This window comes from Campylobacter lanienae NCTC 13004 (assembly GCF_002139935.1).
GTDB classification, from domain to species: Bacteria; Campylobacterota; Campylobacteria; order Campylobacterales; family Campylobacteraceae; genus Campylobacter; species Campylobacter lanienae.
In genome coordinates this window covers 807,399-865,069 of the sequence record NZ_CP015578.1, presented here as the reverse complement: position 1 = coordinate 865,069, position 57,671 = coordinate 807,399, and the positions used below count along the sequence as shown (strand labels likewise).

The window sequence follows — 57,671 nt, the reverse complement described above, 5'->3', positions numbered from 1 at the left end:
GCCGATTATATAGATATCGGTATGGTAAGCTCACGGCCAGGGAGTGAGTATATCGGTGCTAAGGCTGAATTTCAAAGAGTCAAGCCAGTTGTAGATCTAATCTATGCTAATAGGCTTTATGAGAGAGTGGAATTTAGCCTTGATAGCTTTGATCCATTGTGTTTGGAGTATGCCTTAGATCATGGATTTAGCTTTGTTAATGATATAACCGCAGATCCAAAATTGGCCTTTTTAGCTGGTAGATACAATGCCAAGTATTGTCTAATGCATAAAAATGGCGATCCTAAAACTATGCAAATCAATGTCAAAGATAGCGATATTTTAGGGCTTATAAGTGAGTTTTTCGCTCAAAAATTAGAAGAGATTAAGGAGTCTAAGGCTAAGCAAATTTATCTTGATATAGGTATAGGATTTGGCAAAACTGCTCGTGATAATATGGCTTTGATTAAGCATTTGGAGCATTTTTTGTCTTTTGGATATCCGCTTTTAGTAGGTGCTAGTAGAAAATCTATGATAGATTATTACAGCCCAAGTAGCGTAGATGAGCGCTTAGCTGGAAGCTTGTATCTACACCAAAAAGCTATAGAAAATGGCGCTACTATCATTAGAACGCACGATCCAAAAGAGCATATCCAGATGCTAAATTTACATAATTCATATAAGGATTTAGAGATAGTATGAATCATAAAGAGTATTTAGAAGCAGTTGAGACGCTAAATAGATGGGCGAAGGCTTATTATACTGATGATAATCCCATAGCTAGTGATGATGAGTATGATGCTTTGTATCATAAGGTGGTTGAGTTTGAGAGCCAAAATCCAAATTTAAAAGCTATATTTTCACCTACTAATAGAGTTGGTGGCGAGATTTTAGAGCAGTTTGAGAAGATAGCCCACAAAGCTAGAATGTGGTCGATGGAAGATATTTTTAGTGATGATGAGCTTTTGGCGTGGATAGAGCGTGGGGATAAGCGCTCACAAAGATTTTTTGTAGAGCCTAAATTTGATGGGGCGAGCTTGAATTTAACCTATGAAAATGGAGTTTTAAAAAGCGCAGCCACAAGGGGTGATGGCGATATCGGAGAGGATGTTACTAATAATGCTAAGGTGATTAGCTCTATTCCTTTTAAAATTCCTTATGATGGGTTGATTGAGATTAGGGGTGAGGTTGTTATAGCTAAGAGTGATTTTGAAGAGATTAATGCTAAGCGTCAAAAAGATGGCCTAAGCCTATTAGCCAATCCTAGAAATGCCGCCGCTGGTAGTCTAAGACAGCTAGATTCTAGCATAACCAAATCTAGAAGATTGAAATTTTATCCATGGGGCGTGGGGGCAAATGAGCTTAAATTTAGCACTCATAGCGATATGATGGAGTTTGTAAGATCGCTTGGATTTTTAAGGGATGATTTTGTCAGGGTTTGTAATAGTATAGATGAGATTAAACAAGCCTTTAAAGATCTTTTAGCTATAAGGGATGAAAAGCCTATAATGATGGATGGGATGGTGGTTAGAGTAGATGATCTAGCTAAGTGTGATGAGCTAGGATTTACTGTGAAATTTCCTAAATTTATGGTGGCCTATAAATTCCCCGCTACACAAAAAACGGCTAAATTAATCGGTGTAGCACTGCAAGTAGGTAGAACTGGTGTGATAACTCCTGTTGGTTTGCTAGATGGAGTGGAGATAGATGGAGCATTTGTAAAAAATGTAACCTTGCATAACTTCGATGAGATAGAGCGTCTGGGGCTTATGAGGGGGGATTTTGTCTGTGTGATTAGAAGTGGTGATGTGATACCTAAGATTATAGAGGTGTATAAAGATAGAAGAGATGGCACACAAACCAAGATAGAACGACCAAATTCTTGTCCGAAATGCGGTAGTGAACTTTTGGATGAGGGGGTATTTATAAAGTGTCAAAATTTGAGTTGTGAGGCTAGGGTGGTAAGCTCGATTATATATTTTGCTTCTAAAAAGTGTATGAATATCGATGGTCTTGGTGATGCGATAATAGAGTTATTGTATAAAAATTCAAAAATATCAAATATAACAGATATTTATAGATTAGATAAGAGTAGCTTTGATGGATTAGAGGGATTTAAAGATAAAAAGATTGAGAATATTTTAAATGCTATAAATATGAGCAAAACCCCGCCACTTCATAGATTTATCACATCTTTAGGGATTGAGCATATTGGTGAAGTAGCAGCGAAAAAGATAGCTACAACTTATATGGATAATTGGTTAAATTTAAATCAAGATGAGCTTTTAAGCCTTGATGGATTTGGTGAGGCGATGGCGCTTAGTTATTTGGAGTTTATGCGTGTTAATCGCTCTAAGATTATGGAGCTTATGGAGTTTGTAAAGCCAAAATACGAAGATATTAAACTCACTCAAAATATATTTAGCTCTAAAACCATAGTTATTACAGGCACACTCTCTCGCCCTAGAGATGAGATCAAAAAGGAGCTAGAGAGCTTTGGGGCTAAGGTTAGTAACTCTATATCATCTAAGAGTGATTATCTATTAAGCGGAGAGTCAAGTGGAAGCAAATATGACAAGGCTCTATCTTTAGGCGTTAAAATCATAGATGAAAAAGAGTATGAGAGATTAAAAAATGAGAGCTGATATAGCTGTGGCAAATAGATTAAATATCAGTAGAAATAGAGCAGCACAGCTAATTAGTAATGGGGCTGTGCTAGCTAGCTCAAAAGTTATAAATAAACCTAGCCAAGAGATTGAATCAAGCGATATTATAGAGATTAAAACTCAAATTTATGTCAGTAGAGCAGCGCTTAAATTGGCTGGATTTTTGGATGAAATTAATCTAGATTTAAGCGGCAAAACCGCTTTGGATATCGGGTCTAGCACGGGTGGATTTGTCCAAATTTTGTTAGAAAATGGGATAAAAGAAGTTGTAGCCTTAGATGTAGGAAATATGCAATTAAGCCCAAATTTAAGAGATGATAGCAGAGTAATAGTCCAAGAAAATACCGATATTAGGGATTTTGAAAGTGGAGATAAATTTGATATTATCACTGCTGATGTGAGCTTTATATCATTATTACATATCATTTCTCATATTGATAGATTGGCATTAAGCGATATAATACTATTATTTAAGCCGCAATTTGAAGTTGGCAAAGATGCCAAACGAACCAAAAATGGCGTAGTAAAAGATGAGAAAGCTATAAATAAAGCGATGATTAAATTTGAAAGTGAATGCCTAGCCTTAGGCTGGAAATTAATATACAAAAGCAACTCACAAATCAAAGGCAAGGAAGGGAATATTGAGCTATTCTACCATTTCAAAAAGTAGCATAAAAGCTATAGCTATAGGTAGTTTTGATGGAATTCACAAAGGGCATAAGAAGCTTATAAAGCAACTTGGCAAAGATGGTGCTTTAGTAGTAGTGCGAAGCGATAAGGCATCTTTGACGCCTGGGGATAGACGCCAAGAGTATAGCGGTGTGCCGTGTTTTTACTATGATTTAGATGATATATCTGGGCTTAGGGGTGATGAGTTTATAGATATGCTTAAAAAAGATTTTGTGAATTTAAATAAAATTGTAGTTGGGTATGACTTTAAATTTGGCAAAGATAGAGCATGGGATAAGCACGATTTAAAGCATCTATTTGATGGTGAAGTGGTTGTGGTAGATGAGTTTTGCTTTGATGGGCTTGGGGTGCATAGTTCTGCTATAAAAAGATTTTTGCGTGATGGTGATATATATAGGGCCAATAGGCTTTTAGGGCGTGAGTATAGCGTAGTTGGTAGGGTTGTAGATGGTCAAGGAATTGGCAAAAAATATCTATATCCAACTTTGAATTTAGATATAACCCCATATCTAGTACCTAAAGATGGAGTATATGCTACAAGAACAAAGATAGATGATATCACTTATAGCTCTATAACTTTTATCGGTAATAGACTTAGCACTGATGGAGAGTTTGCGATTGAAAATCATATTTTAGATAAAAATATCGATTATAGACCTGATTTTGTGCGAGTTTGCTTTGTTGAGTGGATTAGGGATAATATGAAATTTGATAATTTAGAAGATCTAAAAAGACAAATTTCAAAAGATATAATAATAGCGCAAAATGTTGCTAAAAGCTGTGATTTGAGCATTGAAGAGGTTAGTTTGCACTCTAGGAATTTAGAAGGGGTTTATAGTGAGAGATGAGGTGTTTAAAACTGCTATAAATAAGCAATTTGAATTTGATGAGAGTGTGGCTAGTGTATTTGATGATATGGTTTTTAGATCTGTGCCATTTTATAAGCAAACTCAAGAGCTAATAATCTCATTTTTAACCAAAAGATTAGATAAGGGTGCTAGGGTTGTAGATCTTGGTTGCTCTACGGCTACGACACTGCTTGAGCTTTATAAGCTTAGGAGTGATTTGGAGCTTTTGGGTATTGATAATAGCTTAGCTATGCTAGAGCGTGCTAAAAATAGAGCCAGTGGCTATGGAGCCAAAATAGAGCTGATTAATGCTGATATTTTGGAGTATGATTATAATAGGGTAGATGCGGTGATGCTTAATTATACCTTGCAATTTATTAGACCTATTAAAAGATATGAATTTGTAAAGAAAATTTTTGATAGCTTAAGTAGCGATGGTATCTTTGTATTTAGTGAAAAGCTGATATATGATGATAAGAGGTTGGCTTTGGATATGATAAATATCTATGAAGAGTATAAGCAATCGCAAGGATATTCTAAATTTGAGATAGCACAAAAGCGTCAAGCCTTAGAAAATATCTTGATACCTTATAGTGAAAATGAGAATAAAGAGCTATGTTTAAATAGTGGATTTAAGAGTGTAGAAACTATATTTAAATGGGCGAATTTCGCAACTTTTGTGGCATTTAAATAGCTATTGATTTATTAGTATTTAAATAAATTTAATGTAGAATAAATATTATTTTAAGGGGCTTTTTTGAGATATTTGGCTTTGATATTTTTGATTTTTGCTTCTGCTTTTGGTGCTGATACGGTTACTGTGCCTACTATGAATCTTAGCTTAAGCGCACCAGATACACCACAACAACTAGTAACTAGCTTAAATGTTTTAATAGTCTTAACTATATTAGCTTTGGCGCCATCTTTGATATTTATAATGACTAGTTTTTTGCGATTGGTTATTGTATTTTCATTTTTGCGTCAAGCTATGGGTACTCAGCAGATGCCACCTACAAGTGTGCTTATATCTATAGCTTTGATACTTACATTTTTTATTATGGAACCAGTTGCTAAGCAGAGTTATGAGCAAGGCATAAAGCCATATTTAGATGAGCAAATCAGCTATCAAGAGGCCTTTGATAAAGGGGCAAAGCCATTTAAAGAATTTATGATACGAAATACTAGAGAGAAAGATTTGGCCTTATTTTATCGTATTCGCCAGCTTCCTAATCCAACAACTATAGATGATGTCCCTTTGACTATAGCAGCACCAGCATTTATAATTAGTGAGCTTAAAACCGCATTTGAGATAGGATTTTTGTTGTATTTGCCATTTTTAGTTATCGATATGGTAGTAAGCTCTGTATTGATGGCTATGGGTATGATGATGTTGCCGCCTGTTATGATATCTTTGCCATTTAAATTACTGATTTTTGTCTTAGTAGATGGATGGAATTTACTAGTGGGTAATCTAGTTCAAAGCTTCAAGTAGCTACAAAGTATAAAATAGGCATTGTAATAAAGATAGTTATCATACCTATAGCCACACTTGAGATAGCCAAATTTGAATCTAGATTTGCTTTTAATATCATAGCACTTGCTAATACCATCGGCGGAGTGGCGACTTCTATTAATCCTATTACCCACTCTTTGCTAAGCTCTATACCAAATATCTTAGTGATTGATAGAAATACAATTGGCGCTAATATCATCTTAGCAAAGATCACCACAGAACAGGCCTTATAAGAGCTTTTAATACTATTAAACCCAAGTCTAAGTCCGACAGCAAATAGAGCCACCGGCACCATACTACTAGATAGCATTTTCAAAGGCTCAAATATAATTTCAGGTAGATTAAAATTTTTAAGTATCACAGCCAAAGCCAGTGCGATAAATGGCGGAAATTTGATAATTTTAAGGCTATTTTGAATTATTGAGCTTTTCTTAGATGTCCCAAAACCCAAAATCAATGGCCCAAAAATGCTAATAGGCAGAGCCGTAACTACTTGATCAAATAAAATAACAATACTCAAAGCACTCTGGCCATATAATCCTTGAATAATAGGAATTCCGATAAATAAGGTATTGCCAAACATACTAAGGAGCGCTACACTAGCCAAAGTTGCGGTTGAAAATTTAAGCATAAATCCCATTGCTACAGCTACAAAAGCAGCTATTACAGATGAGATAAGTCCCACAAATACCATACTAATCAAATTTAAATCCACAACCAAATGATAGACTTTATCAAAAATCAAAGATGGCAAAGCAAACCACAAAACAAAATCCAAAAATACAATAGCCTTATTAGGCGAGATGATTCTTAATCTTTTAGCTACATATCCGCTAAATAGTAGTATAAACATTGAAAATAGAGGGTATATTATCATTTTTTAAACCTTTTTTGTATGTATAGATATATAATTGTAATTATAGCTACAGCTATCAATAAACAGATGGTAATTTGAGCTAAATACTCTTTGATAAGCTCTTTTTGATCGCCGATATAATACCCAATAGCGATCAAAATTGCCACCCAAATCCCAGCCCCAAGCGTGGTATAAATGCTAAAAGTAAAGATATTCATCTTAGCTAGTCCTGCTGGCAAGCTGATATATTGTCTAATTCCTGGGATTAAGCGACAATTAAATGTAGAGATTTCGCCATATTTGTTAAAAAATCTCTCAAATTTAGCCATCTTTTCATCTGTGATTCCTATGTATTTGCCATATTTTAATATAAAGGCTCTACCAAAAAAGTAGCATAAATAGTAGTTGAATATCGCTCCAGCAAGGCTACCTAATGCCCCAGCACCAAATGCTAGATATAAATTCATCTGCCCAGTATATACCAAATATCCAGCCGGTATCATGACAACTTCACTAGGAAAAGGGAAAAAGCTACTCTCCAAAGCCATTAACAAAAATATCCCCAAATACCCCCAATCAGCGACTAAACTCACTAGATAATTAATGATATTTTCTAACATATCTAGCCTATTTATCTAAATTTTGAGCTAATAAAGTTTGCATTTTTGCTCTTGTATTTTCAAGCCAATTTTCATCGCTAGTATCCACAATATCCATATAGATAACCTTAAACGACCCGGAATTTACGCTAATAGTCTTACTATCTATAATCTTTCTTGAGCCAATTATAAGCACCGGTTGAACTACTAAATTTAGCTTATTAGCGATGATATTTGCGCCACTTTTAAATTTCAAAATCTTACTCCCATCTCCACGAGTACCCTCAGGAAATATAGCTATGACTCTACCTTCACTAATTCTCTCTTTAGCTAATTTTATGATTTTTGGTAGCGATCTTGGGTCTTTGCGATCTACTGATATCATCTTTGGTACTTTGATTATATTGCCAAAAAATGGTATATCCCCAATCTCTTTTTTAGCTATCCAGCAGATATTGCCTGGATAGATATCTTCTAAGGCCATGATATCTAGCATACTTTGGTGATTGGCTATAATCATATTTGCTCTTGGATCGGGTGTGCCTACTATATCGATTTTATATCTGATGAGAAATTTTTGTATTCTAGTCCATTTGCGCCTTAGCCATAGATTATGTGATGGAGCTACAAAAAATATTAAAACTATGATAACAACGCTTAATAAAATCTCAATAGCATATAACCAGCTTTTTACCTTATTTAATATTTTCATTCTCTACCCAGCCTATTGTTTGGTTTTGTAAAATTATCTTTGTGAAATTATCTTTTTTGGTGATAACTTTTACATCTTGCTCTTTTGCCGTTATAGCAAATATAGTTGAATTTGGCATTGGAAGGATTCTTACCTTGGCGCTCTCTTTTAATGTGGCATCACTAAAGGGTTTATTATCATAAAGAGAGTAGGCTATGAATGCGATTGCGATTAGTAGCCAGTAGTAGCTTCTTTGCCAAATGAAAATTAGCAAAGATATAACGATAGCGATATATACGCTAATCTCTTTATATAGTTGAAATTCTCCATCTTTTGGATTTAGTGGCACTTGGGTGCTTAGGTCGCTATCTTGGATATTTAAATTTAAGCTTATCTCATCAAAATCATTTTTAGTTAGATTGTAGTAGCTAAAATTTATGTTGCTTAGATTATTATCACTTATTATTAGGTAAATTCCATTTTGGTTTTTATAATCACCCCTTAAGCTATCAAAGCCCTGTTTTTCGAATTTGCCAGGGATATTAAAGAGTGCTAAATTCCCATTTTTGCTACTTAATTCAATGGTGGTTAAATTCGAATACTCATCAAATTTTGAGCTTTTTGACATCTTAATTTCTAAGCCATCACCTACGAAATTAGCAAAATTATCTTTTGGACTTAAGCCTTTTATAAGTGGGATGTTTGGCTTGATGGTTTTATCTTGGAAAAACAGACCATTTCTATTAAGGCTTAATGTTATCGCATCGATCTTAGCATTGGTGCTGCTAGGTAGTAGATATATGGTTGTTTCATATACTCCAGCTGATTTTTTGCTCCATAGTGGCTTTGGATTTAGCCAAGTGATATCACTAGAGTGTATCGTAAGCTCCATATCAAAATCCAAAACCTTATCAGTATTTGCTACTAATTTTAAAGAAAAAGGCTGATAGATATATGCTGACTTTTCTACATTTTTACTAGATAAGCTTAGCTCGACAGGATCAATATTTTGGTATATTAGCGATGGATCAATATCTGTTCTCTCATCAGTATCAGCTATGCCTAACATCTGCTCATTGGTGATTAATTGCCTTTGTGTAGGCTCATTACATAAGCCTACGCTAAAAAGCAAAATAATCGCAAAAATAGCCCTTAACAAAGAAATCCTTTAAGCATTTTAGCACCATCAGTGCTACCTAGTATGCTCTCTACAGCTCTTTCAGGATGAGGCATAAGACCAAAAATATTTTTATTTTTATTACAAATTCCAGCGATATTATCCACAGAGCCATTTAGATTGATCTCATTTCCATCTCTATCGCAATATTTTAAGAGTACACAATCATCATCATATAGCTTTTTGATCGTATCATCATCAGCGTAGTAATTTCCCTCTCCATGGGCTAGTGGGATATCGATTATATCGGAGTTATTAAAATTTGATAGAAATTTATTCTTATTTGATATAACTTTTAAATGGTTAAATTTGCTAATGAAGCTCATATTTTCATTTCGTCTCATTGCACCAGGTAAAAGCCCGCTCTCTAAAAGCATCTGAAAACCATTACAAATTCCAAGTAGCAATCCTCCGTTTTTAGCGTGATTTATTACTGTTTGCATTGCTGGGCTAAACTTAGCAATAGCAGCAGTTCTAAGATAATCACCATAGCTAAATCCGCCAGGCAATACTACCAAATCAGCCTTAAAATCTCTATCTTTATGCCAGATTATCTCTGAATCAAACCCCAATAGATCAAAAGCGTATTTTGTATCTCTTTCGCAGTTTGTCCCAGGAAAATTAATGATAGCTACTCTCATTTTTAGCCTTTTAGAATCTCATAATCTTCTATAACTGTATTTGCTAGTAGCTCTTCACACATTTTTTTTATCTCTTCATCTGTGGTATTCTCGTTTAAATTTAAGATGATTTGTTTGCCGATTCTTACATCATTTACGCCACCAAATCCAAGGCTTTCTAATGCGTGTTTTGTAGCTTTACCCGCTGGATCCAAGACTCCATTTTTTAAATATACATTTACGATTACTTTCATAATCCATCCTTTTAAATTTAATTATGATAAAATTCTACGCAAAACCTCTTCATATGCCACTTTGACACTACCAAGGTCTTGGCGAAATCTATCTTTATCCATCTTTTCACCAGTATCAACATCCCAAAATCTACAACTATCAGGGCTAATCTCATCAGCTAATAAGATATTTCCATCTTTATCAAAGCCAAATTCAACTTTAAAATCAACAAGTTTTAAGCTCTTTGAAGCAAAAAATGGTGCTAAAATAGAGTTGATCTCTCTACCAAGGCGTTTTAGAGTTACTAGGTCATCTTGGCTTTTTACGCTATTTAGCAAGATTGCGTGTTCATCATTGATTAATGGATCGCCTAAAGCGTCATCTTTGTAATAAAACTCAACTAATGTAAAAGGCAAAATCGTAGCTTCTTTTATGCCTAATCTCTTGCTTAGGCTTCCAGTGGCGATATTTCTTACTACTACTTCTAATGGTATGATTGAGCATTTTTTAACTAGTTGTTCAGTTGGGCTGATGCTTTCGACTAAGGCTGTTTCTATGCCATTTTCTTTTAAAAGTTTGAAAATAGCAGTTGAAATTTGGTTATTTAAAGCACCTTTTCCCTCTTCGTTGCCTTTTTTTTCGGCGTTAAATGCTGTTAAATCATCTTTAAATTCAGCTATTAATAGCTCATCATTACCCTTAACACTCCACATTTTTTTGCCTTTACCTTCGTAAAGTAACTCTGATTTTTCCATATTTTCTCCTTATTTGATATTTAATACTTTTATTGAGTCTATCGCAGTTTTTAGCTGAATATCATCATAAATTTGCTTTTGGGTTATTGTATTTTTATCATCTATATCTTTTTTCTTATTTTTTGGTTCGATTTTGTTTAACTCACTCTCTAAATGTTGCTTTAAATCGGCCTCTTTTATGCTAAATCCACTCTCTTCGTTTGGCACTTTGCCAGGATATACGACAATATCTGGAGTTACTCCTACTGCTTGGATAGTTCTACCGCTTGGTAGATAGTATCTTGCTACAGTTAATCTTAAAGCCTCTTTTTGATCAACTGGCATAATTACTTGGACGCTACCTTTACCAAAGCTATTTTCTCCGATTATCACAGCTCTTTTTAGATCTTGTAAGGCTCCACTTACTATCTCACTAGCACTAGCACTTCCGCCATTTATAAGCACTGCTAATGGTGCGTTTGTGATGAAGTTGCCTTTTTGTGCTGAGTGGATCTCATCTTCATTTTTATCTCTACCTTTTTGAGATACTATAACGCCACTTTCAACAAATAAATTTGTAAGCCCAACAGCTTGGTTTAATAATCCGCCTGGATTATTTCTTAAATCTAGGATTATGCCTTTGGCTTTTGGATATTTTTTGATAAATTCTCTAGTTTTTTTGGTTACATGTTGATCGAAATTTGTAACTCTTAAATATAGGATATTCTCATCTTCAATCATCTTAGCTTGGACTGATTCTACGGTGATTATATCCCTTATTATTTTTAGATCAAATGGCTTTTTTTCACCTTGTCTAACTATGGTTATTTCTACTGGCGTGTTTGGCTTGCCACGCATTTTATTTACGGCTTCATCAATTGTGGTATTTATGGTGGATTCGCCATTGATTCTTAATATCACATCACCTGCTTTGACCCCAGCTTTATAAGCTGGAGTATCATCAATTGGGGCTATAACGGTTAAAGCTCCATCTTTTATCCCAACAGTTATACCAAGACCGCCAAATTCGCCTTTAGTTTGGATTAACATATCTTTAAAGGCTTTTTCATCTAAATATCCAGAGTGAGCATCTAGATTTGTTAAGAGTCCAGATATGGTTTTATCAATTATTTGAGTGAAATTTATATCATCTACATAGTGCTTTTCTACTATGGCTATAGTTTTTGTCAGCTTCGCAAGGGCTTCTACTCTGCTATCTTGCGTTGTTTGAGCATTTAGGGCAATGGCGCTAGCGGCTATAACGCTTATGAAACCAGTTAATTGTAAAATTCTACTACTTTTCAACATATAACTCCAAAAAAATAAAATCAGCTATTTTACCTAAAATTATATTAATTTTGTTATAACATTAAAAAAATTAGCTAAATTTGATTAAAAATATTAGAAAATTTACCAAACCTTGACAAATACAGACTAAAGTTATATAATACTACTCATATAAAGTTTAAGGAGAAAATATGGCAAATATATTCAATGAACTAACATCAATGAGCCAAGATTTAATAGATAGTGCTATATCTTTAGCCATTGGAAATAAAAATCCACAAGTTGTCCCTTTGCATATGCTTTGGGCTTTGAGCGCTGATAGTAACTCAGTATTAAATCAAATTCTAAATAAAGCAAATGTAAGCAAAGATGCCTTGGTGCTAGATATAAAAAGCAACGCTGATAAATTACCGCAAAGCTCAAATGTCTCAAAAAATAATATTCAAATTTCAAATGAATTAGTAGATAGCTTAGAGCGTGCTAAGTCTGTAATGATCGGCTTAGGGGATAAATTTATAGCAGTTGATAGCTGGATAATTGGAAATTTAGATAGTGAGCCTATAAAGGGGATTTTATCAAAATATCTAGATTTGCTTGAGATCAAAAAAGAGTTAGAGCTAATGCGTGGAGGTAAGAGTATTGATACCCAAACTGCTGATGAAAATCTAGACTCTTTAAATAAATTTGGGATTGATCTAACTAAAAAGGCCGCTAGCGGTGAGCTTGATCCAGTCATCGGCAGAGATGAAGAGATCACTAGAATGATGCAAATTCTAATTAGAAAGACTAAGAATAATCCAATATTATTAGGTGAGCCTGGAGTTGGTAAAACCGCAATTGTAGAGGGCTTGGCTCAATTAATTGTAAAAAAAGCAGTTCCTACAACCTTAGCAAATAAAAGAGTAATTGCTCTTGATATGAGTGCGTTAATCGCTGGGGCAAAATATAGAGGGGAGTTCGAAGATAGATTAAAAGCTATAATTGATGAAGTTAAAAAGGCTGGAAATATAATATTATTTATAGATGAAATTCACACTATTGTAGGGGCTGGAGCTAGTGAGGGCTCTATGGATGCAGCAAATATACTAAAACCAGCCCTAGCTCGTGGAGAGTTACACACAGTAGGGGCTACAACGCTAAAAGAGTATAGAAAATATTTTGAAAAAGATGCCGCATTACAACGCAGATTTCAGCCTGTAAATGTCGCTGAGCCTAGCGTAAATGAGGCCTTACAAATACTTCGTGGGATAAAAGATAGGCTAGAAGTTCATCACAATGTAAACATCACAGATAGCGCTCTTGTAGCAGCTGCTAAGCTAAGCCATAGATATATCAGCGGTAGATTTTTGCCTGATAAAGCTATAGATTTGATTGATGAAGCAGCGGCTGAATTAAAAATGCAAATTGAGAGTGAGCCATTTGAGCTAGCTAAATCTAAAAGAGAGATTGAGACTTTAATAGTCGAAAAAGAGGCTTTAAAAATGGAGGGCGAAGATAAAAATAGAGATAGATTAAATGAGATAGAAAAAGAGATAGCAAATTTAAATGAGAAAAAATCAAATTTAGAGGCTAAATTTAAAAATGAAAAAGCGGTATTTAATGGTATAAGTGAGGCTAAAAAACAGATAGAAACTCTAAAAAATGAAGCTGAGCAAGCGAAGAGAAATAACGCTTATGAAAAGGCCGCAGAGATAGAGTATGGCAAAATTCCAGAAGCAAACACTAAGATAAAAGAGCTAGAAGCTAAATGGGAAGAGATGAAAAAGGGTGGAGTGCTACTCAAAAATGAAGTAGATGAAGATATGGTAGCTGGAATTTTAAGCAAATGGACAGGAATCCCAGCTGGCAAGATGCTCACAAACGAAAAAGAGAGATATCTAAATATAGAAAAACATCTCAAAGATAGCGTAATAGGTCAAGATGAAGCCTTACACGCACTATCTAGGGCTATTAAGAGAAATAAAGCTGGCCTAAGTAGCCAAAATCGCCCAATCGGTAGCTTTTTATTCCTTGGGCCTACGGGCGTTGGTAAGACTGAGAGTGCGAAGGCGTTGGCGAAATTTCTTTTTGATGATGAAAAAGCGATGATAAGATTTGATATGAGTGAATATATGGAGAAACACGCCGTTAGCAGACTTCTTGGTGCACCTCCTGGATATGTGGGATTTGAAGAGGGCGGACAGCTCACTGAAGCAGTTAGACGAAAACCATATAGCGTGATTTTGTTTGATGAAGTTGAGAAGGCTCATAAGGATGTATTTAATATTTTGCTTGGAATTTTAGATGATGGTAGGGCTACTGATAGCAAGGGCGTAACTGTGGATTTTAAAAACACAATTATCATTTTAACTAGCAATATCGGCTCATCGGCGATTATGGAATTAAATGGCAAAGAGAGAGATGATGCGGTTAAACTTGCTTTAAAAGAGTATTTTAAACCCGAATTTTTAAATAGATTAGATGATTGCGTGATATTTAATCCACTTGGTCAAGATGAGTTAAGCAAGATTGTAAAAATAATGTTTAAAGAGCTTGAGAGTAAGCTTTTGGCTCGTGGGATAAAATCACAGCTTAGCAACGAAGCTATAAATTTAATCTCTCAAGCTGGATTTGACCCTGTATATGGTGCTAGGCCACTTCGCAGAGCCTTATATGAGCTTGTAGAAGATCTTGTGGCTGATATGATCTTAAAAGATGAAATCATAAGTGGCGATAGCATAAAAATTGACGCTAAAGATGATCAAATCATCGTAACCAAAGATTAATATCTTAGCTTGTTAGATGATACAAAAATCATCTAACAAAGCCTATAAATTTATCTATACAAAATTGTCCCAAGCCTAACCATATTAGACCCACACTCTATAGCCAGATTAAAGTCCCCACTCATCCCCATTGAGCAGATTAGCGCTCCTTGTGGCTTTAATTTATCAAATATATTTTTAGTTATCTCAAAACTTCTTTTAATCTCATTTTCATCATCGCTATTAGCACCTATACTCATCACGCCTATTAAATTTAAATTCTCACATCTATTTTGTATATCTTTATAAATTTCTATAGCATCGCTAGGATCGACACCTTGCTTGCTCTCTTCTTTGGCTGAGTTTATCTGAAGCAAGGTATCAAGCTTATAATTTAGCCTTTTATTGACTTCAAGTGCTATCTCTAAACCATCGCAACTCTGCCACAAAGATGGATGAAGTGATATGAGTTGATTTATCTTATTACTTTGTAAGCGACCGATAAAGTGCCACTTGATATCTAAATTTGAGAGGATTTCGCTCTTTCTTTTTAGCTCTTGGACTCTATTTTCACCAAATTCTCTAAGACCTTGATTATATAGCGATATTACCTCATTTTGGGTTACATTTTTGCTTACAGCGATTAATCTTGCCCTGCCATTAATCTGATTTAAAATAGTATCTAAACTCATCTTACTCTCCTGCTAATCTAACTATATCATTGATAATAGTAAATATCATTAAAGCAAATAGCAAAGCCATAGAAGCGTAGCTAAGCCCTACAAAAACACGCTCATTTACCGCTCTTTTAAATATCATCTCATAGAGATTAAAAACTATATGCCCACCATCTAAAACTGGAAGCGGAAGCAAATTTAATATACCTAAATTCACAGATATCAAAGCTACTATTATTAAAAGCACAGATATGCTGATTTGGCTAGCTTTTGTAGTGATATCAGCCATTGCGACTATACCTCCCATTTGGTCTATAGGGACTACGCCTGTGATGAGCTTTTCTAATCCTTGATAGATTAGAGTTGAGGCTTTAATCGTCTCATCATAGGCAAATTTAATGCTATCAAAGCCTCTATTATATATAGTTGTTTTCTCGCCACTTGGTGTTATGCCAATTAATGGAGTGGTTATATTCTCGCCAAATATATTTTTGGTTTGAGATAGTTGCGGGGTTAGTGTTATATGAAGCTCATTTTCACCACGCTTAATAAGTATATCTGTAGGATTAGTTGTGATATACTTTTTTATCTCATCCCACTCCTTAATTTTAACCCCATTTATAGCTATGATTTTATCATTTTTTTCTATATTAGCACTTTGTGCGGCTGAATTTGCTAAGGTACTACCAATAACAGGTGATAATCTCTCAACACCGATAAATCCAAGCATTATATATAGTATAAAAGCTAATAAGATATTAAAAAACGGCCCAGCAAATAAGATTATAATTCTTTTTAATGGGCTTAGTGTGTTATAGCTATCGCTATCATAATTTTTCTCTTTTGGATTTGTGTCATCTTGACCTTTTAGTTGAACATATCCACCAAGTGGTATAGCGCTTATACAATAGATAGTATTGCCCAATTTTTTGCTATAAATTTTCTCTCCAAAACCAATGCTAAAAGTCTTTACAAAGACACCAAAGTATTTAGCAGCCAAAAAATGCCCAAGCTCATGAAAAAATATTAAAAATGATAGCGACAATATGGTGATACCAAAATGTACTCCCCAATACCAAAAACTAGCTATTAAAAGTATTAAAACAAAGATTAAACTTCTCAAATTCTACCTTTATAAAAAATTGCGTGAAAATTGCGTAAGTATAACAAAAAATCTACAATAATATACAATTATAAAGGTAATTTTATTAAAATTTGAGTAAAATACCCCACTCAAATAAAAAGGTAGAAAATGTATGTAGCTCCAAGTATTTTATCAGCGAATTTTGGAGAGTTAGCTAAAGAGATTAAGGCTGTTTGTGAGGCTGGGGCTGACTTGATACACATAGATGTTATGGATGGCCACTTTGTGCCTAATCTTACAATTGGCCCACTTGTAGTAGAGGCAGTAGCTAAGGCATCTACAAAGCCACTTGATATTCATTTAATGGTAGAAAATGTCCCATTTTTTGTAGATCTATTTTTGCCTTTAAAACCTAAATTTATAAGCTTTCATATAGAAGAAGAGAAGCATCCATTAAGGCTTATTGATCATATCCGTAAAAATGGAGTAAATCCCGCTATAGTGCTCAATCCCCACACACCTGTTAGCTCTTTAAAACATATCATAGATGAAGTTGATATGGTGCTTTTAATGAGTGTTAATCCCGGTTTTGGCGGACAAAAATTCATCCCTTCAGTCTTATCAAAGGCTATGGAATTAAGAGAGTTAATAGACTCACGAAATGCTAAATGTATGATAGAAGTAGATGGCGGAGTAAATGGTCTAAATGTAGCTGATCTAGATGCTGCTGGTGTGGATATTGTCGTGGCTGGAAGCTTTGTCTTTGGTAGCAATGATTATGCTGGGGCGATAAAAGCGTTAAAAATTTAATCACAAAGAGCAAATTTGAAAAATAAATTAGATAATTTTATAGATTTATTAGCCAAAACTAATCTTAATTATCACGATTTTATACAAAAAGCAAATGATATAGATGAATTAGCTGATATCATAGAGCCTAAAAATTTAGCCGATTGGCGGCTTTTGGGTCTTGAGTTAGAGCGTTTGGATAATGGCAAAATCGTTATGCCAACTAGATTTAGAGATTTTAATGAACAGGTGTTTTGTATCGTTGATATCGAGACAAATGGCGGTATAAAAAGCGGTCAAATCATCGAAATAGGCGCAGTTAAAATCCAAGGTGGCAAGGAGATTGATAGGTTTGAGACGCTAGTTTGGGCTAGTGAAATTCCGCAAAATATCAGTGAATTAACTGGAATTTATCAGCTTGATTTAGTAGATGCTCCGCATTTGGCAAATGCTCTTGAGAGCTTTAGGCTATTTTTGGCTGATTCTGTATTTGTAGCGCATAATGTTAAATTTGATTATGATTTTATCAGTATTAGCTTAGCAAAGCTTGGGTTTGGAATGCTCTTAAATCGCAAGATTTGTACCATTGATCTAGCTAGAAGAACGATAGAGTCAAATAGATATGGTCTAGATGCACTTAAACAAATTTTAGGTATTGATAACGCTCATCACAGAGCATTAAATGACGCAATCGCAGCGTGTGAGATTTTCAAAGAGTGTATCAAAAGGGTGCCATGGCATGTCCAAAGCGTAGAAGATCTCATACTATTTAGCAAAACAGCAAAGACGCTAAAAACCCCAAATGTAATAGAACAGATAAATCCACCTAAAACAGATTTCAGGAGTTGATATGAGATTTGCTATTTTATTCGTTTTTGCTATGATTTTTAGTGGATGTGGCTTTAAAATTTTAGAACAAAATACTCAAAATATCACTCATATTAATAGAGAAAATAGTATTAAAAAGAGTGAATATACTCTAAATTTAAGCAAATATGTAGGCAAAAAATCAGCCGATTGCTCATCATTAGTTACAACTATAAATATAAAAAACAATAATATCTACTCTCTAAGCGATCTAAGCTCACATTATAGTAAGGATGGTCGTCGCTCTCAAGCTATCTATAATCTTTATAAGAGTAAAAATCAGATAAATTATCAAAACGCATCGCCTGGAGATCTAATATTTTTTAACAACACAACCAAATCCACAAAAAACAAAACTAGCCACAATATAACTCACATAGGAGTTGTAAAAAAGATAAAAGATGATGGAACAATCGTCTTTTTACACAATCTTAGGGGTAAAAATATATTAAGCGTGATGAACTTAAATCACAAAAATTCCCATCAAATTGATGGTAAAAAAGTAAATGCATATATAATAGCTAATTGTAAAAATATAAATTGCTTAGTATCAAATAGATTTTCTGGCTTTGGTAAAATCAGCCAAGATATAGCGGTGAAATAGTGGGTTGATATGAGAAATTTAGGATTTACAGCAGCGGTAATAGCGTTAAATTGTGCTATATATTTTTTAGAATATTTTGTATATAATCCTTATGAATTTAGTATATTTTTTGGTCTTAATGAGCTATTTTTTGCTGGGGCATATTGGCAGATTCTTACATCTATGTTTATCCACGGCTCATTTATGCATATTTTGATGAATATGATAGTGCTTTATCAATTTGGGATGATATTAGAGAGATATTTGGGGTGGATTAAATTTGGCATTTTATATATCTTTGGCGGGGTTATAACTGGATTTTTAAGCCTTGGGTATCTAGCTTTTGAGAGTGTGAATTTAGTCGGTGCGAGTGGGGCTATATCGGTGTTGCTTGGATTTTTAGCTTGTATTGATAAATTTAATCGCAAAGGGCTTATAGTAGTTATATTATTAGTGAGTTTTGCGCCGCTTTTAATGGGGATTAGTGTAGCGTGGTATGCTCATTTGATAGGATTTGGCGTGGGATATTTGGCTGGATTTTTAAAGGTATTTAGATGAGATTTTTTGATGAGATTTGGGAGTGCTTGAACTCTTGTGATTTGGAGCAAAAATTTTCTAAATTTAGCCAAATTTATAGCAATTTTCATAGTTGTGATATGAATTTTAATAGCGATATTTTTAAGCTTAGTGTGCCTAGTTATTCTAAGATTTGCTCTATAAAATCTATGAAAGAGATAAAGCAAAAGCACACTAATGAGGCTTTTTTACACTCAATTGCTCATATAGAGTATAGTGCGATTGATATTGCTTTGGATGCTTGTTATAGATTTAGAAATTTGCCGATAAAGTATTATCTTGATTGGTTAGAAGTGGCTAATGATGAGATTAGACATTTTAAGATGATATCTGATAAGATGGAGTCTTTAGGAGTGAAATATGGTGATTATATCGTCCATGATGGATTATTTATCGCTCTAATCAAAACCCAAAATTCACTCATAAATCGTATGGCGATTTTGCCTAGATATATGGAGGCCAATGGTCTTGATGCCAATCTTTTTATGATGAAAAAATTAGCTTTAAATGGTGATAGAGATGGTATTTTAGAGATATTAAAAGTGATCCACAAAGAGGAGATAGAACATGTCAAAAAGGGTGATAAGTGGTTTAAATTCGCTTGTAAAATAGCAAATGTAGATCCAAATTCATGGATTGAAATAGTACGAAAATGCTACCCAAAGGCATTTGAAGCAAAAAGAGCGCTAGATATAGAGCATAGATTATTAGCAGGTTTTAGCAAAGCCGAGCTTGATAAAATTCAAAAATTTCAGGAGAGAGCATGAAAACTATATATTTTATTCGCCACGCAAAGGCTAAAAAAGTCGCCGCTACTGACTTTGATAGGGCGTTAAGCCCCAAAGGCAAAGAGGCTGCAAAAGTGATGGCCACTAGGCTAAAAAACAAAAATATCTTACCAGAGCTTATCATCTCTTCACCAGCTAAGCGAACGGCCAAAACCGCCAAAATCATCGCTAAAAATATAAATTTTAGTGGTAAAATTCAGTTTGAAAACTCACTTTTTGAGGCCACAACGCAAGATTATCTAAATATCATAAATCATATTGATAGCTCTTTAAACACCATATTCATCGTAGGTCACAACGATACTTTAACTCAAATTTGCGAGATTTTAAGCGATAGCCATATCGGTTATATCCCTACTGGCGGAGTTTTTGGTATTGAGTTTGATGTGAATGAGTTTAAAGATATAAGGGCTAAAATTGGGCGAGTTTTGCTCTTTGATTACCCAAAAAAGATAGAATAAACTTAAATTTAGATTAATTATAAAAATTATTTATAGTTTAATGGTTTAATTTAGTTAAAAATTGATAAAATAAGAAAAATTTTAAATAAAGGACATAAATGGCAGATATAATCTACACTTACACAGATGAGGCGCCAGCATTGGCTACTTTTTCACTTTTTCCTGTTATTAAGGAGTTTTTAAGTCGTGGTGGTATCAGTATAGATACTATGGATATTTCATTAGCTGGTAGAATTTTGGCTAATTTCCCTGAAAATTTAAAAGATAATCAAAAAGTTCCAAATTATCTAGAAATCCTAGGTGAAATGACCAAAGAAAAAACAGCAAATATAATCAAACTCCCTAATATTTCAGCATCACTTCCGCAGCTAAATGCGGCTATTGCGGAGCTTCAATCAAAAGGATTTAATGTACCAAACTATCCAGAAAATCCATCCAATGAAAAAGAGATTGATATCAAAGCAAGATATGCTAAAGTTTTAGGAAGTGCAGTAAATCCAGTTTTAAGAGAGGGTAACTCAGATAGAAGATGCGCTAGTGCCGTCAAAGCTTATGCCAAAGAATTCCCACACAAAAATGGTGCTTGGGATAGCACTATTAAAACAAGAGTGGCATATATGGATAGTGGGGATTTTTATGGCAATGAAAAATCTGTAATAGTCAAAGAACCAACCGAATTTAAAATCGAATTTACAGACAAAAATGGCAACACAAAAGTATTAAAAGATGGTATAAAAGCAGCCGCTGGCGATGTGATTAGTGCTACATTTATGAGTGTTGCTAAACTAGATAAATTCATCGCTAAAACCATAGAAGAAGCCAAAAAAGAGTCTTTACTCTATTCAGTCCATCTAAAAGCTACAATGATGAAAGTAAGCGATCCGGTTATGTTTGGTCACTTTGTGAAAGTATTTTTCGCTGAAATCTTTGATGAGTTTGGAAGTGAGCTAAATTCAGTTGGTGTGGTGCCAAATAACGGCTTAAAAGATCTATTTGCTAAAATAGAAAACTTGCCTATAAAAGATAAAATCATAGCAAAATACAATGAAATTTTAGACAAAAACCCAGATTTAGCGATGGTAGATAGCGATAAAGGAATTACAAATTTACATGTCCCAAGCGATGTGATAATAGACGCTTCAATGCCAGCAATGATAAGAAATAGTGGTAAAATGTGGGATAAAAATGGCAAAACAGCCGACACTCTAGCAGTAATCCCAGATCGCACATATGCGACAATTTATGAAGCAACAATTGATGATTTAAAAGCCAATGGAGCGCTAAATCCAGCAACTATCGGTAGCGTATCTAATGTAGGTTTGATGGCGAAAAAAGCAGAAGAGTATGGTAGCCATGATAAAACATTTATAGCTAGTGAAGATGGCAAATTCACACTTAGTAGCACAAATGGCGATAAAATGGAATTTGAAGTTGAGAGTGGGGATATATTTAGAGCTATGCAAGCAAAAAGCGAAGCGATTAAAGATTGGATTAAATTAGCGATCAATAGAGCCAAAGCCACACACTCAACTGCGATATTCTGGTTAGATAGTGCTAGAGCACACGATGCTAGTATGATCCAAATAGTAAATTCAGAGCTTAAAAATTATGATCTAAATGGCCTAGATATCAGTATCGCAGCCCCAACTGAAGCGATCAAAAAATCAATCTCTATAATACGAACTGGCAAAGACGCTATTAGCGTTACAGGTAATGTATTAAGGGATTATTTGACAGATTTATTCCCGATTTTAGAGCTTGGAACGAGTGCGAAAATGCTCTCAATAGTCCCACTTTTAAATGGCGGTGGCTTATTTGAAACTGGTGCTGGTGGAAGTGCGCCTAAAATCGCTCAACAACTAATAGAAGAAAATCACCTTCGCTGGGATAGCTTGGGTGAATTTTTAGCTCTTGGTGCGAGTTTGGAACATTTAGCTAGCGTAAGCGGTAAAAAAGAGGCTACAATACTAGCCGATACTTTAGATAAAGCAATTGTAAGCTACCTTAAAAATGACAACTCACCACGCAAAAATGTAGGCGAAAATGATAACCGCGGTAGCCACTTCTATTTAGCACTATACTGGGCTAATGAACTAGCAAAAAGCGATCTAGCACCTAAATTTGCCGGTGTAGCAGCTGCTTTAAATGAGAATAAAGCTAAAATTACAGATGAGTTAAACGGCTCTCAAGGAAACAAGGTAGATGTCGGCGGATACTATATCTTTGATGATGCGAAGGTTTCAGCCGTGATGAGACCAAGTGCCATATATAACGAATCTTTAAAGAAATAAGTTGTGAAAATAGCAATAATAGGCGCCGGAAATGTAGGAGCTAGCATAGCTAGTCTTCTCATTTCTAAGCAGATGTGTGATGAGATAGCACTCATTGATATCAACCAAAATTTAGCTAATGCCAAAGCAATTGATCTATCACAAATGTCGATTGCTTTGGGCTTGGATATTATGGTAGTTGGCGGTGATGATTATCAAATTTTAAGCGATTTTGATATTGTTATCATCACAGCTGGAGTAGCTAGAAAAGATGGCCAAAGTAGGGCCGAACTTGCTAAAATTAATGCTAATATAGTAGCTCAAGCATCTAGTCAAATTGCCAAATTTGCCCCAAATTCCACTATAATTGTCGTGACAAATCCACTTGATATAATGGTATATGTAGCATTTAAAGCTAGTGGATTTAATAGAAAAAAGATTATTGGAATGGCTGGAGAACTTGATAGTGCTAGACTTAAATTTGCTTTAAAAAATCATCTAGACACGAGTGTAACCGACTCAAAATCTTGCGTAATAGGTATGCATAATGATGATATGATATGCTTGGTTGATGAAAATTTAAGTATAGATGAATATGAAAATATCAGATCTCAAACCATAAATGGCGGAGCGAAAATAGTTAAATTGATGAATACATCTGCATTTTATGCGCCAGCAGCTGGGGTTATAAATATCTGTCAAGCCTTAATAAATGAGGACTCTAAGGTGCTTAGTTGCTCGGTTTTGGATGATAATTTGATAGCTTTTAGTCGTTTGGTTAAAATTTCAAAAGATGGCGTAAAAGAGATTTTAGAGCTGAATTTAAAGCCAAAAGATAGAGAAATTTTAGATAAAAGCATAGAAGAATTTATAATTTATATTAAAAATTTTAATATAAATGGTGCTAATATTAACTTTAGCTAAAGATAAAATTTTAGTTTTTTTATTTATCTATTTTATTAACTTTTTTCAGATAAAGTTTCGTAAAAAGTTTTGAAAATTATTTTTGCGTTTGGCAAAATTTAGGTATTTGGATGCTTGATTTTTCAAGTAATTGAGTCGCTACAATTGTAGCTTGAAATTTGATTTAAGTTAGACTTAAATTTAATTAGGAGATAGTAATGATAGAACAACCGCTTAATACAGCTGTTTGGGTCGATGAGAGTAGGTGTAAGGCTTGCGATATTTGCGTAAGCTATTGTCCTGCTGGTGTTTTAAATATGAAAGAAGATATCCACGCTATTCAAGGAATGATGATAGAAGTTAGCCATCCAGAGTCATGTATCGGCTGTAGGGATTGTGAGCTTCACTGCCCTGATTTTGCTATTTATGTGGCTGAAAAGGGATTTAAATTCGCAAAACTTAGCCCTGAAGCTAAGGAGAGAGCAGCCGCAATCAAGGCAAATCATTTTAGGAAAGTTAATTAAGGATATAAAATGAGAGAGTTAATAACGACAGGAAATGCTTTAGCAGCAAAAGCAGCTATTGAGTGTGGCTGTAATTTTTTTGGTGGTTATCCTATTACCCCATCAAGCGAAATCGCACATGAATTAAGCGTAGCACTACCAAAAAGTGGTGGTAATTTTATCCAAATGGAAGATGAGATCGGCGGTATCTCAGTAGCACTTGGTGCTAGTATGACTGGAGCGAAAGCTATGACGGCAAGCTCAGGCCCTGGTATTTCGCTCAAAGCTGAACAAATCGGCCTTGGATTTATCGCTGAAATTCCTTTGGTAATCGCAAATGTAATGCGTGGTGGCCCATCAACTGGTCTTCCAACTCGTGTGGCACAAGGCGATATTTTACAAGCTAAAAGCCCAAGCCATGGTGATTTTTGCTCTATTGCAGTAGCGCCAGGAAATTTAGATGAAATTTACACTGAAACAGTAAGAGCATTTAATCTAGCAAATAGATTTAGTACCCCTGTATTTTTGCTACTTGATGAGACTATAGGTCATATGCAAGGCAAGGCTACTATACCAGATGTTAAAGATTTAGTAATCGAGCCTAGACGAGAATTTAAAGGCGATCCAGCAGAGTATAATCCATATGAAGCCAAAGAGGATGAGCCAGCTACGCTAAATCCATTTTTCAAAGGTTATCGCTATCACATCACAGGCCTACATCACGGTCCTACAGGATTCCCTACAGAAGATGGCAAAATAGTTGATTATAATATCAAAAGATTATTTAATAAAATTCACGCCCACCTAGATGAAGTGATAAAATTTGAAGAGTATAAGCTAGAAGATGCTGATATTTGTATTATTTGTTACGGAAGTGTGAGCTTAGCAGCTAAAGAAGCAGTAGATAAACTTCGAGATGAAGGTATAAAAGTAGGTATATTTAGACCTATTACTATATGGCCAAGCCCAGAAGCTAAAATCAAAGAGATATGCTCTAAATTTAAAAATATTTTAGTAACTGAGCTAAATATGGGACAATATCTAGGCGAGATACAAAGATGTGCTTTAAGAGATGATTTTAAAACACTATTAAAAGCAAACGGCAGACCGATTAGCCCGAGTGAAATTATTAGCAAAGTTAAGGAGTTTTAATTATGGCTTTTAATTATGATAATTATTTAAGAACAAGCAAAATGCCAACACTTTGGTGCTGGGGTTGTGGTGATGGTGTAATTTTAAAAAGTGTTATCCGTGCTATAGATGCGATGGGATGGAATATGGATGATGTCTGCGTAGTAAGCGGTATCGGATGTAGCGGACGCTTTTCAAGTTATGTTAATTGCAACACAGTTCATACAACTCACGGCCGTGCGATCGCATATGCTACAGGTATCAAACTAGCAAATCCAGATAAACATGTAATAGTAGTAACTGGTGATGGCGATGGCTTGGCAATCGGTGGTAATCATACAATCCATGGATGTCGTAGAAATATAGATATTAATCACATTTTAATTAATAACTTTATTTACGGCCTTACAAACTCACAAACAAGCCCTACAACTCCACAAGGCTTTTGGACTGTTACAGCTCAATGGGGAAATATAGATCCAAATTTTGATGCTGCTAAATTAGCAACAGCAGCCGGTGCAACATTTGTCGGTCGTGAGACTGTAATTAACCCAACTAGAATAGAAAAAATGCTAATTGAAGGGTTTAAACACGAGGGTTATAGCTTTTTTGATATATTCTCTAACTGCCATATAAATTTAGGTAGAAAAAACAAAATGGGCGAAGCTACTCAGATGGTTAAATGGATAGATGAGAGAACTCTGCCTAAGGCTAAATTTGAAACATTAAGCGATGAAGAGAAAAAAGGCAAATTCCCTACTGGTGTGCTATTTAAAGATGAAAATCGCATAGAGTATTGTAAAGCATATGCTAAAGTTAAAGAAGCAGCTCAAAATAAGACAAAAGTGAATTTTGAGGAGATAATATGAGTTTAACAGAGTTAAGATTTGTCGGTGTTGGTGGTCAAGGTGTTATATTGGCTGGAGAGATCTTATCAGCAGCTAAAATTGAAGCTGGCGGATATGGAGTCAAGGCCTCAACATATACTTCTCAAGTTCGTGGTGGCCCAACAAAGGTTGATATAATTTTAAGCGATGAAGAGATCAAATATCCATATGCTAATGAGGGCGAAATTTGCTTTATGTTAGCAACTGCTCAAAATAGCTATAACGCATTTAAAGATGGTGTTAAAGAGGGCGGTATAATCGTAGTAGAACCAAATTTGGTTAAGCCTAGTGAAGAGGACAAAAAACGCTGGAAAATCTATGAAATTCCTATCATCTCAATTGCCAAAGATGAAGTTGGAAATGTGATTACTCAAAGCGTTGTCGCTCTTGGTGTAGCTGTTAAATTCACAGGCGTTATGGATGAAGAGATCGTAAGAAATAAGATGTTAAGCTCAGTTCCAGATAAGGTAAAAGAAGCAAACAATAAAGCTTATGATCTAGGACTTGCATACGCTGCTAAATGTATGCAATAATATTTATAAACCAAAGCCTAATTATTGGCTTTGGTTGCTCTTTATGTTAATACAATTAAGCAAATTTTAGAGTTTGCTTTGATATAATTTAGCCTTTAAATTCAACTCTTAAAGGAAATAAAATGGCAAAAGTTGGTATAGTATATGGCTCAAATGCCGGAGATACTAAAGTTGTAGCAGAGTATATAAGTCAGAGTTTTGATAGTGAAGTAATCGACGCAAAAGATCTTACGATTGATTTTTTAACCAAATATGATAAGTTGATTTTCGCAGCTTCTACACATGGCCATGGAGAGCTACAAAAAGATTTTAGAGCTAAATTAAATATCATTAATGAAGCTGATTTTGGTGGTAAAACTTTGGCTCTTGTGGGTCTTGGTGGGACTATTAAACATCCTACTACATTTCTTGATGGTTTAGTAGAGTTTTTACCATTAATTCGTGGTGCTAAGCTTGTAGGTGCTACAGATATTGATGGATATGCTTTTAAAAATTCACTATCATTTATAAATGGCAAATTTGTAGGTCTTGCTATTGATTATAAAAATGATGAAAATTGGCAAAAAAGAGCTGATAAGTGGATTGAAGATATTAAATCTGAATTTTAATTTAAGCTTATAAAGTCACTATGGAAGCTTTTTTATTTGCAGAATATGTAGGTATAGCATCGGCATCTTTGAGTGGCTTTTTGTTTGGGATACGCAGAGGTTGTGACTGGCTAGGCGTATTCTTAGCAGCGTTTTTAACGGCACTTGGCGGGGGATTAATTCGTGATATGATAGTTGGTCGCCCTGCTTATTCTTTTACGCATTATATTCCTGTTTGTATAGTTTTGTCTGTTATGATTTTGGCTTTTTTGCTTAAATTTCACCAAAAAGATAGAAATAATTTGGATAAAAAATTTATATTTATTATGACAGATGCTGTGGATGTGGTTAGCTTTTCTATTGTTGGGGCTATTGTATCTTTGGAATTTGGGCTTAATATTTTTGGTGTGATTATGGTGGCATTTTTTAATGGTGTTGGTGGTGGAATCATAAGAGATATGCTTTTAAATGAGGTTCCTTGGTTTTTAAAAACTGGATTATATGGTACTATAAGTATGGGAGTTGGGGCAATATATTATTTAATGTATTTAGCAGGTTTGACTAGTATTTATTGGATATTTGTCCTATTTACTTTTGGTGTTGCATGGCGGCTTGTAGCATACTATAGAAATTGGAATTTGCCGCAAATTCACTATAAGGATTGATTTATGCTAATGAATAATTACTCTAGAGCAGATGTTGGTTTTATCAAAGGCAAAGGCGCTGTTTTATGGGATAAGAGTGGCAAAGATTATATAGATTTTGCTAGTGGGATTGGGGTTTGTGCTTTAGGTCATAGCCACAAAGGCGTAGCGAAAGTGGTTGCAAAACAAGCCAAAACTCTCTTACACACTTCAAATTTATATAATATTGCCCCGCAAGCCAAACTTGCTAATAAGATATCAAATTTACTTGGTGGTGGATATGAGCTATTTTTTGCTAACAGCGGTGCTGAAGCAAATGAGTGTGCGATAAAATTAGCTAGAAAATTTGGTTTTAGCAAGGGCAGAAAAAGCGAGATTATTAGCCTTAAAAACTCATTTCACGGCAGGACAATCGCTACTCTAGCGATGACAGGGCAGGATAAATTTCATCCAGATGAATTTGGTGCTTATCCAGATGGATTTAAATTCTATGATAGCATAGATGATATTATCGCAAATTTAAATGAAAATACCGCAGCTGTGATAATAGAGCTAGTCCAAGGTGAAGGCGGGATAAATCCACTTGATAAGGATAAAGTTCAAAATTTAGCTAAAATTTTAAATCAAAAAGATATCCTACTCATCACTGATGAAGTCCAGTGTGGCGTCTATCGTACAGGGGAGTTTGTCACCTCTAAGCTATATGATATCACACCTGATATCATCACATTCGCCAAAGGGCTTGGTAATGGTGTGCCAATTAGTGCGTGTGCAACTAGAAAATCTATATTTTCGCCAGGAGATCATGGTAGCACCTTTGGTGGTGGATTTTTGGTTACAGCTGTATCAGAGTATGTCTTAGATAGGTTGGATGAGCTTAAAAATAGTGGAAAATTGGATAAAATAATAGCTAAATTTGAGAAGAAAATAGATAAATTAATAGAAGAAAATAGCGATATTTTTCTTAAAAGAGTAGGTCTTGGCTTGATGCAAGGTGTAGTCCTTAAAGATCCAAATTTATTATCTCAAATCGTATCAAAAGCTTTAGAAAATAGGGTTTTGGTCTTAAGATCTGGCGATAGAACGCTAAGATTTTTACCACCACTAAATTTAAGTAAAAAAGAGATGAAAGAGGGCTTTATGAGGTTAAAAAAAGCAATTAGTGAGATCAATAAATGAGGTTTATCAGCTATAAACAAAATAACCAAATCAAGCTTGGTGTAATGAGCGCAAATAACGGCGTAATAGATATTAGTAGTGTTGGAATCAATAAAAAAGATATGAATGAGCTAATCATCACATTAACTCAAGCCGAGCGTGAAATTTTAGAAGATATAAGCTCAAAAAGTGGAGGTGAGCCGTATGAAAATATAGAGAAATTACCGCCGATTTTATCCCCACTTCAAGATATTATCTGTCTTGGAATCAACTATATGGAGCATGCTAAAGAGTCTTATAGATTCAAAAAAATTGAATTTGATGGCAAGAGAGAATTCCCGGTATATTTTGGTAAAAGGGCGAACTATATTTTAGGCGATGGGGCTATATTTCCTAGTCATACTCAGATAACGCAAACTTTGGATTATGAAGTAGAACTAGCTTTAATCATCTCTAAAGATGCTTATAATATACCGATAGATAGGGCTTTGGAGTATGTTTTTGGTTATACTATTTTAAATGATATAAGCTCACGAGATATCCAAAATCGATATAAGCAGTGGTATTATGGTAAAAGCCTAGATGGCTCAACACTTATGGGGCCATGGATTGAGACTAACCTTGATATATCAAATTTAAAAATCAGCTCAAAAGTAAATGGTGAGTTGCGACAAAATGCAAATACTGCTGATATGATATTTGACGCTGCTTATATAATAAGCGATCTTAGTTTGGGTATGACTTTAAAAGCTGGCACTATAATATCGCTTGGTACGCCAAGTGGAGTAGGGATGGGATTTACCCCGCCAAAATATCTTAAAAAAGATGATATAATAGAGTGCGAGATAGAAGGAATCGGAGTACTAAGAAATATAGTTGGCGAGTAGAGAGCTTTATAAATAAATTTGATAATTAAAGGAGATAAAATGGCTGATGAAGATATTAAGCTAGAGAGCAAAAAAAGCCCAGTGGTGCTAATTGCTATTATAGGTGTGGTTGTCTTTTTGTTGATTATAGGTGTGATTGTTGTTATGCTTTTGATGAGTGGTGGCAATGATAAACAAGTCGCTCAAGCCGCAAATGTCCCTACTACACAAGCAGCACCAAAGCAACGCTCAAATGATTTTTTCAATATTGGGCCTGTCTATCCAATGGAGCAATATGTTGTGAATTTGCTTAGTGAGAGTGGTACTAGATATCTTAAAACTACTATGAATTTGGAATTAAGCGAGGAGACTCTAAGCCCAGAAATCGACAAAAAACAAGCGTTGATTAGAGATATAATCATTAGAAGTCTATCGGCTAAAACTTATGAAGATGTAAGCACAGCCAAAGGCAAAGAGCGTCTCAAAGATGAATTAGTAACTAGAATAAATGAAGTCCTAAGAGATGGATATATCAAAAATGTATTTTTCACTGATTTCATTGTCCAATGATAGGCATTGATATCGTAAGTATAGATAGGATCGCTGCTGCTAAGAGTAGGCACGGCGACCTATTTTTGCGTAGATTTTTAAATAATAGCGAGATTGAACTTGCTAAAAATAGTGCTACTATAGCTGGTTTTTGGGCTGCTAAAGAGGCTATTAGCAAGGCCCTTGGTTGTGGCATTGGGGCGGAGTTTGGCTTTAGCGATGCTATCATTTACAAAGATAATAAAGGCGCCCCAAAGATTAAATTCGCTTCTCATATAATTTCTAAATTTGGTATCAAAAGCTCATCTCTTAGCATTACCCACGATGGTGGATTTGCTATCGCTGCGGTGATAATCGAGCGTTAAATACTGCTTAAATGGATTGTGAAATTATCAATTTTATATTCCAATATCATTGAAAATTAAATTTATATTTTTACTATTTGGTATTGAACAAATTTATCATTTGTATAGTATTGTGAATTTAAATTTGATTTGTATATTAAAAATTTTATTTTGCTTATAAATTTAAAAATTATAAAGATGGATTGATCCACTGGATTATAAACCCAATGGATCTGCTAATTAGCATGAATATACTGTTTTAAACTCAAATGGAGTAGGGCGTTGCTCATATGGCCATACTTGAGTTTCGAATTTATAGTGTTGGTAAGTTTCAATGAAGTGCTCTGTCATAATCGCACTTAGATATTTATTATCACGGATTACAGCTTCTAAGCTTCCCCTTAAAGTATGCGGCAATTGCTCAATTCCACGCTCTCTAATCTCATCTAAAGTAAGCTCAAACAGATCTTCATCCATTGGCCCTACTGGCTCAATTTTGTTTTTGATACCATCAAGTCCTGCCATTAGCATCGCAGCAAATGCTAGATATGGACAAGCGGTGCTATCAGGAAATCTAAACTCAGCTCTTACACTCTTTTCACCAGAGCCATAAGGAATTCTACAACTAGCACTTCTATTTTGGCAAGAGTATGTAAGAATGCTTGGTGCTTCAAAGCCAGGAATTAATCTTTTGTAACTATTTGTGCTTGGATTGGTAAATGCAGCAACGCTTCTAGCGTGTTTTAGCACGCCACCTATATACCATCTAGCCATATCGCTTAAATTTGCGTATGTTCCAGCTTTATAGAATAGATTTTTGCCATCTTTCCATATACTTTGATGGACATGCATACCACTACCATTATCGCCATATAGAGGTTTTGGCATAAATGTAGCCGTTTTGCCATTTAAATGAGCTACCATTTTGACTATATATTTATAAATTTGTACATTATCAGCAGCTTCTACTAATGTTCCAAATTTCACACCGATTTCGCCTTGGCCTTGAGCGACTTCATGATGAACAACAAAGGTTTCAAGACCAACTTGCTCCAATACATTTACCATTTCAGCCCTTAAATCCACCATTGAGTCAATTGGCTGAACTGGATAGTATCCACCTTGCGCTCTTGGGCGATGGCCGCTATTATAACCATCTTTATAGTCTTTAGCATCATTCCATTCGCCTTCTTCGGTATCTACTTCATACATTGCGCAGTTTTGTTTGTCTATAATTCTGACATTATCAAAGACAAAAAACTCATTTTCAGGCCCGAAATACGCTACATCACCGATTCCGCTCTCTTTTAAGTGTTGCATAGCTTTTTTAGCAATTGAGCGAGGGCACTTCTCATATAGATCATTTTTATAAATATCATAAACATCGCATATTACAATAATAGTTGTATCAGCGGTAAATGGATCTAAAAATGCAGTCTCAACATCAGGTATAAGCATCATATCTGATTTATGTATAGGCTGCCACGCATCAATTGAGCTACCATCAAATGGAATTCCATTAAAAGAATCTTTATTAATTGCTTTTATATTATATGATACATGGTGCCATGTTCCTTTGAGATCAGTAAAGCGAAAATCTACAAATTTAACTTCATTTTCATCACAATATTCAAAAAATTCATCAACGCTATTAACAAATCTACCCATAGGCAAACTCCTTAAAAATTAAAATTTTGAAATTATAGCATAAAATATCAATTTTAATTTTAAATTTATATTGAAATCCATACTATTTTAAATTTTTATCATCTTTTTATCACGATTTTGATATATCACAACCTCGTTATAGCCAAATTTTTTAGCTTTTTGTATAGTTTTATCCATATTTAAACCAACTTGCTCTACAGAGTGCGCATCGCTTGAAAGAGTGATATCAATCCCCATTTGAGCCATCATCTCTAATATCTCATCTCCGGGGTAAATTTCGCCTACTGGCTTGCGAAGTCCAGCGCTATTTAACTCAACGCTCATACCGCTTTTTTTAATCTCTTTTAAAGCTTTGCTAGCAATGATTTTGATATCTTTTTTTGGTTTGTAATTAAAAACTTTGATTAGATCTATATGGCCAACAATATCGAATTTACCATATCTTGCCATATCTGTTATGGCCTCAAAATAGTCTATATAAATTTGATCAATATCTCTATTTTTATATTCGCCTATAAACTCAGGATTATCAAAGCCCCAACCATTTAAAAAATGAACCGAACCAATGAAATAATCAACCTTAGAACTCATCACTCTATCATCTATAAAGCCAGGTAAATAATCCACCTCATAGCCAAATAATATCTCCATTTTGCCCTTAAATTCAGCCTTAAGCATCTCAATTGACTCCTTATAGTCATCCATATCTTTAAAGCTCATTCTATATTTTTGGTCAAAATCCATCGGAGCGTGATCGCTAAATCCATAATATTTACACCCTTGATTAAAAGCAGCTCTAGCATAATCAATAGGTGTCCCAGTAGCGTGATTGCACAGCGGTGTGTGGTTGTGTAGATCTACAATCATAAATTACCTTTGAAATAGTGAAAATTTAAGCTAATTATACAGAATAAAATATTAAATATAAATTTAAATAATAAAAAATCTTGGATAATAAATTTTAGATAATAAAATGGTGCGCCCTAGAGAATTCGAATCTCTGACCTTTTGAACCGCAATCAAATGCTCTATCCAGCTGAGCTAAGAGCGCACTAGTAAATTAAGAGATGGAATTATACAAAATAATTTCTTAAAATTAGCAAAAATTAAAAATATTTTTTTTAATTTTATATGAATTTCACAATGTAAAGCAAAATTTATCTAAATTTAGATACAATCACGCAATTATGTTCTTAAGGAGTTCTTATGACACAAGAGGAGTTAGATGCTTTAATGGCCGATGACTTGAGTGATTTAGGCAATAGCATTGATAATATAGATAATATCGGACTTGATAATGAAGAAGCAGATCCAAAAGATGATGCTGATAGCGTGATTCAAGATGATGGTCATATCGTTACACATGATAATTATAGGGTAAGCTCTACAAGCGCTTGGCCACCACCACCACCAACAGATGACCATAAAGTCGTCCATCAGCTTGATGATGTTACTAAAGATTCGGAGAAAAAAGCCACTGAGATGTTTGATAAACTTGAAACTATCAATGGATTTTGTGCTGATGCTGAGGGCATCACAAACGATATCAAAACAGATATATCAAAAAATATAGAAATATTTGAGAATTTACACGCTAAATTCCCTAGCGTAGTGGCATTTTCTGAGCTTTTGGAGTTAAATAAAGGCTTAAATGATAAGCTAGATAATGTTATAAGTAGCCTTCAAATGGGCCAAGATGAAGTTATGATGACAATGGATATGATGCAATATCAAGATATCCACCGCCAAAAAATCGAGAGAGTTATAAATGTAATGCGTGCTTTGAGCAAGTATATGAGTAGCTTATTTGAGGGTAAAATTGATGATGATAAGCGTGTTGGATCTGCTATACATATTGAAGGCGATACCACTACTGAAAATGTTGTAAGTAATGCTGATATCGAAGCTTTAATCAACTCATTGGGTCAAAAGTGAAAAAACCTGAACTTTTAAGCCCAGCTGGGAATTTAACTAAGCTTAAAATCGCTTTAGCTTATGGGGCTGATGCAGTATATGCGAGTGTGGGTAATTTCTCTTTGCGTCAAAGAAGTGCGAAGGAATTTGATCTTGAGAGTTTTGAAGAGGGCGTGAGATTAGCACACGAAAATGGTGCTAAATTTTATGCTACGGTCAATGGATTTCCATATAATACTCAACTTGATAATCTCAAAAAACATATCAAAACAATTAGCGAATTTGGCGTTGATGCCTTTATAATCGCTACGCCTGGGGTTATGAAACTTGCTAAAGAGATCGCTCCAAATATAGAGATACATCTATCTACTCAAGCTAATGTGATGAACTATCTAGATGCTCAAATTTACCATGATATGGGCGCTAGTAGGATTGTCGCAGCTCGTGAGATGAGCTTGAAGGATGCGGTGCTTATAAAAGAGATGGTGCCAAGCTTGGAATTAGAGATATTTTGTCATGGTTCAATGTGTTTTGCATACTCTGGTAGGTGTTTGGTTTCGGCTGTCCAAAGCGGTAGATTAAGCAATCGTGGAAGTTGTGCTAATGATTGTAGATTTAACTATGAATTATATGCTAAGAGTCCTGAAAATGGCGCTTTATTTCGTTTAGAAGAGGATGAGCATGGCACACATATAATGAATTCCAAAGATCTAAATTTAATTAAGCATATAGAGAGAATTATCAAAACTCAAGCTATAGATAGTTTGAAGATAGAAGGCCGTACTAAAAGTGAGTATTACGCAGCTTGCGCTACCAAGGCTTATAGAATGGCTATTGATGATGCTATATCTGGAAATTTTAGAGCTGAAATTTATGAAGCGGAGCTAAATACCTTGAAAAATAGAGGCTTTAGCGATGGTTATTTGATCCACAAGCCATTTGAGAGAGACGATACACAAAATCACATAAATAGCATAGAAGAAGGCACCCATCAAGTTCATGCTATTAGCATTGATGGTGATAGCTTTAAGACTAAATTTAAAATAGACACAAAGCACGAATACGAGATATTTGCCCCATTAAATTCAGATATAAATATCATTGAAAATGAGTTAGGTAGCATCTATAAAAAAGATGAAAAATACTATATTAAATTTAAAAAATTAATAAGCTTGAAAGGCAAGGAATTTGATGAAATTCATAGTGGAAATGAAAATGAGATTAAGCTTCCTATTAAATTGCCTAAATTTAGCTTTTTGCGTAAAGAGATTGTAAAAGGAGAGTAGATGAAATTTGTAAGCATTATAATGGGTAGTAAGAGCGATTATGAGATTATTAGCGAAACGGCTAAAATTTTAGAAGAATTTGATGTTAAATATGAGATGATTATTAGCTCAGCTCACAGAAGCCCAACTAGAACTCGCACATATGTAGAAGAAGCAGATGCCAAAGGGGCGGCTATATTTATATGTGCAGCTGGTATGGCGGCTCATCTAGCTGGAGCGGTGGCGGCTTATACTATCAAGCCAGTTATTGGTGTGCCGATGGGTGGATCTGCTCTTAATGGTGTAGATGCCTTATATTCTACTGTTCAAATGCCAGCTGGTATGCCAGTAGCAACTCTAGCAATTGGCAAAGCCGGAGCCAAAAATGCCGCTTATTTAGCAATACAAATTTTAGCCTTAAGTGATGAAAATTTAGCTATAAAACTAAGAGAAGATAGAGAGAAACAAGCAAAATCATTAGAAGCAGATTCTAAAAAGATCGAGGTTCTTCTAGGTGGTGCTAAATGAAGACATATCTAGCTATTGATGAGTTTTGTCAGCTAGTTCATTTAAAGCGTGAAGTTGTAGATGGTATGATCGAAAGAGGCGCTTTGAATACAAAAATAGATAATGATATTGTCTATATCGAAGCCAATGAAGGCACCATGAGCGTAGTCCCAACAAGTAGTGGCGAGATGGTGATAAATAGCGAGAATCACACCTTGCCTGGCGAGAGCTTTGTAGAAAAAACCATCGGAACTATCTTAAATTTACACGAAAAAGTCTTAGATGCCAAAGATGAAACCCTAGATGCGCTTAGAAATGAAAATAAATTTCTAAAAGAGGCTCTATACTCTATGCAAGAGCTATATGATGAAGATAGAAAAACAGTAGAGACGCTTACTAATCAGCTTAAATTGGCTCAAGAAGAGGTTGAGTTTTTAAAGAGAAAATATAAGCTAATGTGGAATAAAGCAATAGAGAATTTTAATGACAATAAAGGAAATTTATGACATTTAGCCAGATAATCTTAACCTTACAGCAGTATTGGAATGAGCAAGGCTGTATTATCGTCCAACCTTATGATATGCCAGCTGGTGCTGGGACTTATCATCAAGCTACATTTTTACGCTCTTTAGGTGATAAGCCGTGGAATGTAGCCTATGTGGCGCCATCTAGACGCCCAACTGATGGAAGATATGGCGAAAATCCAAACAGGCTTGGCAGCTACTATCAATTTCAAGTGATAATGAAACCAAGTCCAAAAAATATCCAAGAGTTATATTTAAAGAGTTTAGAAAGACTTGGTTTGGATCTTAAAAAGCATGATATTAGATTTGTTGAAGATAATTGGGAGAGTCCGACTCTTGGTGCGTGGGGCCTAGGCTGGGAAGTTTGGCTAGATGGTATGGAGGTAACTCAATTTACATATTTTCAGCAAGTTGGTGGAATACCATGCGAGTTAATCAGCGCTGAAGTAACATACGGAATTGAGAGATTGGCTATGTATCTACAAGATAAAGATAGTGTCTATGATATCATCTGGGATGAGCATAATGGCAATGTGATAACTTACGGCGATGTCCATAAGCAAGGTGAATTTGAATTTAGCAAATATAACTTTGAAATTGCTGATACTACTAAATTATTTGAGTGGTTTGAGTCTTATTCTAGTGAGTGTAAGGCGATTTTAGAGCATGGATTGGCACTTCCAGCATATGATTATTGTATGCTTGCGGCACATACTTTTAATGTGCTTGATGCTCGTGGGGCGATCAGTGTTACGCAAAGGCAAGATTATATCCTTAAGATTAGAGAGCTAGCTAAGGGGTGTGCTTTGGCTTATAAAGAGAGCTTAAAATAGGTGAAAATATCTGAAATTTACGCTATTTTAGATAGCATAGCACCCTTTGAACTGCAAGAGAGTTGGGATAATTCTGGATTGATAATAGGTAGTATGAGTGATGAATTTGATGATATTGTGCTTAGCTTGGATTTGGATAGTCATATCGTAGCTAAGGCAGAGCCTAAAACTCTTTTTATCACACATCATCCGCTGATTTTTAAAGGTTTAAAGAGAATTGATAGCGGTAAATATCCATCAAATTTAATTAAAGAGATGATTAAAAAGGATATTAGCTTAATCTCTATGCATACTAATTATGATAAGGTGGTTTTAAATAAATTTGTTTTGGGTGAAATTTTAGGATATAAAAACTATAAGCAATATGGTGATTTTATCTTAAAATTTGAAGTAAATCAGGATTTTGAAGAGTTTGTAGCTAAGGTTAAATCTAAATTAGGATTAAACACTTTGAGAGTTGTAAAGCGTTGTGATTTTATCAAAACCGCAGCGCTTTGTACTGGAAGTGGAAGTGAGTTGATTGGTAGTTTTGATACAGATTGCTTCTTAAGTGGAGACTTTAAGTATCATACGGCGCTTGAATCTTATGAAAATTCGCTTAGTTTAATTGATATTAATCACTTTGAAAGTGAGCGATATTTTGGGGAGTCGTTGGCATTTAACTTGCAAAAATTTAATCTTTTTGCTAAAATCACGAATTCAATAAATCCATTTGAATACAGATAACTAAAAGGAAATCAATGAATAAGTATCTACAACAACTTGTAAATTTATCGCAAATAGATCAAAAAATTGATAACTATGCGCCACAAATTGAGAGTATAAATAGAAATTTACAACTCAAAAAAGACGAAATAGCAGCTATAGATGAAAATATAGAGAAAGTTAATAACGAAATATCAGAGTTAAAAACTCAAATCTCTAATACTAATTCCCATATAAATGAATTTAACACCAAGATTAAAGATATTAGCAAAAAAACTTCAGCAGTAAAAAGTGAAAAAGAGATAAAAGCGCTGAATTTAGAAGAGGATTTAGCCAAAGATCAGCTTGAAGCAGCAAATGAAGAGATAAATAGACTTGAGAGAATTATTGATAGCAAAAATCTATTAAAATCTGAGCTTGAGCTGAAAAAAACTCAAGCTCAAAGCGATCTTGAAGGCCTAAATAGCGAAGTTGCGGATCAATTAAAAAATATTGAAGATGAAAGAAGTAAAATTTATGCTCAAAAAGAGAAATTGCTAGCTGATATGAATCAAAAAATATTAACATTTTATGAAAAAATTCGCAAATGGGCTAGAAATACAGCCGTTGTGCCAGTAAGAAAACAGGCTTGTTATGGCTGTTTTATGAGAATAAATGATAAAACCTACGCTCATATAATTAAAAGCGACGATATCACTACATGTCCGCATTGTGGAAGAATTCTCTATAAAGAGACAATAGAGGAGTGATATATACTCTATTTACGGCACTTTTGCTTCTAATTTTATCGCCGTTTTTGTGGTTATTGAGTTTTAAGCAAAAGTTTGTCCGTAGTATAAAGGCGAGATTTTTCTTATTTAAAAATCCAAAACCTAAATTTGCTAAATATCACTTTCATCTCTGTAGCTTTGGCGAGGCTTGCGCCATTGAGCCTTTGGTTGAGAAGTTAGGAGATTGTAGGGTTAGTGTGATTACTCAAACTGGCTTTGATCGTGCGAGCAGATATGCTGATTGTAGGTTTTTGCCTTTTGAGTGCTTTTTGCCTTTTTGGTGGGTGAAGGCTGATGTTTTGATAGTTTTTGAAGCTGAATTGTGGCTAAATTTGTTTAAAGTCGCTAAGCTAAATAAGAGCAAAACTATACTTCTAAATGCTAGAATTAGCGATAAAAGTTATAAAAATTATTTAAGATTTAAATTTTATTACAAATATCTTTTTAAATATGTGGATTTGGTGTTGGCTCAAAGCGATATAGACAAAGATCGCCTATCTAGGCTTGGTGCGAAAAATATCAAGGTTGTAGGTAATATCAAATCGGCCAACTTGGTAAAACCATCTAAACGCTATGTAAAGCCAGATAAAAGAGTTATAATCATAGCTAGTTCGCACGAAAATGAAGAGATAAATCTGCTTAAAAATTTAAATTTATCCCTCAATGATCAACTTTTTATAGCTCCAAGGCATCCTGAGAGATTTGATAGTGTCTATAAAATTATAAAAGATAGTATCAAAAGCGATATGAGCTTTGAAAAATTTAGCGATAATATGGGGTTAAGATCACAAATTATCCTTGTAGATACTCTTGGAGAGTTGGTTAATTTATATCAAATTGCTGATATTGTCGTGCTTTGCGGTAGCTTTGAAAAGGGGATTGGCGGGCATAATCCTATAGAGGCGGCTCAGTTTGGGTGTAAAATTCTAAGCGGAGAGTATATCCATAATCAAAAAGATCTATATAGAGCTGTAAGTGGGATAGAGTTTTGCTCATACGATAATGTCTGGGATAAGTTAAATTCAAATTTACAAAATACAAAAATCACAAATATATGTGATTTAAATGAGATTATAAAAGAGATAAAGGGATAATGATGGAAAAGGCTTATAAACTTTTGGCTATACAAGAGGGAATTTCAAACAATGAAGCCAAAGAGCTAATCGATGCTGGACTAGTAAGTGTAGGTGGGCAAAGGGTAGTGCTAGCTAGGGGGCTATTAAAAGAGAGTGCGAAATTTAAAATCACAAAATTATCAAAGCCAACTAAAATTTTTGAAGATGAAAATATAATCGCAATCAACAAACCGCCTTTTATCACGAGTGAAAAGATCGCCGAGATATTTAAGTTTCCACTACTAAATCGTTTGGATAAAGAGACTAGCGGTGTAATAATGCTATATAAAAACGAAGATTTTCAAAAAAGAGCCATTAGAGAGTTTTCGCAAAATAGGGTGAGAAAAACCTATTTGGCTATAATTAAAGGTATAGTGTGTGAAAATTTGAGTATCGATCAACCACTAAGCACTATAAGAACAAAATCTGGAGCCTATACAAAGATAGATTTAAAAAACGGCAAACAAGCTATAACCCACATCACTCCAATAGCAGTCGAGGGCAAAAAATCTCTTTTAAAGGTGGATATAGAAACTGGCAGGACTCATCAGATTAGAGCCCATTTAGCTAGCAGTGGCTTTGGGATTATCGGTGATGAAAAATATGCTAAGAGTAGTGCTAAAAGGCTATATTTACATAGTTTGAAAAGTGTGATTTTTGATTATGAGTTTTTTGCTGAGCCTGATAGTGGATTTTTTGATCAAGGATTTGAGCAGATTGATAAGGGATTTTTAAGAAATATATGATATTTAATGATTTTAATAAATTTAAAGGTTAAGAAGCTCTGAATTTGTGTGATTGAATATTAAATTTAGCTTTTTTAGGATTTCTTTTAGGATTTCTTTTAGGATTTCTTTTAGGATTTCTTTTAGGATTTCTTTTAGGATTTTGGAGGCGGGGCAAATACGTACTTTAAAATCCAAAACCGCGTAATCATAGCAAAATTATAGATTAAATTTGAAATATATTAGCCAAGATTGCCTAAGGTAAAAAAAGGTGAGGGTGCGAACTCTGCTAAATTCTTAAGCTGCGGATCTCTCTATGCTGCGTTGGAGCCTTGCTTTTGGATTTGGTATTTTGGGGTAAAATTTGGTTTTTTTTGGTTTGATTTTAAGGTTTATAGCGGGAGGGATTGGCGAGATTTGATGCGGGATTGTATCAAAGCTGTGTAGATTTGAGTTTTTGCGGTGAAATTCGGAGCTTAATAGTAAAAAAATTGGCATTTGGATATGAAATTTGCTTGCTAAATTTTGTGCTTTGGGGTGAGATTTGTGTTTTATGGGTGAGATTTGTGTTTTGGGATCAAATTTGGGTTTTGGGGTAGGGCTTGGCGCTGTATCACAGAATTTGTGGTTTTAGAGTTTTATGGCGGTATTTTGTGATTTTGACATGAAATTTATATTATATTATTTCGTGATAAAAATGGTAAAATAGCTCAAATTCAATAAACCTAACAGCCAAAAGAGCAATTAGCTCTTTTGATTGATAATATTAAGCCCAAAGCCTTTAATAGCTACAAATTCTTTAAATTCGCTTGAGCTTAGGATTTTGATATCGCTAGCGCCGAAGTATTTTAAGATTTGTGCGCCTATGCCATAATTTTTGATTAGATTGCTATCATCTTCTTTACCGGCTAAGAATATCAATATTCCGCCTTTTTGATCGAGCAATTCAATATGAGAGACAAACTCATCAAATTTATGAGAATTTAATAGCTCAATATCATCTTTTATCTTGTGAAATTTCACATTTGTTATTGGCTCTATTTTGTTAAAAATAAACGCATAATGAGTATTGCCTAAGTGATCTGTAATGCTGTATTTGTCGGCATTTTTACCAGCGATTTGTGATCTACCAAGATTACTAACGCTAATTAATTTTTCGTGGTGTAATCTATACTCAATTATTTCGGCGATACTAACCATATTTAATCCAAATTTATCGCAAAATTTCTCCAAATCATCACGCCTAGCCATTGTCCCATCATCATTTACTATTTCGCAAATCACAGACACAGGGGCTAATCCAGCTAACTTGCATAAATCTATGCTTCCTTCAGTATGCCCAGTTCTCTCTAGCACACCGCCACTTTTGGCAATGAGGGGAAATATATGCCCAGGCCTTACAAAATCACTAGCCTTTGTAGAGCCATCAACTAGCATTTTGATTGTCATATCTCTTTCATATGCGCTAACTCCAGTTGTGGCTTTTTTAGCGTCAATGCTTATTGTAAATGCTGTCTCATGAGAGCTAGTATTGGCCCCAACCATCGGATATAATTCGAATTTATCAGCTAATTCTTTGCTAAGTGGCGTACATACAACGCCTCTAGCGTGAGTAATCATGAAATTTACCTTTTGGACATCACTAAATGCTGCTGAAAAGACGATATCACCTTCGTTTTCTCTATCTTCATCATCTACCATAACTATCATTTTGCCACTTTTTATATCTTCTATGGCTTGTAAAACTCTATTAAATGACATTTAATTACCTTTTATATCTAAATATTTTTTAATGCTATTTTCATTTGTGTGCCAGTTTTTATCCACCTCTACGCTTAATTTTATAAAGACCTTTTGATTGCTAAATTTGCTTATGATTTTACGAGCTACGATGCCTATACGCTTGATTGTGGCTCCATTTTTACCTATTAAAATAGCTTTGTGATGAGCGTTATCGGTTACTATTTTGGCTTGAATTTCTAAGATATCGCTCTGTTTTACCTTTGATATTATGGCATCAGAGCTATATGGAATCTCCTGGCTTACGCACTCAAATATCGCTTCTAAGATAAAATCTCTATATATATCTTTTTCATTTGTTGTGGTGATAAACTCAGGATCATAGTAGTGTGGATGCTCAGGCAAAAGCGGTATAAGAGCGTCTAAAAAGATCTTTTTGTAAGCTTGTTTTTTGATTGTGATTGGGATGATGGCTTGAAAATTATTTGAGTATTTTTGATACTCATTTAGTTTTTTAAATAGCTTATCTTGGCTAACTTCATCTATTTTAGTTAGTGTGATTATATGGGGTAGGGGGCTATTTAAATTTAAGAATTTTTCATAATTTTCCACGCTATCAAACACGCTTGCTACAAAGACAACAACATCCGCATCACCTAGTGATTTTATAGCACTTTGTATCATAAATTTATTTAACGCCTTGCTACTATCGTGTAGTCCAGGCGTATCTATAAATATCGCTTGATTATCATCATGCATCACAATGCCTAAAATTTTACGCCTAGTGGCATTTTGCTTGTGCGATACCATAGAAATTTTATGATCTAGCAAGTAGTTTAAAAGACTGCTTTTGCCGGCATTTGTCCTGCCTATTAAGGTTATAAACCCGCTTCTCATAGTATATACTTTGCTCTATCTTCGTCTTGACAAATTTCACCTAATTTTTCATCTACTAACTCTTTAGTTACTATAAATTTTTGCCCCTTATAATTATCAGCATCAAAGCTAATATCCTCAAGTAGCTTCTCAATAACCGTGTGTAGTCTTCTAGCGCCGATATCTTCGACTTTTTGGTTGGTGTTTTGTGTTAATTTGGCTATCTGTCTAAGAGCATCATCGCTAAATTCAAGATCAACTTCTTCTACGCTTAAAAGTGCTTTATATTGATTTAAAAGTGAATTTTTAGGCTTGGTTAAGATCTCATATAGGGCATTTTCATCCAAACTATCTAAGCTTACACGAAGTGGAAATCTACCTTGTAATTCAGGGATTAGATCGCTTGGCTTAGAGATATGAAACGCCCCAGCAGCGATAAATAGTATATGATCTGTCTTTATAGTGCCAAATTTGGTTGTTACATCGCTACCTTCTACAATAGGCAATAGATCTCTTTGGACTCCTTCTTTGCTAGGGTCTTGGCGTGTTGAGCTTGAGCTACTCACAGCTACTTTGTCAATCTCATCGATAAATATAATTCCCTCATTTTGCGCTCTTTTTAGGGCTTCTGATTTGATACTATCCATATCTAAGATTTTTTCACTAGCTTCGTTTTTTAGACTCTCTTTGGCATCTTTTACTTTTAGCTCTTTTTTTACTTTTTTATTTGTGATACCTATAACTTTGATAAAGCTCTCTTGCATAGCTGCCATATCAGGTGGCAAATTCGCCCCAGCTTCAAAGCTCGATTGATCTACTTCAATCTCGATTGTAAGGTCATCAAGTTTGCCATCTCTTAGCTTTTGTTTCATCTTCTCATAGCTGATTTCATACTGCTCTTTTTTCTCATCAGTTGCGCCATTTGGTAGCGGTGGAAGGAGCTTTTCTAGAATTCTCTTTTCTATATACTCTTCTATTTTATCACTATTTTTCTCTCTATGCTCTTGCTTGACTAAATTTAGCGCCGCCATCGCTAAGTCTCTTATCATCGACTCTACATCTCTACCTACAAAGCCAACTTCTGTATATTTACTAGCTTCGACTTTGATAAAAGGCAACCCAAATAGTTTTGAAAGGCGTCTTGCGATCTCAGTTTTGCCAACACCGGTTGAGCCTATCATTAAGATATTTTTAGGCACTATATCATCTTGGATATTGCTTGGTAATTGCATACGCCTATAGCGATTACGAAGCGCAATAGCGATAACCTTTTTAGCATCATTTTGACCAATTACATAATCATCTAAAAATTTTACTATATCTTTTGGTGTTAAATTCATCTCTAATCCGTTAATTTATAAGTTTTTATATTTGTGTTTGTATAGATACATATCTCTCCGGCTATTTTAAGGCTCTGTTTTACTAGCTCTTCACTATCAAGTGAGCCAAATTTATCCAATGCTCTAGCAGCTGAAAGTGCGTAGTTTCCACCACTTCCGATAGCAGCTATCTTGCCATCTTCTGGCTCAACTACATCGCCATTACCACTAAGCAAAAATATATGCTCCCTATTTAATACTAGCATCATAGCTTCAAGTTTTCTTAAAACCTTATCTTTTCGCCACTCTTTGCTAAATTCAATAACAGCTTTTAACAGATCACCCTTAACCCCATCCAAAATTCTCTCAAACATATCAAAAAGATTAAACGCATCAGCAGTAGAACCAGCAAATCCGGCTAAAATTTTCCCGCCATATAGCTTTCTTATCTTAACAGCATTGCCTTTTAAAATTGTAGAACCAAAGCTTACTTGACCATCACCACCTATAACTGCGGCATCATCGCCCCTGTAAGCCAATATCGTTGTCGCATGAAACATTACTCACCTACTATTTCAATCTTAAATTTAGCGTGAATTTGATGGGTTAATTTTACTGAAATTTCATGCTCACCAAGTGATTTGATATTATCACATTCTAGGGATTTTTTGTCTATTTCATAGCCTTTTTGCTCTTTTAATGCTTTTGCTATCTCATCTTTGGTAATGCTACCAAATGGGCTTCCATTGGCGCCTAATTTTGTTTTTATAGTGATTTTAACCCCAGCTAACTCATCTTTTAACTTCTCATTTTGGCTAATCTCATATTCTTTAATTTGGGCTTCATTTCTCTTAGCGGCTTCCCACTGCCTTAAAACAGCGTCTGTGGCAGCCTTAGCATATCCTTTGCCTATTAAAAAATTATTGCCATAGCCATCTTTTACATCTTTTACCTCTCCGGCCTTGCCTAGACCTTTGACATCTTTTATTAGTAGTACTTTCATATTTTTCCTTTAAATTTGAGTTTATATATTTTACTTTTTTATATTAAATTTTTAGTTTAAATTTGCTACTTCCGCTCCCACTTAGAAACTCATTATCTGATATTTTTAGCTCACTATATAGAGTTTGGCAAGGTTTTAATAGATCATTTAAATCGCTATTTTTATAATTATTTAAAATTTCACTACTTTTTAACCCCCAAAGCCTATTAGCTAAATCCATATCAAATTCCTTAAATTCAGCTCTATATTGCGCAAATACCTTTGGAGTAGAGCAGAAAATAGGGCTTGTAATGAGTTCTAAATTTGGAATTTCATCATCAAAAGGCTCGACAATCTCGCCAATTCCACTTACATTAGCAGCGTCAAATCCACTTAGAAAAAACGCCACATCCGCTCCGATATTGTGAGCGATTTTAATCAATTTATCATTAGAGATATTTAAATTCAATCTCTCATTTACTAAGTGTAAAAAGGCCGCAGCATTGCTACTTCCGCCACCTAAACCACCGCCAATTGGGATATTTTTGGTTAGTTTTACTTGATTAGCTTTAAAATACTCATCAAGCTCATTAGCAAAACCCAAATTTGATATTTGACTATAAGCTTTGAAAATTATATTATCACTAAATGGGTTATCGATTATGAGTCCATCGCTAATTCTGCTCACCAAGTCTATCTCATCGTAAAGCTCTTTATAGAGAATAAATCTAGATTTAAGCTCATGATATTGACCACGAAATCCAACAATTTTTAAAAAGATATTTAACTTAGCAAAGCTTTTCATTTAAATATCTTTTTAGCCAAAAGATCTAGTAAATTTTGCTTTGGTGTGCTGGCTGCTGCGTTATTATCAGCTACTTCTTTTACTAGCTCTTTTCTTAAAATTAAGATATCTTTTGGGGCTTCAATTGCTATTTTTACAGTTTGGTTTGTGGTGTTGAGAATTTTTATCTCTATATCATCACCAATCTGTATTGACTCTGAGGCTCGTCTTGTTAATATAAGCATTTTTCCATCCTATTTATCATATATTTTACTTCTTGATTTTCTATTTTAATTATGCTAAAAGCACCATCATACTCTATCACATACTCTCCATCGCTACTAGATATAAAATCGGTGGCTTTTAGTTTTTTGCCTAAAATTATATCAAATATATCACCTTTATAGCTATTTTTGGTTAAATTTAGATATTTTAGTGGATCAAGTGGTGTTTCGTTTTTAAACTCAAACTCACCTTCGCTAACTCTCTCAAGAGCACTTAGAGTGCCGATTTGGCCTAAATTTTGTGATAAAATTTGAGCATAAGACCTTATATATGACCCAGCTGAAACCTTAATCTCAAAGGTTAAAAATGGATGAGAGTAGTGGATAAATTTCACATCAAATATCTCCATCTCACACTCTTTTAGCTCAAATTCCCTACCCATTCTAGCTAACTCATAAGCTCTTTTGCCTTCAACTTTTTTGGCGCTAAATTTTGGTGGCGTGTAGGTGATTTGACCTTTTAATCTATTTAATTCATCTTTGATTTTGGCTTCATCTAGGGCTTTTGTGTTTTGAATTTGTGTGATATTTTGGTTATCAAAGCTAGGTGAGCTAGCCCCCAGCCAGAGCGTGGCTCTATATACCTTAGGCTCAATTTTAAGATAGTTAAATAGCCTTGTATATGCCCCAAATGCCACAATCAAGCATCCACTCGCAAATGGATCTAAAATCCCAGAAAATCCAGCCTTTTTGACTCCATATTTTCGTTTAAGTCTGCTTAAAAAGTGGTTTGATACCATACCTTTTGGCTTATACGCTACAAATAGCCTATTCATATAACCTTCTCTACAAAAGATGAGATAATATCTTTGATATTTCCACCAAAATTTATTTTTAGTTTAAATTCATTTTTGATTTTAGCCACCTCTACAACTCGTCCGATACCAAAAATTTTATGCTTGATTAGATCGCCTTTTTTAAACTCATTTTGGTTCTCTATCTTTAAAGAGCCTTCGCAAAGACCAGCTTCACTTAGAAATCTTGATCTATTTAGCCTTGATCTTTGGCCTTTGTAAAACCGTGAATTTGAGTATGATAAATTTAATCCCCTTTTAGCCCTAGTGATGGCTACATACGCTAGGCGTCTCTCTTCTTCTATATCGCTTCCATCGCCAAGAAGCGGGAAAAATCCCTCTTCAAGCCCAATTACAAATAGATGCTCAAACTCAAGCCCTTTACTAGCATGGACGCTCATAATAGATATAGCATCATCGCTAATTCTATCTTGTTCGCTCTCAAGCGCAAGCTCATTTAAAAACTCTTCTAAATCGAAATTCTCCGTATTTAATATATGATCTTTTAATAAAGCATAAAATTCATCAATATTTATAACTCTCTCAGCTCCATCAGGCAGACTCTCATAATATGCCTTTATCCTAAATATAGAGTCAAATCTACTTATCAAATCGTATGGTGCTAGAGTTGATAGCTCTTTTATATTGTTTGCTAGTTCAATTAATGTTTGGCTTAATTTCTTGCTCAATACATCTTCACCAGCAATATATATCGCATTATATAAAGAAGTTTTGCTATCAAAGGCAAATTTCTCTAATTTAGCTAGACTCACCTTGCCTAGACCCCGTTTTGGGCGATTGATAATGCGAGTTAGAGAGAAGTCATCATTTGGGTTTAAAATCAGCCTTAAATAGCTTATAATATCTTTGATTTCAGCCCTTTCATAGAATTTGACTCCGCCTACCATTTTATATGGAATTCTAGCTTTGTTTAACCCATCTTCTAAGCTTCTTGATAGAGCATTAACTCTATATAAAATAGCAATTTCATTAGCCGATACGCCACTTGATAGGAGTTTATTTATCTTTGTAGCGATGTTTTTAGCTTCAGCATTTTCATCACTATGTTCTAAAATTTCTATAGGATTTTCATCTGCTAATTGGCTGACTAGTCTCTTGCCAAGCCTTGTTCTATTGTGATCTATTAGCTCATTAGCGGCATTTAGTATAGATGGAGTAGAGCGGTAATTAGTCTCTAATTTGATTAGTTTGACGCTACTAAATTGATCTTTGAAATTCAAGATATTTTCTATCCTTGCACCTCTCCATCCATATATGCTTTGATCATCATCGCCTACGACAACTAAATTTTGGTGATTATAGCAAAGCTGGCGAAGTAATTTGTATTGTAAATCATTTGTATCTTGATACTCATCTACCATTATATACTTATATCTATCTGAAATTTGATCGCTCAAATCTGGATTTTTAGCCAAAATATTATAAGTCAAGCATAAAAGATCATCAAAATCAACTAAGTTATTGCTCTTTAAATACTCTTCATATAATTTATAAGCTTTGGCTATTTTTTCGTAATTTGTCTTTGTGTATTGAGCATTTAATTTAGAGCTATCCATCACAGCTTCAACACTTAAAAGCATATTTTTGTATTTTGATATCTCATTTGCTACTATGGCGGTTTGGACTTCGCTCTCTATCTCTTTTAAGATCTTTTTCTTATCATCGCTATCTATTATTATAAAATTATTGCTTCTATTTAACTCATTTATATGAAATTTTAAAAACAATAATCCAAATTTATGAAATGTACAAAGTAGGGGATTGGCGTTGGAATTTAGCATACTCATCGCTCTTTGCTTCATTGTGGATGCGGCTTTGTTGGTAAATGTAAGCGTAAGAGTGTTTAATGGGTCTATGCCGACTTCACCTATTAAATATGCTAATCTCGTGGTTATGGTTTTGGTCTTGCCGCTTCCAGCACCGGCTAAGATAAGCATCGGCCCATCTATATGAGTAGCGGCGATCTTTTGATTTTCATTTAGGGAATTTAATAATTTATCCATATATTACTCTTTTTTGTTAATAAAGCTAAGATTATACCAAATTTAAACTTAATAAAAATATGTGTTACTAAAAGTTACAATTTTACTCTTAAATAGTTGTAAAAATGAAAATTATATAAAATTAAAATTTAATTTAAGCTTGGAGCTATTAGAATTTAAAAACAGAAAATCAAAAAAGGCTATTGATGTTCGATTTCAATAAAATCTACACTTTTATGACAATTGTCAAAGAAAAAAGCTTTTCTAAAGCTTCAGCAATTCTAGGTCTATCACAACCAGCTGTTACCTTACAGATCAAAAAACTTGAAGAATCGCTACAAACAACTCTTTTAGTCAGGCGTAAAAATGGAATAGTGCTTACAAAAGAGGGTGATAGATTTTATAAATTATGCCTTAAATTTGAAGGTGCAATGTTTAGATTCAAAGAAGAAGCTCATAGAATAAAAGATGAGAAATTCAAAATATCAGTCGCTACCAATCTACTTATAGCTCATGCAATTTTGCCTTTTATGCTAGATAAAATTTGTGATGTTATAAATAGCGATTTAGATGTCAAAATAGTAGATTCTACTAATGATCTAGTCGCAAGCCTAGTAGATAAAAGATGTGATATTATCATGATTCAAGAGAGATTATATAATGATCAATTGATATTTTATAAGCTATTTGAGTATGAGATAATCTTAGTTTCTAATATGATCCCAAAACAAAATATCACCCCAGCAAATTTAAGCGATTTTAACTTCATTACAGATAGGACAAAGGCCTTTTTAAAAGGATATTTCGAGCAATTTGGGGTAAATTATGATGAGCTTCACACTATTTATACCCTAGATGGCGCTATAGCTACTAAATTTGCTATGTTAAATAACAAATCCAAAGAGTATGTGGCATTTTTGCCTAAATTTCTTATAAAAAAAGAGATTGAGAATAAAACGCTATTTCCTATAGATATAGATGGAGTGCGAATCACTCGCCCAGTCTTTATAGCCGGGCTTAGAGAGAGTGATAATATATTAGAAAAGGTAAGCAAGATATCTATTGACCTTTGAAAATATCTCTATTTTTAGGGTTATTTAAAAATATCTGTTTTGAGTGCTCTTGTTTTGTTTTTGAGTCATTTGGGTTATATGTAGCGAAATTTATTAGTACTATATTTTCATCTATACTAACTCTGATTATAGCACCTATTGGTATGCTTACTACACTAGCAAAGTCATCAGCACCAAACCCAGCTTCAAATTTTATCTCATCACGGCTAATCTCTACACTACTTAGCGTATATCCAGCTAAGCTAAATAAAATCACAGATGGATTAAAACTAGATCTGATCTCATCAGGCAATTCGGGATTAAAGCTTACAAATTTAGTATTTGCTAAAATATCAAATGTAGCCCCTTTTTCTATCAAAAAATTTAATAAATCATAGATATTTCTACGCATCATAGAGCCAAATTCTCTATCTTCTAGGATCTCTTCAAGCATAAATTTACTCCCCTTTTATAAACTCATTAACCAAATTTGCCACTTGATCAATACCAATATTCCAAAACTTCTCATCATCAATATCAAAACCAAACATCCCTACAAGCTCTTTTGGGCTTTTGCTGCCACCTAGGCTTAAAAATTTGGTATAAATCTCTACAAAATTCTCACATTTTCCACTCTTATACAGGCCAAATAGAGCCAAAACAAGCAATTGAGCATAGGAATAAGCATAACAATAAAATGGCGAATGTATAAAATGCGGTATATAACTCCACCAAATTTTATAATAATCATTTAAAATCAAAGACTCACCAAACATCTTTTTGCTCTCTTCAAGCCAAATTCTATCTATTTCATCGCTTGAAATTTCACCCTCGTATGAGTGAATGCGACGCTCAAAGGTCGTAAAATTTATCTGTCTATAAAGTGTAGCGAAGATATCTTCTATTTTACCAGCTAATAGAGCCACTCTTTGCTCTTTTGGAAGGCTATTTTTGATATATTCAAAAACTAGCATCTCGCAAAATACTGACGCCGTCTCAGCCGTAGTTAGCGGTGTGTGAGAGCTTAGATACCCAACACTATAGCTAAGATATTGATGGATACTATGACCCAACTCGTGAGCTAGTGTAAATAGATCCCTTCTTCTACCTGTGAAATTTAATAAAACAAATGGATGAATATCGCTACTAGCAGAGTGTGAGAAGGCTCCAGCTTGTTTATTCTCATCTGGATAGACATCGCACCAATTCTCATCAAAAGCCCTTTTAGCCAAATCACCAAATAGCGGACTAAACTCGCTAAATGCCTTAATAACGATGGATTTTGCCTCATCAAATTCCATCTTTTCATCGCCACCAAGAGGTGCGTATCTATCATAATCATATAGCTTATCAAATCCTAGAATTTCACGCTTTTTATCATAAAATTTACTCACCAAATCAAAGCTATTTTCACTAGCTTTGATTAGGGCATCTACGCTTGATTTTTCTATTTGATTGCTTAGATGTCTGCTAGATTCGCCATACTCATATCCACGCAATTCGCAGCTATTTTTAAGATCAGTTTTAATCATATTGTATATATATGTTAATAGGTGTTGCATAGGCTTTAAACCTTGGCTCAATGCTACTGCGGCCTCTTTTCTTATCTCTCTATCATCGCTACTAAGTTTAGATAAGATCTCTTCTTCTTTTAAACTTTGCCCACGAAACTCAAATCTAGCCCTAGCCATACTCTCATCAAATAATCTACTAAATGCACTTGCTCCTGTGTTTGCTGTCCTTAGTAGGATTCTTTCTTCTAAAAAGCTTAATTGATGTGGCTTATTTTTGGCTAAATTCTCTAAATAGTAGCTAAATTTGGGCGTATTGGATATAAAATTATTTTGAATTTCACTCTTTAACTCATTAAATTCAATCTCAAAAAACAGCACAATCTCTTCGATCTTAGCACAAATCTCTTCATATTTAGCCAAGAAAGCCCCAGTGCTAGTATCTTTGGCAAATTTCAAGTATGCATAGCTCATAATCTTACCAATACTAGATAAAATCTCCTCATACTCACTCATCGCATTTTGAAACTCATTAGCATTTAAATTACTTAAATTTTGGCTAAATTTGGTTTTAAACTCATTAGCTCTATTTTGTAAATCTAGACAAAACTTATCCAACTCATCACTACTATTAAAAAATTTAGATAGATCCCATATCATATCATACTCCCTTAGTGTTATTTGATGCAATAGCAGTAAATAAAACATCTGTAGAGCTATTTAATGCAGTCTCTACTGAATCTTGAATCACTCCAATAATAAATCCTATAGCTACAACCTGCATAGCTATATCATTGCTAATTCCAAATAATGAACATGCCAATGGAATAAGCATAAGCGAGCCACCAGTTACACCGCTAGTACCACATGCTCCAATTGCTGCTATAATGCTAAGTAATAAGGCATTCCAAAATCCAACTTCAATCCCTAAAGTATAAACTGCACTAAGAGAAAGCACAGCTATGGTAACAGCTGCACCGGCCATATTGATAGTAGCTCCAAGAGGTATAGAGATAGAGTATAGGTCTTCATTTAGTTCTAATTTTTTACATAAATTCATATTTACAGGAATATTTGCAGCACTACTTCTGGTAAAAAACGCCGTAATAGCACTCTCTTTTATACATGTCATTATAAGTGGATATGGATTTTTTCTAGTAACTATAAAAGCAATAACAGCATTTATCACAAAAGACACAAATAGCATAGTCCCTACAAGAACAAATAAAAGCTTTACATATCCACCAAGTGCGGCAAATCCAGTCTGAGCTACGCTGATGCTTACAAGACCAAAAATACCAAATGGCGCTAGACGAATTACAAATTTAACTATTCTTGTAATTGCTTCACTAATATCTTTAAATACTCTTTTTGTTTCATTGCTACAATACCTAAGAGCCAAACCAGTTGCAATAGCCCAAGCTAAAATCCCAATATAATTACCAGTTGCAATAGCATTTAGTGGATTATCTACAATCTTATATACTAAATCTTTTAATACCACTGCTATATTACTAGGTGCTGTGCTCATAGCTACAGATGTATTTTGTAACACTAAAGTAGTAGGAAATATAAAGCTAACACACACAGCAGCCAAAGAGGCTAAAAATGTGCCAATTAGATATAATATTATCACATTTTTCATTCCATTAGTACGGCCAAATTCTTTAAGTACTATAGAGGCGCTTACTAACACAAATACTAAAACAGGCGCCACAGCTTTTAGCGCACCTACAAAAAGAGAGCCTAAGATCGCTGCTAAATCAGTTAAATTTAGAGCAAATGAATTACCACTATGAGCTATAAATCCTAAAATCCCACCAAAAACAATACCAACTAAAATTTGAATTATCAAATTCCCATCTTTATATCGCTTAGCAATATGTCTAATCATTAAAATCCTTTTTAATTAATAAAAACTAATATTATATTTGAAATTTAATTAAATTTGGCTTTACAAAACTTTAAAAAATACACTAAATTTTTAACTTAATTTTATATTGTTCTAAATATAATAATTTACAAATTATTTTATATTTGTCGTATTACTTATATTGTTAATTATTTGAATATAGATTAACCTAATATTTTATATTATTAAATTTTTAAAATCTATTAAAAAGATATCCAAACAATTGCTACTATTAATTTAGGGTATAGAATTAATATATAATTTACAAAAATTATGCTAAAATCCACGTCAAAAATTGCAAAAATAAGGAAAAATATGTATCTATTTACAAGCGAAGTTGTAAGCCCCGGACACCCAGATAAATGTGCTGATATCATAGCTGATACTATCGTTGATACGATATTATCTCAAGATCCAAAGGCTAGGGTAGCTAGCGAGGTTTTTGTCGCTGGAAAGCACATTGTAATAGGCGGCGAGATCAACTCAAGTGTAAATTTAAGCCACCACGAGTATAGAGAAGTGGTGAAAAATGCCCTAGCAAAGATAGGCTATAACGGCAATCCAAATTTTAGCAAAGCCCAATGCCTTCATCCTGATGATATAGAAGTAGATGTATTTTTGAATCAGCAAAGCCCCGATATCAATCAAGGAGTTGATCAACAAAGCGGTGAAATCGGTGCTGGCGATCAAGGTATAATGTTTGGATTCGCTTCAAGTGAGACTGAAAATTTAATGCCAGCAGCGATAACTTACGCAAGAGTGCTTTGTGATAAAGTTTATGAATACGCTCTTAAAAACCCTGATAAATTAGGCGTAGATATAAAGACTCAAGTTACAATAGACTATGGCACAAAATCAAATTTTGAAAATTGCAAACCAGAAAAAATCCACACAATAGTAGTCTCAGCCCCAAGTGTTGAAAGCTTAAAGATAGAAGAGGTAAGAGCCTTAATCCAAAGCTTAATAGATGGCGCTGGACTACCAAAAGAGCTTTATGACAAAGATAAAACAATAATCTATATAAACCCAACAGGCAGATATGTAAATCACAGCTCACTTCACGATAGCGGTCTAACAGGTAGAAAATTAATCGTAGATAGCTTCGGTGGATACTCACCAATCGGTGGTGGCGCTCAAAGCAGCAAAGATTACACAAAAGTCGACCGTAGCGGTCTATACGCAGCTAGATGGATAGCTAAAAATATAGTCGCAGCAGGCCTTGCTAAAAAGTGTATAGTCCAGCTAAGTTACGCTATAGGTGTGGCAAAACCTGTTAGCGTTAGCGTAGATTGTATGGGAACAAATATAAATAGCAATGATGATAAGCTTTCTCAATTTGTACATGACAAATTCGCTCTAACCCCAAAATGGATCACAGATAAATTTGGCCTTGATAAGCCTAGCAAAGATACATTTTTATACGCTGATGTAGCAGCCAAAGGTCAGGTCGGAGTCACTAACTATCCGTGGGAACAGCTAGATGCTGTAGAGATATTTAAACAAATTTAATATATGAAAAAGCTATTATATATATCAATTTTTATAGTATCTTTATGCCTAGCTAGTGTGTTAGAGCCTAAAGACGCCTTTAAAATCACAATTAATGGCGATAATCAAAGTGGCTTAATAGCTAAATTTGATATCGCTAATGGGGTATATCTATATCAAGATAAGATTAAAATAGAGCTAAATAGCAAAGATATTACAAATTTTTTAAATCTCCCTAAGGCTATAAAATATGATAACTATCAAATTTATAGAGATTTAGAGCTATTTATCCCCGCAGGATTGGCGATAGATAAAAGAGATTTTAATCTTGATATTTACTATCAAGGTTGTAGCGATGATGGATTTTGCTATCAGCCCTTACGGGATAAATTTGAGATTAAATTTGACACAGATGGCAAGGTTATAGCAAGTAAATTGGACCAAAAATCACTAAATGAAAATAGCAAAACCACGCAAAACAATCAATCCCAAATCGCTTCAAATTTAGAAAAAAGCTCGATTTTATGGGTGATTTCTACATTTTTTATCTATGGCGTTTTGCTCTCTCTTACCCCGTGTATATTTCCCATGATCCCGATCCTTTCTGGGTTGATAGTTGCTAAGGGTTCTAATAGCCTTAAAAGCGGATTTATAATTAGCCTTATCTATGTATTAAGCATGAGCGTAACCTACGCTATAGCTGGAGTTATCGCTAGTTTTTTAGGCGCTAGTATTCAAGGATTACTCCAAACTCCAGCGGTATTAATCATATTTAGCATATTATTTGTTATATTAGCCTTATCAATGTTTGGGCTATTTGAGTTTGAAATGCCTAAGAGATTACAAAGCTATATCAATGCCAAAAGCTCCAAATTCGGCCACATCAGCGGTGTAATATTTATGGGTGTGACTTCAGCTTTGATTGTTGGTCCATGCGTAGCAGCGCCGTTAGCTGGAGCACTGCTATATATCGCAAATAGCGGTGATATGGTAGTTGGTGGCGTGGCTTTGTTTGTTATGAGTTTTGGGATGGGCTTGCCACTTCTTGCTATCGGGCTTGGGGCTAGCAAGTTCTTGCCAAAACCAGGCGAATGGATGGTAAGAATCAAAATTCTATTTGGTTTTATCATGCTAGCGATGGCTATTTGGGTAGTTTCGCCACTGATAACAGATGAATTTGCTATGGTTGGCTATGCTATTTTAGGGGTTGTTTTAGCTAGTTTATTTGGTGCTTTTGAGAGTGCTACTAGTGCTACTCAAAGGGTGATTAAGGCTATATCTATAATTATTTTTACTATTAGTATAGTGGTGATTTTGGATTTTAGTGTTAATAAATTAGCACCAAATTTAAAGCCAATATCACAAATCGCACAACCTAAAAATGAGCTTAAATTTGAGTATGTAACCAACCTAAAAGAACTTAAAAATATTATAAAATCTAGCCAAACTCCGCTTTTTATAGATTTTTGGGCTAGTTGGTGCGTGAATTGTAAAGAGCTTGAAAATGAGGTCTTTACCAAAAAAGAAATAATGGAAAAATTAAATAATTTTAGGCTTATTAAAATTGATTTAAGCAAAAATAGTATAGAAAATCAAGAGCTGATGAGAGAGTATCAAATTTTTGGCCCACCGGTTTTGCTAATCTATAATAAAGGTGAGTTAAAATCTCAAATAACTGGCTTAGTAAGCTCTGATGAGCTATTAAAATCGCTAAATCAAATTTAAAGGATATAAAATGTTAAAGGTGTTAATGATGATATTTTGTAGCGCTATAATGGCTATGGCCAAGTATATTACAATAGAAATTGATGAAAATGTAGTAAATGATGATAATATACAAATTATAGATATTCGCTCTCCAGTCGAGTGGGAATATGGCGTTTTAAAGGGTGCGATATTGGTAAATTTAACTGATAATAACGGCAATTATAATGAAAATTTCATAGATGAAATTAAAAACAAAATTGACCCAAACAAAAAGATCGCTCTAATTTGTAGAAGTGGGCATAGAAGTCAAAGGGGTTCTGAAATTTTAATCCAACACGGATATAAAGATGTGATA

62 protein-coding genes and 1 tRNA gene (2 of these 63 cut by a window edge) are annotated in these 57,671 nt (G+C 34.4%); 38 read left to right on the top strand and 25 right to left on the bottom strand.

Features of this window, described 5'->3' with window-relative positions; all coding sequences use genetic code 11:
* The 6 genes from folP to fliP form a co-directional block, all read left to right on the top strand.
* Positions 1–681, top strand: the 3' portion of a protein-coding gene (gene folP, locus CLAN_RS04410) for a dihydropteroate synthase (protein ID WP_100590683.1). Its footprint begins 459 nt before the window's first position; only the last 681 of its 1,140 coding nucleotides appear in the window; its start codon lies beyond the left edge, outside the window; the stop codon is at positions 679–681.
* Complete coding sequence (ligA, locus tag CLAN_RS04405) at positions 678–2,624, top strand: NAD-dependent DNA ligase LigA (RefSeq protein WP_100590682.1); 1,947 nt, start codon at positions 678–680, stop codon at positions 2,622–2,624. Before folP ends, ligA begins: the two co-directional genes overlap by 4 nt.
* Entirely contained in the window at positions 2,614–3,315 is a 702-nt protein-coding gene (gene tlyA / locus CLAN_RS04400; RefSeq protein ID WP_100590681.1) for a 23S rRNA (cytidine-2'-O)-methyltransferase TlyA, read from the top strand. Before ligA ends, tlyA begins: the two co-directional genes overlap by 11 nt.
* Complete coding sequence (locus CLAN_RS04395; RefSeq protein WP_167368965.1) at positions 3,284–4,183, top strand: bifunctional riboflavin kinase/FAD synthetase; 900 nt, start codon at positions 3,284–3,286, stop codon at positions 4,181–4,183. Before tlyA ends, CLAN_RS04395 begins: the two co-directional genes overlap by 32 nt.
* Entirely contained in the window at positions 4,173–4,877 is a 705-nt protein-coding gene (gene cmoA, locus CLAN_RS04390) for a carboxy-S-adenosyl-L-methionine synthase CmoA (protein ID WP_096029537.1), read from the top strand. The genes CLAN_RS04395 and cmoA overlap by 11 nt, the downstream gene beginning before the upstream one ends.
* 72 nt (positions 4,878–4,949) lie before the next feature.
* The gene (gene fliP, locus CLAN_RS04385) at positions 4,950–5,675 is read left to right on the top strand and encodes a flagellar type III secretion system pore protein FliP (protein WP_232045887.1); all 726 of its coding nucleotides are present in this window, start codon (positions 4,950–4,952) and stop codon (positions 5,673–5,675) included.
* Here fliP and CLAN_RS04380 read toward each other — a convergent pair.
* From CLAN_RS04380 to CLAN_RS04345, 8 genes are read right to left on the bottom strand one after another with little or no spacing between them, the layout of a single operon-like run.
* Positions 5,668–6,573, bottom strand: a complete 906-nt coding sequence (locus tag CLAN_RS04380; RefSeq protein ID WP_086241274.1) for an AEC family transporter — start codon at positions 6,571–6,573, stop codon at positions 5,668–5,670. The two genes, fliP and CLAN_RS04380, sit on opposite strands and share 8 nt — an antisense overlap.
* Positions 6,570–7,172 carry a DedA family protein gene (locus tag CLAN_RS04375; protein ID WP_086241275.1) on the bottom strand — a complete coding sequence of 201 codons (603 nt, stop codon included), beginning with the start codon at positions 7,170–7,172 and terminating at the stop codon, positions 6,570–6,572. Before CLAN_RS04375 ends, CLAN_RS04380 begins: the two co-directional genes overlap by 4 nt.
* 7 nt (positions 7,173–7,179) lie before the next feature.
* Complete coding sequence (locus CLAN_RS04370; protein WP_100590679.1) at positions 7,180–7,863, bottom strand: lysophospholipid acyltransferase family protein; 684 nt, start codon at positions 7,861–7,863, stop codon at positions 7,180–7,182.
* Positions 7,847–9,001 (bottom strand): hypothetical protein, encoded by a 1,155-nt coding sequence (locus CLAN_RS04365; RefSeq protein ID WP_100590678.1) that lies wholly within the window; start codon positions 8,999–9,001, stop codon positions 7,847–7,849. The genes CLAN_RS04370 and CLAN_RS04365 overlap by 17 nt, the downstream gene beginning before the upstream one ends.
* The gene (gene purQ / locus CLAN_RS04360; RefSeq protein ID WP_096013193.1) at positions 8,995–9,660 is read right to left on the bottom strand and encodes a phosphoribosylformylglycinamidine synthase I; all 666 of its coding nucleotides are present in this window, start codon (positions 9,658–9,660) and stop codon (positions 8,995–8,997) included. Before purQ ends, CLAN_RS04365 begins: the two co-directional genes overlap by 7 nt.
* Positions 9,661–9,662: 2 nt before the next feature.
* Entirely contained in the window at positions 9,663–9,893 is a 231-nt protein-coding gene (purS, locus tag CLAN_RS04355) for a phosphoribosylformylglycinamidine synthase subunit PurS (RefSeq protein ID WP_096013194.1), read from the bottom strand.
* A gap of 21 nt (positions 9,894–9,914) precedes the next feature.
* Positions 9,915–10,628: a phosphoribosylaminoimidazolesuccinocarboxamide synthase gene (purC, locus tag CLAN_RS04350; protein WP_096013195.1), complete on the bottom strand. Its 714-nt coding sequence runs from the start codon at positions 10,626–10,628 to the stop codon at positions 9,915–9,917.
* A gap of 9 nt (positions 10,629–10,637) precedes the next feature.
* Complete coding sequence (locus CLAN_RS04345; RefSeq protein ID WP_415270429.1) at positions 10,638–11,912, bottom strand: S41 family peptidase; 1,275 nt, start codon at positions 11,910–11,912, stop codon at positions 10,638–10,640.
* A gap of 173 nt (positions 11,913–12,085) precedes the next feature.
* On the opposite strand from CLAN_RS04345, the gene CLAN_RS04340 reads away from it, so the two are divergent.
* Positions 12,086–14,659, top strand: coding sequence for an ATP-dependent Clp protease ATP-binding subunit (locus CLAN_RS04340; RefSeq protein ID WP_100590676.1), 2,574 nt, complete (start codon positions 12,086–12,088; stop codon positions 14,657–14,659).
* 50 nt (positions 14,660–14,709) lie between these two features.
* Here CLAN_RS04340 and CLAN_RS04335 read toward each other — a convergent pair whose 3' ends face one another.
* Positions 14,710–15,330: a YggS family pyridoxal phosphate-dependent enzyme gene (locus CLAN_RS04335; RefSeq protein WP_086238776.1), complete on the bottom strand. Its 621-nt coding sequence runs from the start codon at positions 15,328–15,330 to the stop codon at positions 14,710–14,712.
* Between the two features lies 1 nt (position 15,331).
* Entirely contained in the window at positions 15,332–16,438 is a 1,107-nt protein-coding gene (gene rseP, locus CLAN_RS04330) for an RIP metalloprotease RseP (RefSeq protein WP_100590675.1), read from the bottom strand.
* Between the two features lie 129 nt (positions 16,439–16,567).
* On the opposite strand from rseP, the gene rpe reads away from it, so the two are divergent.
* The 18 genes from rpe to acpS all read left to right on the top strand — a co-directional run bounded on the left by rpe (position 16,568) and on the right by acpS (position 30,859).
* A complete protein-coding gene (gene rpe, locus CLAN_RS04325) occupies positions 16,568–17,209 on the top strand; it encodes a ribulose-phosphate 3-epimerase (RefSeq protein WP_086224482.1) in 642 nt (213 codons plus the stop codon).
* Positions 17,210–17,224: 15 nt separating this feature from the next.
* Positions 17,225–18,037: a 3'-5' exonuclease gene (locus CLAN_RS04320; protein WP_100590674.1), complete on the top strand. Its 813-nt coding sequence runs from the start codon at positions 17,225–17,227 to the stop codon at positions 18,035–18,037.
* 1 nt (position 18,038) lies between these two features.
* Positions 18,039–18,659: an NlpC/P60 family protein gene (locus CLAN_RS04315; protein WP_086268420.1), complete on the top strand. Its 621-nt coding sequence runs from the start codon at positions 18,039–18,041 to the stop codon at positions 18,657–18,659.
* Positions 18,660–18,668: 9 nt separating this feature from the next.
* The gene (locus tag CLAN_RS04310; protein ID WP_086224487.1) at positions 18,669–19,196 is read left to right on the top strand and encodes a rhomboid family intramembrane serine protease; all 528 of its coding nucleotides are present in this window, start codon (positions 18,669–18,671) and stop codon (positions 19,194–19,196) included.
* A complete protein-coding gene (locus CLAN_RS04305; RefSeq protein WP_100590673.1) occupies positions 19,193–19,981 on the top strand; it encodes a ferritin-like domain-containing protein in 789 nt (262 codons plus the stop codon). The genes CLAN_RS04310 and CLAN_RS04305 overlap by 4 nt, the downstream gene beginning before the upstream one ends.
* Positions 19,978–20,463: a SixA phosphatase family protein gene (locus CLAN_RS04300; RefSeq protein ID WP_086300579.1), complete on the top strand. Its 486-nt coding sequence runs from the start codon at positions 19,978–19,980 to the stop codon at positions 20,461–20,463. The genes CLAN_RS04305 and CLAN_RS04300 overlap by 4 nt, the downstream gene beginning before the upstream one ends.
* A 98-nt stretch (positions 20,464–20,561) precedes the next feature.
* Complete coding sequence (locus CLAN_RS04295; protein WP_100590672.1) at positions 20,562–22,754, top strand: NADP-dependent isocitrate dehydrogenase; 2,193 nt, start codon at positions 20,562–20,564, stop codon at positions 22,752–22,754.
* A gap of 3 nt (positions 22,755–22,757) precedes the next feature.
* On the top strand, positions 22,758–23,657 hold the full coding sequence (locus tag CLAN_RS04290; protein ID WP_096013202.1) for a lactate/malate family dehydrogenase: 900 nt from the start codon (positions 22,758–22,760) through the stop codon (positions 23,655–23,657).
* Between the two features lie 197 nt (positions 23,658–23,854).
* Positions 23,855–24,160, top strand: a complete 306-nt coding sequence (locus tag CLAN_RS04285) for a 4Fe-4S binding protein (RefSeq protein ID WP_086224495.1) — start codon at positions 23,855–23,857, stop codon at positions 24,158–24,160.
* Between the two features lie 9 nt (positions 24,161–24,169).
* Positions 24,170–25,291, top strand: a complete 1,122-nt coding sequence (locus CLAN_RS04280; RefSeq protein ID WP_086224496.1) for a 2-oxoglutarate synthase subunit alpha — start codon at positions 24,170–24,172, stop codon at positions 25,289–25,291.
* A gap of 2 nt (positions 25,292–25,293) precedes the next feature.
* The gene (locus tag CLAN_RS04275) at positions 25,294–26,139 is read left to right on the top strand and encodes a 2-oxoglutarate ferredoxin oxidoreductase subunit beta (protein WP_086235325.1); all 846 of its coding nucleotides are present in this window, start codon (positions 25,294–25,296) and stop codon (positions 26,137–26,139) included.
* Entirely contained in the window at positions 26,136–26,690 is a 555-nt protein-coding gene (locus CLAN_RS04270) for a 2-oxoacid:acceptor oxidoreductase family protein (RefSeq protein WP_086224498.1), read from the top strand. The genes CLAN_RS04275 and CLAN_RS04270 overlap by 4 nt, the downstream gene beginning before the upstream one ends.
* 122 nt (positions 26,691–26,812) lie before the next feature.
* Positions 26,813–27,298, top strand: coding sequence for a flavodoxin domain-containing protein (locus CLAN_RS04265; RefSeq protein ID WP_096015970.1), 486 nt, complete (start codon positions 26,813–26,815; stop codon positions 27,296–27,298).
* A gap of 20 nt (positions 27,299–27,318) precedes the next feature.
* Entirely contained in the window at positions 27,319–27,942 is a 624-nt protein-coding gene (locus tag CLAN_RS04260; protein WP_086234476.1) for a trimeric intracellular cation channel family protein, read from the top strand.
* A gap of 3 nt (positions 27,943–27,945) precedes the next feature.
* Positions 27,946–29,100, top strand: a complete 1,155-nt coding sequence (locus tag CLAN_RS04255) for an aminotransferase class III-fold pyridoxal phosphate-dependent enzyme (RefSeq protein ID WP_100590671.1) — start codon at positions 27,946–27,948, stop codon at positions 29,098–29,100.
* Positions 29,097–29,966 carry a fumarylacetoacetate hydrolase family protein gene (locus tag CLAN_RS04250; protein WP_096013205.1) on the top strand — a complete coding sequence of 290 codons (870 nt, stop codon included), beginning with the start codon at positions 29,097–29,099 and terminating at the stop codon, positions 29,964–29,966. Before CLAN_RS04255 ends, CLAN_RS04250 begins: the two co-directional genes overlap by 4 nt.
* 39 nt (positions 29,967–30,005) lie before the next feature.
* Positions 30,006–30,515, top strand: coding sequence for a flagellar basal body-associated protein FliL (fliL, locus tag CLAN_RS04245; RefSeq protein WP_096013206.1), 510 nt, complete (start codon positions 30,006–30,008; stop codon positions 30,513–30,515).
* Positions 30,512–30,859 (top strand): holo-ACP synthase, encoded by a 348-nt coding sequence (gene acpS, locus CLAN_RS04240; protein ID WP_096013207.1) that lies wholly within the window; start codon positions 30,512–30,514, stop codon positions 30,857–30,859. The genes fliL and acpS overlap by 4 nt, the downstream gene beginning before the upstream one ends.
* A gap of 219 nt (positions 30,860–31,078) precedes the next feature.
* Here the strand turns inward: acpS and glnA are convergent, their stop codons facing one another.
* From glnA to CLAN_RS04225, 3 genes are all read right to left on the bottom strand, one after another.
* Positions 31,079–32,506 carry a type I glutamate--ammonia ligase gene (gene glnA, locus CLAN_RS04235; protein ID WP_086241308.1) on the bottom strand — a complete coding sequence of 476 codons (1,428 nt, stop codon included), beginning with the start codon at positions 32,504–32,506 and terminating at the stop codon, positions 31,079–31,081.
* A gap of 87 nt (positions 32,507–32,593) precedes the next feature.
* Positions 32,594–33,373, bottom strand: coding sequence for a histidinol-phosphatase (locus CLAN_RS04230; RefSeq protein ID WP_096017955.1), 780 nt, complete (start codon positions 33,371–33,373; stop codon positions 32,594–32,596).
* 107 nt (positions 33,374–33,480) lie between these two features.
* Positions 33,481–33,557 (bottom strand) — tRNA-Arg (locus tag CLAN_RS04225).
* Between the two features lie 155 nt (positions 33,558–33,712).
* On the opposite strand from CLAN_RS04225, the gene CLAN_RS04220 reads away from it, so the two are divergent.
* From CLAN_RS04220 to CLAN_RS04180, 9 genes are read left to right on the top strand one after another with little or no spacing between them, the layout of a single operon-like run.
* Positions 33,713–34,441 carry a chemotaxis protein gene (locus CLAN_RS04220; RefSeq protein ID WP_096015974.1) on the top strand — a complete coding sequence of 243 codons (729 nt, stop codon included), beginning with the start codon at positions 33,713–33,715 and terminating at the stop codon, positions 34,439–34,441.
* The gene (locus CLAN_RS04215; RefSeq protein ID WP_096017227.1) at positions 34,438–35,706 is read left to right on the top strand and encodes a peptidase U32 family protein; all 1,269 of its coding nucleotides are present in this window, start codon (positions 34,438–34,440) and stop codon (positions 35,704–35,706) included. Before CLAN_RS04220 ends, CLAN_RS04215 begins: the two co-directional genes overlap by 4 nt.
* Positions 35,707–36,213, top strand: coding sequence for a 5-(carboxyamino)imidazole ribonucleotide mutase (gene purE, locus CLAN_RS04210; RefSeq protein ID WP_096013211.1), 507 nt, complete (start codon positions 35,707–35,709; stop codon positions 36,211–36,213).
* The gene (locus tag CLAN_RS04205) at positions 36,210–36,698 is read left to right on the top strand and encodes a DUF3972 domain-containing protein (RefSeq protein ID WP_096013212.1); all 489 of its coding nucleotides are present in this window, start codon (positions 36,210–36,212) and stop codon (positions 36,696–36,698) included. Before purE ends, CLAN_RS04205 begins: the two co-directional genes overlap by 4 nt.
* A complete protein-coding gene (glyQ, locus tag CLAN_RS04200; protein ID WP_096013213.1) occupies positions 36,695–37,549 on the top strand; it encodes a glycine--tRNA ligase subunit alpha in 855 nt (284 codons plus the stop codon). The genes CLAN_RS04205 and glyQ overlap by 4 nt, the downstream gene beginning before the upstream one ends.
* Positions 37,550–38,275 (top strand): Nif3-like dinuclear metal center hexameric protein, encoded by a 726-nt coding sequence (locus CLAN_RS04195; protein ID WP_096024258.1) that lies wholly within the window; start codon positions 37,550–37,552, stop codon positions 38,273–38,275. It begins immediately after the preceding gene.
* A 14-nt stretch (positions 38,276–38,289) separates the two neighbouring features.
* On the top strand, positions 38,290–39,003 hold the full coding sequence (locus tag CLAN_RS04190) for a zinc ribbon domain-containing protein (protein WP_096013215.1): 714 nt from the start codon (positions 38,290–38,292) through the stop codon (positions 39,001–39,003).
* Complete coding sequence (gene waaA, locus CLAN_RS04185) at positions 39,000–40,118, top strand: lipid IV(A) 3-deoxy-D-manno-octulosonic acid transferase (protein ID WP_100590670.1); 1,119 nt, start codon at positions 39,000–39,002, stop codon at positions 40,116–40,118. The genes CLAN_RS04190 and waaA overlap by 4 nt, the downstream gene beginning before the upstream one ends.
* Positions 40,118–40,885 (top strand): pseudouridine synthase family protein, encoded by a 768-nt coding sequence (locus tag CLAN_RS04180; RefSeq protein ID WP_172618496.1) that lies wholly within the window; start codon positions 40,118–40,120, stop codon positions 40,883–40,885. Before waaA ends, CLAN_RS04180 begins: the two co-directional genes overlap by 1 nt.
* 723 nt (positions 40,886–41,608) lie before the next feature.
* Here CLAN_RS04180 and CLAN_RS04170 read toward each other — a convergent pair.
* The 9 genes from CLAN_RS04170 to CLAN_RS04130 are packed head-to-tail and all read right to left on the bottom strand — an operon-like array spanning position 41,609 to position 49,667.
* Positions 41,609–42,625 (bottom strand): bifunctional 3,4-dihydroxy-2-butanone 4-phosphate synthase/GTP cyclohydrolase II, encoded by a 1,017-nt coding sequence (locus tag CLAN_RS04170; RefSeq protein WP_100590668.1) that lies wholly within the window; start codon positions 42,623–42,625, stop codon positions 41,609–41,611.
* Positions 42,626–43,501, bottom strand: a complete 876-nt coding sequence (gene era, locus CLAN_RS04165) for a GTPase Era (RefSeq protein ID WP_100590667.1) — start codon at positions 43,499–43,501, stop codon at positions 42,626–42,628. It lies immediately after the preceding gene.
* The gene (hslU, locus tag CLAN_RS04160) at positions 43,498–44,820 is read right to left on the bottom strand and encodes an HslU--HslV peptidase ATPase subunit (protein ID WP_100590666.1); all 1,323 of its coding nucleotides are present in this window, start codon (positions 44,818–44,820) and stop codon (positions 43,498–43,500) included. The genes era and hslU overlap by 4 nt, the downstream gene beginning before the upstream one ends.
* A 2-nt stretch (positions 44,821–44,822) precedes the next feature.
* A complete protein-coding gene (hslV, locus tag CLAN_RS04155; RefSeq protein WP_096013221.1) occupies positions 44,823–45,359 on the bottom strand; it encodes an ATP-dependent protease subunit HslV in 537 nt (178 codons plus the stop codon).
* Positions 45,359–45,802, bottom strand: a complete 444-nt coding sequence (rplI, locus tag CLAN_RS04150; RefSeq protein ID WP_086228992.1) for a 50S ribosomal protein L9 — start codon at positions 45,800–45,802, stop codon at positions 45,359–45,361. Before rplI ends, hslV begins: the two co-directional genes overlap by 1 nt.
* A gap of 43 nt (positions 45,803–45,845) precedes the next feature.
* Entirely contained in the window at positions 45,846–46,586 is a 741-nt protein-coding gene (locus tag CLAN_RS04145) for a 4-(cytidine 5'-diphospho)-2-C-methyl-D-erythritol kinase (RefSeq protein WP_100590665.1), read from the bottom strand.
* Entirely contained in the window at positions 46,583–46,810 is a 228-nt protein-coding gene (gene csrA, locus CLAN_RS04140) for a carbon storage regulator CsrA (RefSeq protein WP_096013223.1), read from the bottom strand. The genes CLAN_RS04145 and csrA overlap by 4 nt, the downstream gene beginning before the upstream one ends.
* Positions 46,798–47,625: a tRNA pseudouridine(55) synthase TruB gene (truB, locus tag CLAN_RS04135; RefSeq protein ID WP_096023367.1), complete on the bottom strand. Its 828-nt coding sequence runs from the start codon at positions 47,623–47,625 to the stop codon at positions 46,798–46,800. Before truB ends, csrA begins: the two co-directional genes overlap by 13 nt.
* A complete protein-coding gene (locus tag CLAN_RS04130; protein WP_100590664.1) occupies positions 47,622–49,667 on the bottom strand; it encodes an ATP-dependent helicase in 2,046 nt (681 codons plus the stop codon). The genes truB and CLAN_RS04130 overlap by 4 nt, the downstream gene beginning before the upstream one ends.
* Positions 49,668–49,852: 185 nt before the next feature.
* Between CLAN_RS04130 and CLAN_RS04125 the strand changes: the two genes are divergently transcribed.
* Positions 49,853–50,719 carry a LysR family transcriptional regulator gene (locus CLAN_RS04125; protein ID WP_232045864.1) on the top strand — a complete coding sequence of 289 codons (867 nt, stop codon included), beginning with the start codon at positions 49,853–49,855 and terminating at the stop codon, positions 50,717–50,719.
* Here the strand turns inward: CLAN_RS04125 and CLAN_RS04120 are convergent.
* From CLAN_RS04120 to sstT, 3 genes are read right to left on the bottom strand one after another with little or no spacing between them, the layout of a single operon-like run.
* A complete protein-coding gene (locus tag CLAN_RS04120) occupies positions 50,706–51,152 on the bottom strand; it encodes a hypothetical protein (protein WP_100590662.1) in 447 nt (148 codons plus the stop codon). The genes CLAN_RS04125 and CLAN_RS04120 overlap by 14 nt on opposite strands.
* 4 nt (positions 51,153–51,156) lie before the next feature.
* Entirely contained in the window at positions 51,157–52,869 is a 1,713-nt protein-coding gene (locus tag CLAN_RS04115) for a M3 family oligoendopeptidase (RefSeq protein WP_100590661.1), read from the bottom strand.
* Position 52,870: 1 nt separating this feature from the next.
* Positions 52,871–54,103: a serine/threonine transporter SstT gene (gene sstT / locus CLAN_RS04110; protein ID WP_096017968.1), complete on the bottom strand. Its 1,233-nt coding sequence runs from the start codon at positions 54,101–54,103 to the stop codon at positions 52,871–52,873.
* Positions 54,104–54,436: 333 nt separating this feature from the next.
* On the opposite strand from sstT, the gene metK reads away from it, so the two are divergent.
* The 3 genes in view from metK to CLAN_RS04095 are tightly spaced (at most 10 nt apart) and all read left to right on the top strand, a layout consistent with a single transcriptional unit that may run on beyond the window.
* Positions 54,437–55,630, top strand: a complete 1,194-nt coding sequence (gene metK / locus CLAN_RS04105; protein WP_100590660.1) for a methionine adenosyltransferase — start codon at positions 54,437–54,439, stop codon at positions 55,628–55,630.
* Between the two features lie 3 nt (positions 55,631–55,633).
* Entirely contained in the window at positions 55,634–57,334 is a 1,701-nt protein-coding gene (gene dsbD / locus CLAN_RS04100) for a protein-disulfide reductase DsbD (RefSeq protein ID WP_100590659.1), read from the top strand.
* A 10-nt stretch (positions 57,335–57,344) separates the two neighbouring features.
* On the top strand, positions 57,345–57,671 hold the 5' portion of the coding sequence (locus tag CLAN_RS04095; protein WP_232045863.1) for a rhodanese-like domain-containing protein. The gene runs 60 nt beyond the window's last position; only the first 327 of its 387 coding nucleotides appear in the window; the start codon lies at positions 57,345–57,347; its stop codon lies off the right edge, out of view.

Bases quoted from the DNA above. Each gene is read 5' to 3' on its own strand.
- ligA (WP_100590682.1), top strand. From the start codon at position 678: ATGAATCATAAAGAGTATTTAGAAGCAGTTGAGACGCTAAATAGATGG.
- tlyA (WP_100590681.1), top strand. From the start codon at position 2,614: ATGAGAGCTGATATAGCTGTGGCAAATAGATTAAATATCAGTAGAAAT.
- CLAN_RS04380 (WP_086241274.1), bottom strand. From the start codon at position 6,573: ATGATAATATACCCTCTATTTTCAATGTTTATACTACTATTTAGCGGA.
- CLAN_RS04375 (WP_086241275.1), bottom strand. From the start codon at position 7,172: ATGTTAGAAAATATCATTAATTATCTAGTGAGTTTAGTCGCTGATTGG.
- CLAN_RS04370 (WP_100590679.1), bottom strand. From the start codon at position 7,863: ATGAAAATATTAAATAAGGTAAAAAGCTGGTTATATGCTATTGAGATT.
- purQ (WP_096013193.1), bottom strand. From the start codon at position 9,660: ATGAGAGTAGCTATCATTAATTTTCCTGGGACAAACTGCGAAAGAGAT.
- purS (WP_096013194.1), bottom strand. From the start codon at position 9,893: ATGAAAGTAATCGTAAATGTATATTTAAAAAATGGAGTCTTGGATCCA.
- purC (WP_096013195.1), bottom strand. From the start codon at position 10,628: ATGGAAAAATCAGAGTTACTTTACGAAGGTAAAGGCAAAAAAATGTGG.
- CLAN_RS04340 (WP_100590676.1), top strand. From the start codon at position 12,086: ATGGCAAATATATTCAATGAACTAACATCAATGAGCCAAGATTTAATA.
- CLAN_RS04335 (WP_086238776.1), bottom strand. From the start codon at position 15,330: ATGAGTTTAGATACTATTTTAAATCAGATTAATGGCAGGGCAAGATTA.
- rpe (WP_086224482.1), top strand. From the start codon at position 16,568: ATGTATGTAGCTCCAAGTATTTTATCAGCGAATTTTGGAGAGTTAGCT.
- CLAN_RS04315 (WP_086268420.1), top strand. From the start codon at position 18,039: ATGAGATTTGCTATTTTATTCGTTTTTGCTATGATTTTTAGTGGATGT.
- CLAN_RS04310 (WP_086224487.1), top strand. From the start codon at position 18,669: ATGAGAAATTTAGGATTTACAGCAGCGGTAATAGCGTTAAATTGTGCT.
- CLAN_RS04305 (WP_100590673.1), top strand. From the start codon at position 19,193: ATGAGATTTTTTGATGAGATTTGGGAGTGCTTGAACTCTTGTGATTTG.
- CLAN_RS04300 (WP_086300579.1), top strand. From the start codon at position 19,978: ATGAAAACTATATATTTTATTCGCCACGCAAAGGCTAAAAAAGTCGCC.
- CLAN_RS04295 (WP_100590672.1), top strand. From the start codon at position 20,562: ATGGCAGATATAATCTACACTTACACAGATGAGGCGCCAGCATTGGCT.
- CLAN_RS04285 (WP_086224495.1), top strand. From the start codon at position 23,855: ATGATAGAACAACCGCTTAATACAGCTGTTTGGGTCGATGAGAGTAGG.
- CLAN_RS04280 (WP_086224496.1), top strand. From the start codon at position 24,170: ATGAGAGAGTTAATAACGACAGGAAATGCTTTAGCAGCAAAAGCAGCT.
- CLAN_RS04275 (WP_086235325.1), top strand. From the start codon at position 25,294: ATGGCTTTTAATTATGATAATTATTTAAGAACAAGCAAAATGCCAACA.
- CLAN_RS04270 (WP_086224498.1), top strand. From the start codon at position 26,136: ATGAGTTTAACAGAGTTAAGATTTGTCGGTGTTGGTGGTCAAGGTGTT.
- CLAN_RS04265 (WP_096015970.1), top strand. From the start codon at position 26,813: ATGGCAAAAGTTGGTATAGTATATGGCTCAAATGCCGGAGATACTAAA.
- CLAN_RS04260 (WP_086234476.1), top strand. From the start codon at position 27,319: ATGGAAGCTTTTTTATTTGCAGAATATGTAGGTATAGCATCGGCATCT.
- CLAN_RS04255 (WP_100590671.1), top strand. From the start codon at position 27,946: ATGCTAATGAATAATTACTCTAGAGCAGATGTTGGTTTTATCAAAGGC.
- CLAN_RS04250 (WP_096013205.1), top strand. From the start codon at position 29,097: ATGAGGTTTATCAGCTATAAACAAAATAACCAAATCAAGCTTGGTGTA.
- fliL (WP_096013206.1), top strand. From the start codon at position 30,006: ATGGCTGATGAAGATATTAAGCTAGAGAGCAAAAAAAGCCCAGTGGTG.
- acpS (WP_096013207.1), top strand. From the start codon at position 30,512: ATGATAGGCATTGATATCGTAAGTATAGATAGGATCGCTGCTGCTAAG.
- glnA (WP_086241308.1), bottom strand. From the start codon at position 32,506: ATGGGTAGATTTGTTAATAGCGTTGATGAATTTTTTGAATATTGTGAT.
- CLAN_RS04230 (WP_096017955.1), bottom strand. From the start codon at position 33,373: ATGATTGTAGATCTACACAACCACACACCGCTGTGCAATCACGCTACT.
- CLAN_RS04220 (WP_096015974.1), top strand. From the start codon at position 33,713: ATGACACAAGAGGAGTTAGATGCTTTAATGGCCGATGACTTGAGTGAT.
- purE (WP_096013211.1), top strand. From the start codon at position 35,707: ATGAAATTTGTAAGCATTATAATGGGTAGTAAGAGCGATTATGAGATT.
- CLAN_RS04205 (WP_096013212.1), top strand. From the start codon at position 36,210: ATGAAGACATATCTAGCTATTGATGAGTTTTGTCAGCTAGTTCATTTA.
- glyQ (WP_096013213.1), top strand. From the start codon at position 36,695: ATGACATTTAGCCAGATAATCTTAACCTTACAGCAGTATTGGAATGAG.
- CLAN_RS04190 (WP_096013215.1), top strand. From the start codon at position 38,290: ATGAATAAGTATCTACAACAACTTGTAAATTTATCGCAAATAGATCAA.
- CLAN_RS04180 (WP_172618496.1), top strand. From the start codon at position 40,118: ATGATGGAAAAGGCTTATAAACTTTTGGCTATACAAGAGGGAATTTCA.
- CLAN_RS04170 (WP_100590668.1), bottom strand. From the start codon at position 42,625: ATGTCATTTAATAGAGTTTTACAAGCCATAGAAGATATAAAAAGTGGC.
- era (WP_100590667.1), bottom strand. From the start codon at position 43,501: ATGAGAAGCGGGTTTATAACCTTAATAGGCAGGACAAATGCCGGCAAA.
- hslU (WP_100590666.1), bottom strand. From the start codon at position 44,820: ATGAATTTAACACCAAAAGATATAGTAAAATTTTTAGATGATTATGTA.
- hslV (WP_096013221.1), bottom strand. From the start codon at position 45,359: ATGTTTCATGCGACAACGATATTGGCTTACAGGGGCGATGATGCCGCA.
- rplI (WP_086228992.1), bottom strand. From the start codon at position 45,802: ATGAAAGTACTACTAATAAAAGATGTCAAAGGTCTAGGCAAGGCCGGA.
- CLAN_RS04145 (WP_100590665.1), bottom strand. From the start codon at position 46,586: ATGAAAAGCTTTGCTAAGTTAAATATCTTTTTAAAAATTGTTGGATTT.
- csrA (WP_096013223.1), bottom strand. From the start codon at position 46,810: ATGCTTATATTAACAAGACGAGCCTCAGAGTCAATACAGATTGGTGAT.
- truB (WP_096023367.1), bottom strand. From the start codon at position 47,625: ATGAATAGGCTATTTGTAGCGTATAAGCCAAAAGGTATGGTATCAAAC.
- CLAN_RS04130 (WP_100590664.1), bottom strand. From the start codon at position 49,667: ATGGATAAATTATTAAATTCCCTAAATGAAAATCAAAAGATCGCCGCT.
- CLAN_RS04125 (WP_232045864.1), top strand. From the start codon at position 49,853: ATGTTCGATTTCAATAAAATCTACACTTTTATGACAATTGTCAAAGAA.
- CLAN_RS04120 (WP_100590662.1), bottom strand. From the start codon at position 51,152: ATGCTTGAAGAGATCCTAGAAGATAGAGAATTTGGCTCTATGATGCGT.
- CLAN_RS04115 (WP_100590661.1), bottom strand. From the start codon at position 52,869: ATGATATGGGATCTATCTAAATTTTTTAATAGTAGTGATGAGTTGGAT.
- sstT (WP_096017968.1), bottom strand. From the start codon at position 54,103: ATGATTAGACATATTGCTAAGCGATATAAAGATGGGAATTTGATAATT.
- metK (WP_100590660.1), top strand. From the start codon at position 54,437: ATGTATCTATTTACAAGCGAAGTTGTAAGCCCCGGACACCCAGATAAA.
- dsbD (WP_100590659.1), top strand. From the start codon at position 55,634: ATGAAAAAGCTATTATATATATCAATTTTTATAGTATCTTTATGCCTA.